53 protein-coding genes, 3 tRNA genes, 1 pseudogene and 2 riboswitches (2 of these 59 only partly in view) are annotated in these 56866 nt (G+C 65.2%); of the genes and pseudogenes, 27 read left to right on the plus strand and 30 right to left on the minus strand.

Annotated elements, in window-relative coordinates; genetic code table 11:
* Positions 1–97 carry the 5' end (the start) of a serine--tRNA ligase gene (gene serS, locus Q2T94_RS06315; RefSeq protein WP_264270995.1) on the minus strand. It extends 1190 nt beyond the left edge of the window, so 97 of the gene's 1287 nt are visible here — the first part of the coding sequence; it begins with the start codon at positions 95–97; the stop codon falls past the left edge of the window.
* Positions 98–135: 38 nt separating this feature from the next.
* On the opposite strand from serS, the gene Q2T94_RS06320 reads away from it, so the two are divergent.
* Positions 136–1179 carry a diacylglycerol/lipid kinase family protein gene (locus Q2T94_RS06320; protein ID WP_264270996.1) on the plus strand — a complete coding sequence of 348 codons (1044 nt, stop codon included), beginning with the start codon at positions 136–138 and terminating at the stop codon, positions 1177–1179.
* Positions 1180–1233: 54 nt separating this feature from the next.
* Here Q2T94_RS06320 and pheA read toward each other — a convergent pair whose 3' ends face one another.
* Entirely contained in the window at positions 1234–2163 is a 930-nt protein-coding gene (gene pheA / locus Q2T94_RS06325; RefSeq protein WP_264270997.1) for a prephenate dehydratase, read from the minus strand.
* Positions 2160–2486 (minus strand): rhodanese-like domain-containing protein, encoded by a 327-nt coding sequence (locus Q2T94_RS06330; RefSeq protein WP_302263286.1) that lies wholly within the window; start codon positions 2484–2486, stop codon positions 2160–2162. The genes pheA and Q2T94_RS06330 overlap by 4 nt, the downstream gene beginning before the upstream one ends.
* A gap of 193 nt (positions 2487–2679) precedes the next feature.
* Here Q2T94_RS06330 and Q2T94_RS06335 point away from each other — a divergent pair, with 193 nt between their 5' ends.
* Together Q2T94_RS06335 and Q2T94_RS06340 are read left to right on the plus strand one after the other, a co-directional pair.
* Positions 2680–4062, plus strand: a complete 1383-nt coding sequence (locus tag Q2T94_RS06335; RefSeq protein WP_302263287.1) for an amidase — start codon at positions 2680–2682, stop codon at positions 4060–4062.
* Between the two features lie 52 nt (positions 4063–4114).
* Positions 4115–5572 (plus strand): peptide MFS transporter, encoded by a 1458-nt coding sequence (locus tag Q2T94_RS06340; protein ID WP_302263288.1) that lies wholly within the window; start codon positions 4115–4117, stop codon positions 5570–5572.
* A gap of 134 nt (positions 5573–5706) precedes the next feature.
* Here the strand turns inward: Q2T94_RS06340 and Q2T94_RS06345 are convergent, their stop codons facing one another.
* Both Q2T94_RS06345 and Q2T94_RS06350 read right to left on the minus strand, forming a co-directional pair.
* Positions 5707–6612: an IS982 family transposase gene (locus Q2T94_RS06345; RefSeq protein WP_302262855.1), complete on the minus strand. Its 906-nt coding sequence runs from the start codon at positions 6610–6612 to the stop codon at positions 5707–5709.
* A 96-nt stretch (positions 6613–6708) separates the two neighbouring features.
* On the minus strand, positions 6709–7251 hold the full coding sequence (locus tag Q2T94_RS06350; protein WP_302263289.1) for a DUF4190 domain-containing protein: 543 nt from the start codon (positions 7249–7251) through the stop codon (positions 6709–6711).
* A gap of 144 nt (positions 7252–7395) precedes the next feature.
* Between Q2T94_RS06350 and Q2T94_RS06355 the strand changes: the two genes are divergently transcribed.
* Together Q2T94_RS06355 and pgm are read left to right on the plus strand one after the other, a co-directional pair.
* Positions 7396–8574 carry a M4 family metallopeptidase gene (locus Q2T94_RS06355; protein WP_302263290.1) on the plus strand — a complete coding sequence of 393 codons (1179 nt, stop codon included), beginning with the start codon at positions 7396–7398 and terminating at the stop codon, positions 8572–8574.
* Between the two features lie 90 nt (positions 8575–8664).
* Entirely contained in the window at positions 8665–10302 is a 1638-nt protein-coding gene (pgm, locus tag Q2T94_RS06360; protein WP_302263375.1) for a phosphoglucomutase (alpha-D-glucose-1,6-bisphosphate-dependent), read from the plus strand.
* 186 nt (positions 10303–10488) lie between these two features.
* Here pgm and Q2T94_RS06365 read toward each other — a convergent pair whose 3' ends face one another.
* Entirely contained in the window at positions 10489–11952 is a 1464-nt protein-coding gene (locus Q2T94_RS06365; RefSeq protein WP_302263291.1) for an aldehyde dehydrogenase family protein, read from the minus strand.
* A 127-nt stretch (positions 11953–12079) separates the two neighbouring features.
* Positions 12080–12180, plus strand: a riboswitch (TPP riboswitch).
* Between Q2T94_RS06365 and thiM the strand changes: the two genes are divergently transcribed.
* From thiM to Q2T94_RS06390, 5 genes are all read left to right on the plus strand, one after another.
* The gene (thiM, locus tag Q2T94_RS06370) at positions 12172–12990 is read left to right on the plus strand and encodes a hydroxyethylthiazole kinase (protein ID WP_302263292.1); all 819 of its coding nucleotides are present in this window, start codon (positions 12172–12174) and stop codon (positions 12988–12990) included. (Overlaps the previous riboswitch by 9 nt.)
* Positions 12987–13646 (plus strand): thiamine phosphate synthase, encoded by a 660-nt coding sequence (gene thiE, locus Q2T94_RS06375; RefSeq protein WP_302263293.1) that lies wholly within the window; start codon positions 12987–12989, stop codon positions 13644–13646. The genes thiM and thiE overlap by 4 nt, the downstream gene beginning before the upstream one ends.
* Positions 13643–15172: a bifunctional hydroxymethylpyrimidine kinase/phosphomethylpyrimidine kinase gene (gene thiD, locus Q2T94_RS06380; protein WP_302263294.1), complete on the plus strand. Its 1530-nt coding sequence runs from the start codon at positions 13643–13645 to the stop codon at positions 15170–15172. The genes thiE and thiD overlap by 4 nt, the downstream gene beginning before the upstream one ends.
* Before the next feature lie 79 nt (positions 15173–15251).
* Positions 15252–16571: a uracil-xanthine permease family protein gene (locus Q2T94_RS06385; RefSeq protein ID WP_302263295.1), complete on the plus strand. Its 1320-nt coding sequence runs from the start codon at positions 15252–15254 to the stop codon at positions 16569–16571.
* Between the two features lie 379 nt (positions 16572–16950).
* Positions 16951–18639, plus strand: a complete 1689-nt coding sequence (locus tag Q2T94_RS06390) for an alkaline phosphatase D family protein (protein WP_302263296.1) — start codon at positions 16951–16953, stop codon at positions 18637–18639.
* A 186-nt stretch (positions 18640–18825) separates the two neighbouring features.
* On the opposite strand, the gene Q2T94_RS06395 is transcribed toward Q2T94_RS06390, so the two are convergent.
* Positions 18826–22080 (minus strand): HAD-IA family hydrolase, encoded by a 3255-nt coding sequence (locus Q2T94_RS06395; RefSeq protein WP_302263297.1) that lies wholly within the window; start codon positions 22078–22080, stop codon positions 18826–18828.
* Between the two features lie 605 nt (positions 22081–22685).
* On the opposite strand from Q2T94_RS06395, the gene Q2T94_RS06400 reads away from it, so the two are divergent.
* The 4 genes from Q2T94_RS06400 to Q2T94_RS06415 all read left to right on the plus strand — a co-directional run bounded on the left by Q2T94_RS06400 (position 22686) and on the right by Q2T94_RS06415 (position 27334).
* Positions 22686–24023, plus strand: coding sequence for an ABC transporter substrate-binding protein (locus Q2T94_RS06400; RefSeq protein ID WP_302263298.1), 1338 nt, complete (start codon positions 22686–22688; stop codon positions 24021–24023).
* 149 nt (positions 24024–24172) lie between these two features.
* Entirely contained in the window at positions 24173–25306 is a 1134-nt protein-coding gene (locus Q2T94_RS06405; protein ID WP_264271012.1) for a carbohydrate ABC transporter permease, read from the plus strand.
* Positions 25306–26259 (plus strand): carbohydrate ABC transporter permease, encoded by a 954-nt coding sequence (locus tag Q2T94_RS06410; RefSeq protein ID WP_264271013.1) that lies wholly within the window; start codon positions 25306–25308, stop codon positions 26257–26259. The genes Q2T94_RS06405 and Q2T94_RS06410 overlap by 1 nt, the downstream gene beginning before the upstream one ends.
* Before the next feature lie 82 nt (positions 26260–26341).
* Complete coding sequence (locus tag Q2T94_RS06415) at positions 26342–27334, plus strand: hypothetical protein (protein WP_302263299.1); 993 nt, start codon at positions 26342–26344, stop codon at positions 27332–27334.
* Between the two features lie 26 nt (positions 27335–27360).
* On the opposite strand, the gene Q2T94_RS06420 is transcribed toward Q2T94_RS06415, so the two are convergent.
* From Q2T94_RS06420 to Q2T94_RS06445, 6 genes are all read right to left on the minus strand, one after another.
* Positions 27361–28200 carry a glycerophosphodiester phosphodiesterase family protein gene (locus tag Q2T94_RS06420; RefSeq protein ID WP_302263300.1) on the minus strand — a complete coding sequence of 280 codons (840 nt, stop codon included), beginning with the start codon at positions 28198–28200 and terminating at the stop codon, positions 27361–27363.
* 74 nt (positions 28201–28274) lie between these two features.
* The gene (locus Q2T94_RS06425; protein WP_302263376.1) at positions 28275–29099 is read right to left on the minus strand and encodes an HAD family hydrolase; all 825 of its coding nucleotides are present in this window, start codon (positions 29097–29099) and stop codon (positions 28275–28277) included.
* 21 nt (positions 29100–29120) lie between these two features.
* The gene (locus Q2T94_RS06430) at positions 29121–30032 is read right to left on the minus strand and encodes a carbohydrate kinase family protein (protein WP_264271017.1); all 912 of its coding nucleotides are present in this window, start codon (positions 30030–30032) and stop codon (positions 29121–29123) included.
* A gap of 10 nt (positions 30033–30042) precedes the next feature.
* A complete protein-coding gene (locus tag Q2T94_RS06435) occupies positions 30043–30915 on the minus strand; it encodes an alpha/beta hydrolase family protein (RefSeq protein WP_302263301.1) in 873 nt (290 codons plus the stop codon).
* Positions 30915–31724 (minus strand): enoyl-CoA hydratase/isomerase family protein, encoded by an 810-nt coding sequence (locus tag Q2T94_RS06440; protein WP_302263302.1) that lies wholly within the window; start codon positions 31722–31724, stop codon positions 30915–30917. The genes Q2T94_RS06435 and Q2T94_RS06440 overlap by 1 nt, the downstream gene beginning before the upstream one ends.
* Before the next feature lie 127 nt (positions 31725–31851).
* Positions 31852–32616, minus strand: coding sequence for a substrate-binding domain-containing protein (locus Q2T94_RS06445; protein WP_302263303.1), 765 nt, complete (start codon positions 32614–32616; stop codon positions 31852–31854).
* A 29-nt stretch (positions 32617–32645) separates the two neighbouring features.
* Here Q2T94_RS06445 and Q2T94_RS06450 point away from each other — a divergent pair, with 29 nt between their 5' ends.
* Complete coding sequence (locus Q2T94_RS06450) at positions 32646–33032, plus strand: DUF5997 family protein (protein ID WP_302263304.1); 387 nt, start codon at positions 32646–32648, stop codon at positions 33030–33032.
* A gap of 24 nt (positions 33033–33056) precedes the next feature.
* On the opposite strand, the gene Q2T94_RS06455 is transcribed toward Q2T94_RS06450, so the two are convergent.
* Both Q2T94_RS06455 and Q2T94_RS06460 read right to left on the minus strand, forming a co-directional pair.
* The gene (locus tag Q2T94_RS06455) at positions 33057–33488 is read right to left on the minus strand and encodes a universal stress protein (RefSeq protein WP_264271022.1); all 432 of its coding nucleotides are present in this window, start codon (positions 33486–33488) and stop codon (positions 33057–33059) included.
* A 61-nt stretch (positions 33489–33549) separates the two neighbouring features.
* The gene (locus Q2T94_RS06460; RefSeq protein WP_264271023.1) at positions 33550–34248 is read right to left on the minus strand and encodes a dienelactone hydrolase family protein; all 699 of its coding nucleotides are present in this window, start codon (positions 34246–34248) and stop codon (positions 33550–33552) included.
* Between the two features lie 267 nt (positions 34249–34515).
* On the opposite strand from Q2T94_RS06460, the pseudogene aqpZ reads away from it, so the two are divergent.
* Positions 34516–35334, plus strand: a pseudogene (aqpZ, locus tag Q2T94_RS06465) (aquaporin Z).
* 249 nt (positions 35335–35583) lie between these two features.
* Here aqpZ and Q2T94_RS06470 read toward each other — a convergent pair.
* Positions 35584–35667, minus strand: a tRNA-Leu gene (locus Q2T94_RS06470).
* A gap of 282 nt (positions 35668–35949) precedes the next feature.
* On the opposite strand from Q2T94_RS06470, the gene Q2T94_RS06475 reads away from it, so the two are divergent.
* From Q2T94_RS06475 to pknB, 7 genes are read left to right on the plus strand one after another with little or no spacing between them, the layout of a single operon-like run.
* Complete coding sequence (locus Q2T94_RS06475; protein WP_302263305.1) at positions 35950–36696, plus strand: FHA domain-containing protein; 747 nt, start codon at positions 35950–35952, stop codon at positions 36694–36696.
* Positions 36693–37175 carry an FHA domain-containing protein FhaB/FipA gene (locus Q2T94_RS06480; protein WP_264271026.1) on the plus strand — a complete coding sequence of 161 codons (483 nt, stop codon included), beginning with the start codon at positions 36693–36695 and terminating at the stop codon, positions 37173–37175. The genes Q2T94_RS06475 and Q2T94_RS06480 overlap by 4 nt, the downstream gene beginning before the upstream one ends.
* 2 nt (positions 37176–37177) lie before the next feature.
* A complete protein-coding gene (locus Q2T94_RS06485; protein ID WP_264271027.1) occupies positions 37178–38599 on the plus strand; it encodes a PP2C family protein-serine/threonine phosphatase in 1422 nt (473 codons plus the stop codon).
* Entirely contained in the window at positions 38596–40002 is a 1407-nt protein-coding gene (locus Q2T94_RS06490) for an FtsW/RodA/SpoVE family cell cycle protein (RefSeq protein WP_264271028.1), read from the plus strand. The genes Q2T94_RS06485 and Q2T94_RS06490 overlap by 4 nt, the downstream gene beginning before the upstream one ends.
* Entirely contained in the window at positions 39999–41441 is a 1443-nt protein-coding gene (locus tag Q2T94_RS06495) for a peptidoglycan D,D-transpeptidase FtsI family protein (protein WP_302263306.1), read from the plus strand. Before Q2T94_RS06490 ends, Q2T94_RS06495 begins: the two co-directional genes overlap by 4 nt.
* Entirely contained in the window at positions 41438–43162 is a 1725-nt protein-coding gene (locus tag Q2T94_RS06500) for a protein kinase domain-containing protein (RefSeq protein ID WP_302263307.1), read from the plus strand. The genes Q2T94_RS06495 and Q2T94_RS06500 overlap by 4 nt, the downstream gene beginning before the upstream one ends.
* 17 nt (positions 43163–43179) lie before the next feature.
* Entirely contained in the window at positions 43180–45171 is a 1992-nt protein-coding gene (gene pknB, locus Q2T94_RS06505) for a Stk1 family PASTA domain-containing Ser/Thr kinase (RefSeq protein ID WP_302263308.1), read from the plus strand.
* 98 nt (positions 45172–45269) lie between these two features.
* On the opposite strand, the gene Q2T94_RS06510 is transcribed toward pknB, so the two are convergent.
* From Q2T94_RS06510 to Q2T94_RS06520, 3 genes are read right to left on the minus strand one after another with little or no spacing between them, the layout of a single operon-like run.
* Positions 45270–45920, minus strand: coding sequence for an anthranilate synthase component II (locus tag Q2T94_RS06510; RefSeq protein WP_302263309.1), 651 nt, complete (start codon positions 45918–45920; stop codon positions 45270–45272).
* Entirely contained in the window at positions 45917–46084 is a 168-nt protein-coding gene (locus Q2T94_RS06515; protein WP_302263310.1) for a hypothetical protein, read from the minus strand. Before Q2T94_RS06515 ends, Q2T94_RS06510 begins: the two co-directional genes overlap by 4 nt.
* Positions 46085–46095: 11 nt before the next feature.
* Positions 46096–46857 carry a class E sortase gene (locus tag Q2T94_RS06520; protein ID WP_264271034.1) on the minus strand — a complete coding sequence of 254 codons (762 nt, stop codon included), beginning with the start codon at positions 46855–46857 and terminating at the stop codon, positions 46096–46098.
* A 182-nt stretch (positions 46858–47039) separates the two neighbouring features.
* Here Q2T94_RS06520 and Q2T94_RS06525 point away from each other — a divergent pair, with 182 nt between their 5' ends.
* Positions 47040–47291: a cell division protein CrgA gene (locus tag Q2T94_RS06525; protein WP_264271035.1), complete on the plus strand. Its 252-nt coding sequence runs from the start codon at positions 47040–47042 to the stop codon at positions 47289–47291.
* On the opposite strand, the gene Q2T94_RS06530 is transcribed toward Q2T94_RS06525, so the two are convergent.
* Complete coding sequence (locus Q2T94_RS06530) at positions 47288–47602, minus strand: DMT family transporter (protein ID WP_302263377.1); 315 nt, start codon at positions 47600–47602, stop codon at positions 47288–47290. The genes Q2T94_RS06525 and Q2T94_RS06530 overlap by 4 nt on opposite strands.
* Before the next feature lie 22 nt (positions 47603–47624).
* Positions 47625–47686, minus strand: a riboswitch (guanidine-III (ykkC-III) riboswitch).
* A gap of 72 nt (positions 47687–47758) precedes the next feature.
* On the opposite strand from Q2T94_RS06530, the gene Q2T94_RS06535 reads away from it, so the two are divergent.
* Positions 47759–48268, plus strand: coding sequence for a DUF3817 domain-containing protein (locus Q2T94_RS06535; protein ID WP_302263312.1), 510 nt, complete (start codon positions 47759–47761; stop codon positions 48266–48268).
* A gap of 50 nt (positions 48269–48318) precedes the next feature.
* Here the strand turns inward: Q2T94_RS06535 and Q2T94_RS06540 are convergent, their stop codons facing one another.
* Positions 48319–49227 (minus strand): ArgP/LysG family DNA-binding transcriptional regulator, encoded by a 909-nt coding sequence (locus tag Q2T94_RS06540; RefSeq protein ID WP_302263313.1) that lies wholly within the window; start codon positions 49225–49227, stop codon positions 48319–48321.
* A gap of 75 nt (positions 49228–49302) precedes the next feature.
* Here Q2T94_RS06540 and Q2T94_RS06545 point away from each other — a divergent pair, with 75 nt between their 5' ends.
* Entirely contained in the window at positions 49303–49917 is a 615-nt protein-coding gene (locus Q2T94_RS06545; protein ID WP_302263378.1) for a LysE/ArgO family amino acid transporter, read from the plus strand.
* A gap of 35 nt (positions 49918–49952) precedes the next feature.
* On the opposite strand, the gene Q2T94_RS06550 is transcribed toward Q2T94_RS06545, so the two are convergent.
* The 3 genes from Q2T94_RS06550 to Q2T94_RS06560 all read right to left on the minus strand — a co-directional run bounded on the left by Q2T94_RS06550 (position 49953) and on the right by Q2T94_RS06560 (position 53158).
* The gene (locus Q2T94_RS06550; RefSeq protein ID WP_302263314.1) at positions 49953–50918 is read right to left on the minus strand and encodes a GNAT family N-acetyltransferase; all 966 of its coding nucleotides are present in this window, start codon (positions 50916–50918) and stop codon (positions 49953–49955) included.
* A gap of 580 nt (positions 50919–51498) precedes the next feature.
* Positions 51499–52209 (minus strand): rhomboid family intramembrane serine protease, encoded by a 711-nt coding sequence (locus Q2T94_RS06555; RefSeq protein ID WP_310290194.1) that lies wholly within the window; start codon positions 52207–52209, stop codon positions 51499–51501.
* A 403-nt stretch (positions 52210–52612) separates the two neighbouring features.
* On the minus strand, positions 52613–53158 hold the full coding sequence (locus Q2T94_RS06560; RefSeq protein ID WP_302263316.1) for a peptidylprolyl isomerase: 546 nt from the start codon (positions 53156–53158) through the stop codon (positions 52613–52615).
* A gap of 257 nt (positions 53159–53415) precedes the next feature.
* Here Q2T94_RS06560 and Q2T94_RS06565 point away from each other — a divergent pair, with 257 nt between their 5' ends.
* Positions 53416–54321, plus strand: a complete 906-nt coding sequence (locus tag Q2T94_RS06565) for a hypothetical protein (RefSeq protein ID WP_302263317.1) — start codon at positions 53416–53418, stop codon at positions 54319–54321.
* Positions 54322–54425: 104 nt separating this feature from the next.
* Here the strand turns inward: Q2T94_RS06565 and Q2T94_RS06570 are convergent, their stop codons facing one another.
* The 6 genes from Q2T94_RS06570 to gyrA all read right to left on the minus strand — a co-directional run.
* A complete protein-coding gene (locus Q2T94_RS06570) occupies positions 54426–55331 on the minus strand; it encodes a DMT family transporter (protein WP_302263318.1) in 906 nt (301 codons plus the stop codon).
* Between the two features lie 144 nt (positions 55332–55475).
* A tRNA-Ala gene (locus Q2T94_RS06575) sits at positions 55476–55548 on the minus strand.
* 51 nt (positions 55549–55599) lie between these two features.
* Positions 55600–55716: a DLW-39 family protein gene (locus Q2T94_RS20535; RefSeq protein ID WP_367281523.1), complete on the minus strand. Its 117-nt coding sequence runs from the start codon at positions 55714–55716 to the stop codon at positions 55600–55602.
* A 40-nt stretch (positions 55717–55756) separates the two neighbouring features.
* Positions 55757–55830: transfer RNA gene (locus Q2T94_RS06580), tRNA-Ile, on the minus strand.
* Positions 55831–55951: 121 nt separating this feature from the next.
* On the minus strand, positions 55952–56563 hold the full coding sequence (locus tag Q2T94_RS06585; protein WP_264271044.1) for a DUF3566 domain-containing protein: 612 nt from the start codon (positions 56561–56563) through the stop codon (positions 55952–55954).
* Positions 56560–56866 carry the end of a DNA gyrase subunit A gene (gyrA, locus tag Q2T94_RS06590; protein ID WP_302263319.1) on the minus strand. It continues 2384 nt past the right edge of the window, so the window shows 307 of its 2691 coding nt (coding positions 2385–2691); its start codon lies off the right edge, out of view; it ends in the stop codon at positions 56560–56562. The genes Q2T94_RS06585 and gyrA overlap by 4 nt, the downstream gene beginning before the upstream one ends.

Genomic DNA, 56866 nt, shown 5'->3' on the forward strand with positions numbered 1-56866 from the left:
CCAAAATCGCATCAATCAGGGACTCATCCGCCCCGCGGGCGCGCTGCGATGCGCGGAAGGTATCTGGATTTTCACTGAGTACTTTTACGTCGATCACGTCCTAAGCCTAGCAATCCCCGTTAGTCTGGGGAGACTATGCAACGTAATCGACTCTTTGCCCTGATCAGCGCGGGTGCCGCGGGCACGGCGGCAACAATTAGTTGGCTCTCCGTGCGCCGGCTCGTGGACCGGAATCGGCCGGCATCCCTGGCCCCCGTCGCGGGCATCGCCACGTCCGCACTCAAGGTTGCGCTGGTGGTGAATCCAAGCAAGCTGGGAATGGACGAAGCGATAGCCGCCGTGCATCATGTGTGTGCCGAGGCCGGCCTCGTGGATCCCCTGGTCTATGAGACCACGGTTGACGATCCGGGACAGGGCGCCGCCCGAGAGGCCCTGGAAGCCGGCTGTGACGTTGTCATTGCGGCAGGAGGCGACGGCACCGTCCGCGCCGTGGCCGAGGTCCTGCGTGACACCGATGCCACCCTCGGGTTGATTCCGCTGGGGACGGGGAACCTGCTGGCCCGCAACGTGGACGTGCCGCTCGAGGACATTGACACCGCGGCGTTCGGGGCCGTTCGGGGACCCGTGCGCACCATTGACACCGGATCGATCACCTTGAACCACCTCGACGGAAGCGCCAGCGAGCATGCATTCCTGGTGATCGCGGGCGTTGGCACGGATGCCGATGTCATGGACGACACGAACGAGGAACTCAAGGCCAAGGTTGGCTGGCTGGCCTATTCGGAGGCCGGTTTCCGGCACCTCCCGGGCAAGCGCAAGAAGATCTCCATCGCCCTGGACGGTGGGTCCGAGCAAACCCGCAGCGTTCGTTCCGTGCTCTTTGCCAATTGCGGGAAGCTGCAGGGCCTGGACCTGGTTCCGGAGGCAAAGATCGACGACGGCGTCTTGGACGTGGTCGTTCTCAGCCCGCGCAGCGCCGCCGGGTGGGGCTGGATTTTCCTCAAGACGGCATTCCGTGCCCGCGGTGCAATCCCGGTGATGGGCTTCTATCCGACCGCAACGCTTAACGTCCGTTGCCACGAGCCCATGAACACCCAGATCGACGGTGACGCGACGGGGCTGGTGACCGGGCTCGAAGTCAAGGTGAAACCCGCGTCGCTGAAGATGCGCTTGGGCTAGCGATCCTTCCAAGGTTTCCGGGGCGGGCAGCGCCCGCGCCGGAAATCCTCGAAACTAGGTGGCCAGACGCGTTTTGAGGCCGTGAACCCACGCGTGCGCCTTGGAAAACGCGTTGTCGGAGTTGTGCGCATCCACCGAAGAGGAGAGCCCTTCGGCCGCCGGGTATGAACCCAGGAACCGCAGGTCCGGGCAGACCCGGTGCAGGCCGGCCAGTGCGTCGGCAACGCGTTCCTGCGCCAGATGCCCGTCGACGTCCACGGAGAAGAAATACTTTCCCATGCCCTCACCCGTGGGTCGGGACTCGATGCGGCTGAGGTTTACCCCGCGCACCACGAACTGTTCCAGGATGTCCATGAGGGCGCCGGGCCGGTCCTCGGCCAGCGGCAAGATGACGGTGCTCTTATCCACTCCGGTCGGCGCCGGGATCGGCCCCGGGCGGGCGACAAGGACGAACCGGGTGACGGCTCCCTGGTAGTCTTCGATGCCTTCGCGCAGGATCTTCAGTCCGCGTTCCCGGGCCACCAGGGGCGAGCAGATCGCCGCATCGTGTCCGGTTTCATCGTCCAGCAGTGCGAGCGCACCTGCTGCCGTGGAGGAGGCGGGAACGAATTCCGCTCCGGGAATATTCGCTTCGGCCCAGCCGCGGCATTGCGCCCAGGCATGGCCGTGCGTGGAAACGGAGCGGATCTGCTCGAGGGAATCGATGTTTTGGCGCACCGCCAGCACGAAGCTGATGGTCACCAGGGCCTCGCGCATGATCTGCAGGGCCTCCCCGGTGGCTATGGCATCCAGCGTGGCGGACACCCCGCCCTCCACCGAGTTCTCGATGGGCACCATGGCCGCGTCGGCTTCCCCGCTGCGGACCTTGTCAAGTGCCGCGTTGACGTTGGCCGACGGGATGCGTTCGGCGTCCCGGGCACCGGGAACCTGCAGCAGGGCGGCCTCGGTGAAGGTTCCCGCAGGACCCAAATAGGTGTAGATCATCGGACGGTGGGCTCCTGCCCGTTTTCGCTCTCCAGAGGCAGCCCGGCTTCGAGCCAGGCACCTGAACCGCCGGCAATGTTGAAGGCGCAGTATCCCTGGGAGACCAGCCACGCCGCGGCCTGTGCCGAACGGCCGCCGGTGCGGCAAATGATGTAGGCGTCGGTGTCCGGGTCAAGTTCCTCGAGGCGCAGCGGCAGGTCGGCGAGCGGGATGTGAACGGCGCCCGTGGCGTGTCCCTCGACCCATTCGTACTCTTCGCGGACGTCAAGGATCAACGCGTCGGCGGGAACCTGATCGACCGATACCGTTTCAAAATCACTCATGACTCTCCTTTGGCTCACCAGTTGTTGTGTTGCCCAACAGCCTAGCGCCCGGGCGTGATGGGCCATGGATTCGGTGAAGCGGATGTTGCGCCGCACCGCACCCGCGTTGGCGGGCATCGAGCCGTACTACGATCGGTGGTGGGGACCGCTGCCGGAAGGCATTGGCGCTCCATCACCACAGAAGGAGTCGTTGATGTCCGAGATTGCCGAAATGACCGCGTTGGAACTTCGCGATGCGCTGCGCCGCGGGGATCTGTCTGCACGCGATGCGGTCGGGCACTATCTGGGGCGGATCGAGGAACTCAACCCCGTCCTGGGATCGTTCGTCACCGTCACCGCGGAGCAGGCAATGACCGCGGCCGCTAACTCCGATGCGCTTTATGCCGCCGGGGAGCCCGTGGGGATGCTCAACGGGATGCCGCTGGCCTACAAGGACCTGCTGGACGTGGCGGGCGTGCCGACCGGCTTCGGAACCGCCGCATTCGGCCCCGCCGTTGCCACAAAGGACTCGCCCCTGGTGGCCACGCTGTCGCGGGCTGGCGCAATTTCGCTGGGCAAGACCCAGGTGCCCGAGTTCGGGTTGAGCTGCCATTCGGAAAACGATGTGGCGCCGCCTGCCCGGAACCCGATGAACCCGGCATTGTCCGCCGGTGGTTCCAGCGGCGGAGAAGCGGCGGCCGTGGCGGCCGGGATGCTGCCCTTTGGTCCAGGCAGCGACGGCGGGGGCTCGGTCCGCATCCCGGCCTCGGCCTGCGCCCTGATTGGGCTGAAGCCCGGCATGGGCACCATCCCCAGCGACGTCCTGGACGGCACCCTCGACGCCTTCGGTGCACCTCGGCTCACCGTTTCCGGACCCTTGGCCCGCACCGCCCTGGATGCGGCACTGCTCATGGATGCCATGGTCGACCCCACGCGCGAAACTTATCTGGATGCCCTGCGAGACGGTGCCGTCGATGCCCTGCGCGGCCTGCGGATCGGGGTCAGCACCGACAGCCCCTTTGCCTCGGCGTACGAAATCAAGCTCGCTCCCGACGCCCACGCGGCGCTCAACCATGGGATCAGGGCGCTCGGCGCCCGGGGCCACCATCTTGAGGAAGCCGAGATCTTCTACGATGCGGCCTACCCCGAGACGTTTTCCACGGTGTGGACCGGCGGCCTTGCGGCGGCTCCCATCCCGGCGGGCAGTGAAGCGAAACTGGGCACCCTGGCACGGTCGTTCCGCGAACGCGCCACGCACCGCGACCTGATGACCTCCGTGGCGGCGGCCCGCCGCCTGACGGAGATTGCCTCGGATTTCCGCACGCAGTGGGGCCGCTACGACGTGGTGCTGACTCCCGCCATGGCGTCCACTCCCCCGGCAATCGGCTTCTACACCTCGCAGGACGCAGACACCGACTACATGCGCCAATGCCAGTACACCCCCTACACATCCATGGTGAACGTCTCGGGCCTTCCGGCGATCACGGTACCGACGTTCACGACGGCCAACGGCCTGTCAATGGGCGTGCAACTGATTGGCCGGGCGGGGTCGGAAAGCCAGCTCCTGGCCCTGGCGCAACAACTGTCCGAAATGTGAGATTGATCTACAAAGTGGGCATGACGCGCATCACGGGCGAAAAATTGATGACATGTCTATATCCACCTCGCTGAAGGATCCGTCCTCGACCGGCTTCTTTGGCCACCCCAAAACGCTTTCGAATTTGTTCAGCATCGAGATGTGGGAACGCTTCTCGTTCTACGGGATGCAAGCGATCCTCGCGTACTACATGTACTTCTCCGTCACCGATGGCGGACTCGGGATCCCCCAGGACCTGGCGCTGTCGCTGGTCGGCGCGTATGGCGGAGCCGTCTACCTGAGCACCATTCTTGGCGCCTGGCTCGCGGACCGCCTGCTGGGATCCGAAAAGGTCCTGCTCTGCTCCGCCTTCCTGATCATGGGCGGACACATTGCGCTGGCAGCCCTTCCCGGCGCGACCGGGTTGGCCGTCGGCCTGGTCCTTGTTGCCGTGGGCTCGGGCGGGTTGAAGGCCAACGCCACCGCACTGGTCGGTTCCCTGTACTCCAAGGAAGACACCCGTCGCGATGCAGGGTTCTCGATCTTCTACATGGGAGTGAACATCGGCGGCCTGCTTGGCCCGCTGCTCACCGGATTCCTGCAGCAGCGCTGGGGCTTCCACTTCGGTTTCGCCGCAGCGGCCATCGGCATGGCCATTGGCGTTGCCATCTACCTCAGCGGCCGCAAGAACCTGCCCGATTCGGTCAAGCTGGTCGGCAACCCGCTGCCCGCCAACGAGCGCACGAAGTACCTGATCGGCTTCCTAGCCTTCGTCGTCGTCGTGGTGGCGGCATTCGCGTTGAAGATCGTCACCGCCGAGTCCCTGGCACGCACCATTGCGTACGCCGTCATCCTGGCTTCGGTCATCTACTTCACCCTGATGCTGCGTTCCAAGCGCGTCTCCGCGGTTGAGCGCAAGCACGTTCTCGCCTTCATCCCGCTATACATCGCCTCGGCCGCCTTCTGGGCGCTGTTCCAGCAGCAGTTCACGTTCATCGCCGTGTACTCGCAGGAACGCCTGGACCGCTCGCTCTTCGGCTGGGAGATGCCCGCCTCCTGGGTCCAATCCATCAATCCTGTCTTCATCATCGTGCTGGCCGGCATCTTCGCCGCCCTGTGGACCAAGATGGGCACCCGCCAGCCGGGAACCGTGGTCAAGTTCTCCCTGGCCCTGGTTCTCGTGGGCCTGGCATTCCTGGTCTTCATCCCGATGAATTCGCTGGAGAAGACGCCGCTGCCGGCGCTCGTCGGCATCCTCCTGCTCTGCACGCTGGCCGAGTTGCTGCTGAGCCCCATCGGCCAGTCCGTCACCACCAAGCTGGCCCCGGCGGCCTTCGGCACGCAGATGATCGCGCTGTTCTTCCTCTCTGTGTCACTGGGCACCACGCTGGCAGGCATCCTGGCCGGTTTCTACACCGAGGGCAACGAGATCACTTATTTCCTTGCCCTCGGAGGAACCGCCATCGTGCTGGGCGTTGGCCTGCTGCTGGCCACCCCGGCCCTCAAGAGGCTGATGGGCGAGGTCCGCTAGACCCTCGGCATCCCGCTCCCACGAGGTGGGCGGGCCACGAACGCAGAGAGCGGCCGCAGCCGGCATTCTTGCCGGTTGCCGCCGCTGTCTTTTTGCCCGCGGATCCTGACCTAGATGATTAAGTCCTAATCATTTCAGTGGTCGTAGGCGGTGAGGGAGCGTTTGCGGGGTGCGTTGGTTTTCCAGTTGTGCCAGATTCCTGCCGCGAGGGCCAGGAGCTTTGACGCGACGCGTGCGTAGAGACCTTCGAGGGTTCTGGCGCCGTGGTGTTCGAGCCCGAGCTGGCCCTTGAGGCTGTCGAAGACGGACTCGATCCACTGGCGGATGCCGCCGAACTTCCCGAACCTGGGCTTTTCGTCCTTGCGGTCCGGCCGCACCAGGTTGGCGCCGAGGTCCTCGGCGATGAACCGCTCAAAGTCCCTTCCGGCGAAACCCTTGTCGGCAAGGATGACCTGCCCGTCGCGGACCAGATGGTGGTCGTGGCGCAGCAGGGCCTCGGTGACCTCGCGTTCCCCGAGCTTGGGGTTGGCCAGTCCCCAGATCACCGGCATGCCCTCGGGGGTGCTGACTAGGTACAGGCGAAAGCCCCAGAAGTAGCGCGAATGCGAGGCGCAGTATCCGTAGCCGGCGTGCCCGGCCAGGTCCGAGCGCTTGACTGTTTCGCGGCTGGTGCCGCACGGGACGGGGGTCGAATCCAGCAGGCGGAGGATCTCGTGCCAGGATTCGGTGTCTTTGGCCAGGGCGGTGATCACCGCACTGATCAGGGTTCCGGCGGCGCGCACGCGCTTGTTGTAGCCGGATTGCTGCGGGATGCCGGGGAACAGTTCCCGCAGGTGGGTGCGGGCGTAGCGGACCCATCGCGATTCGGAGGAGTGCCCGTGCAGCAGGTGCTGGGCCACGACCAGGCACAGCAGCTCGGCATCGCTCAAGATGGCCTTGCGGCCGGGTTTGCTCGAGCGGTCGTATCCCAAATCCGGCAGGACACGATCGGTGAGTAGGACGTAGAGTGTGGTCAGGAGAGTGTTGAGTTTTGGGTTCACATACGAGACTTAGCACTCTCCGCCAGCGATTAACAGGGTCCGGGAACAAGTTCCCGGACCCTGTCTCGTTCCAAGCGTCAATTAGGACTGACTCATCTAGTAGGCGTACGCCCCCAGCGTGCTGCCCAGGAAGATGAGCACGACCATCCACAGCAGGAAGATCGCGGCTCCCAGGTAGCCTGTGACCAGGCCGGCAATGGCGACACCGCGCATGTGCGGTTCGCGGCGCAGGGCAAGGTGGCCGCAGATAATCGCCGCCAGTTGGGGGAAGAAGAACAGCCCGACGCTGACCAACCCGATGATTCCGGTCACCAGCGAAACAATGGCCAACACGCCGGCCGGGCGCTGGGCCTGCACCGGGTAGCCGGGCTGCGGATAACCGGCTTGCGGTGACCCCGTTTGGGCAGGTCCCTGCCGCGTGTAGCCGGGCTGCCCGTTACCGTTCTGGCCCGCCTGGCCCACATTGCCAGGACTGCCCGGACCGCGGTTCAGCCCAATCGGCGGGCCATCCAGTGGCTGGTCCAGATAGGGATTGCGCGGCGGAGCCGCATGCGGATTGTGCGACCAGCGCGGGTCGCTGGGATCCCCAAACGACGGCCGGTTCACTGGATCGTGCGCTGCGTCCTCGGGATTCCCCATGGTTCCTGTTCCTCACTTGTGCCCGCCTGCCCATGCACCTTCATGCACCGGCCCGGCACCGTCTCTGGCCCTCAGTTTAGCCACGATTGCCCGGCACAGCATGCTCACATTCGCCGCTCAGGAACCGGTGGGAGGGTTGGCACCATGCACAAGGCAACATACCTTCCGGATACGGACCCCCACCCCCGGCACCATGCCGTACCCCCCTACCTGCTGATGTCGATGGCGGCCTGCGACGGTGCTTGGGAAGCATCCGAGGGCATGCGCGAGTTCATCGCCCCGCCCCGGGAACCCGGGGAAGCGGAAGGGCCCGGGGCCGAAACCCGTGCACGCATCGCCACCCGGGCACGCCGGACCCTGTTGCTGGACCAGGCCCTGCTGCACGACCGGGCCACCACAGCCACCGACCTCGATCGGCTGATAGAACCATCCGGGCGGCTGATCCGCACCATCTGCGACGCACAGGGCGCCGAAACCACCCCCGGCACCGACGCCCGCACCGAGGGCCTGGACCCCGTGGCGGATGAGGACGCGAACCGCGCCTTCGACGGGCTGGGCGCGGTCCACGCGTTCCTGGTCGAGATGCTCAAGCTCAACTCGCTGGACGGCGCAGGACTGGGCCTGGGCGGCACCGTGCACTACGGCTTGCACTACGCCAACGCGTTCTGGGACGGCACCCAAATGGTGATGGGCGACGGGGACGGGGAGATCTTCGAGTCCTTGACGTCCTCCCTGTCGGTGATCGCCCACGAGCTGGGGCACGGCCTGCTGCAGCACACCACCAACCTGGCCTACCGGGGCCAATCCGGTGCGCTGAACGAGTCGATTGCCGATGTCCTGGGCGCACTCGTGGAGCAGTTCACCGCCGGCCAGGACGCGGCGGGCGCCAGCTGGCTGATCGGCGAGGGGCTGTTCACCGACAAGGTCCGGGGGCTGGGCTTGCGCTCCATGGCGGCCCCGGGAACCGCCTACGACGATCCGATCCTGGGCAGGGACCCGCAGCCGGCGACCATGTCCGGCTACGTGGAAACCGCCGAGGACCACGGCGGGGTGCACCTGAACTCGGGCATCCCCAACCACGCGTTTTATCTCTTTGCCACGGCCCTGGGCGGCAAGGCCTGGGAAACCGCCGGTTCCCTGTGGTTCAACGTGGTCGCCATGCGCGCGCTGCCTGAGGATGCGGACTTCGGCACCTTTGCCGAACAGACCCTGCTCCAGGCCCGCCGCGACCACGGGGCCGGTTCCAAGGTGGAGCTTGCGCTGGCCGATGCCTGGGACACCGTCGGCGTGGTCCCCCGGGTGAAGGATGCCGAGCAGGGATGACCGACGCACAGCGGGGCCCGACACGAAATCATGAACCCGCACCGCGGCGTCTTCGGCCACGGCAACGCAATCAATGAGAAACTGGGGGGCATGGCCCATCCTCGCGCCGGGACCCCGGCACTGCCCCAAGACCTGATCGATCTCCCAGCGGTGCGCGACGCGTACTTCGACATCCACCCGGATCCCTCCGACCCCGCCCAGCGCGTGGCCTTCGGCACCTCCGGGCACCGCGGCACCTCGCTGAACGGTTCCTTCAACGAGGACCACATCGCCGCCATCACCCAGGCCATTGTCCAATACCGGCGCGGCGCCGGGATCACCGGACCGGTCTTCGTCGGCAAGGACACCCATGCCCTCTCGGATCCTGCACAGGACACCGTGCTCGAGGTCCTGGCCGGAAACGACGTGTCGATCCTGGCCGATGCACGCACCGGCTGGACCCCCACGCCGGCCCTGAGCCACGCCATCCTGGCGCACAACGCCGACCCGGCCGCTCCGCGCGCCGACGGCATCATCATCACCCCCTCGCACAACCCTCCCGCCGACGGCGGACTGAAGTACAACCCGCCGCACGGCGGGCCGGCCGACACCGACGCCACCTCGTGGATCGCGAACCGCGCCAACGAGCTGCTGGAGGCCAAGCTGGCCGGGGTCAAGCGGATCCCGCTGGGCGCCGCGCGGCTGGGCGGCAAGATCGGCTCCTTTGACTTCATGTCCTCCTACGTCAACGACCTGCCCTCCGCGCTGGACCTGGACGCGATCCGCGATGCCGGCATCCGCATCGGCGCCGACCCGATGGGCGGGGCCGCCGTCGACTACTGGGGCGCGATCGCCGAAACCCACAAGCTGGACCTCACCGTCGTCAACCCGGGCGTGGACCCGCGCTTTGCCTTCATGTCCCTGGACACCGACGGCAAGATCCGCATGGACTGCTCCTCGGCCGATGCGATGGCCTCGCTGATCGCCGCCCGCAGCTCCTTCGACATTGCCACGGGCAACGACGCCGATGCGGACCGCCACGGCATTGTCACTCCCGATGCCGGGCTGATGAACCCCAACCACTACCTGGCCGTGGCCATCGAGTACCTCTACACCAACCGCACCGGCTGGTCCGCGGAGGCGGGCATCGGCAAGACGCTGGTCTCCTCCTCGATGATCGACCGGGTTGCCGCCTCACTGGCCCGCACCCTGGTCGAGGTCCCGGTGGGCTTCAAGTGGTTCGTGCCGGGGCTGCTGGACGGTTCCGGGGCGTTCGGCGGCGAGGAATCCGCGGGCGCATCCTTCCTGCGCCGCGACGGACGCACCTGGACCACCGACAAGGACGGAATCCTGATGGCGCTGCTGGCCAGCGAGATCACCGCCGTCACCGGCTCTTCCCCCTCGAAGCACTATGCCGCGCTGGCAGCCGAGCACGGCTCCCCGAGCTATGCGCGCATCGACGCCCCGGCCGACAGGGAGCAGCGGGCGCGGCTGGGGAACCTCGCGGCCACCGACGTGGCCGCCGAGATGCTGGCGGGAGAGGAGATCACCGCACGGCTGACCGAGGCGCCGGGCAACGGGGCGAAGATCGGCGGGCTGAAGGTCACCACGCAGAACGCCTGGTTTGCCGCGCGCCCCTCGGGCACCGAGGACAAGTACAAGATCTACGCCGAGTCGTTCCTGGGCGACGAGCACCTGGCCCGGGTGCAGGCCGAGGCGAAGGACATTGTCTCCGCGGTGCTCGGATAGGGGACCACAGGTTCCGTCGTGTTCCCGGTGCGTTGCCACCCGGAAAGCACCACGGCGTGGCACGGATGTAGGACTGCGAGCCGCCCCCGGCGGGAGGGCCCCGCGGGCCTACATGGCTGACTGCGGCATTCCGGACGTTCTGCCAAAAAGCGGCTTCCACAGGTGAATATGCGGATTGCGGAATGCTTACATGAGCCTGTCGATGAGCTTGGATTTCGCCCACGTGTACGGCGGGTAGAGCGCCTTGAGCGTGTCCACTACTGTCGTCTTGCCCATCACCGCGCGCATCTGCGATAGCCGCTCGAACCCATGCCGCCCGTGGTATGCACCCATGCCGGATGCGCCAACGCCGCCAAAGGGAAGACCCGGGACGAAGAGGTGCACATTGGGCGCATTGTGCACGATGGCCCCCGCCCGCACCTGGTCCCCGAAGGCCGACTGCAGCCGCGGGTTCTCGCTGAAGAGGTAGGCGACCAGCGGGTTTGGGCGTGCGTTGATGAAGCGCACGGCCGCATCGAAGCTTTCCACCGCGATGATCGGCAGTATCGGGCCAAAGATCTCCTCGCGCATCAGCGGCGAGTCCGGATCCACGTTGGCCATCACGGTGGGCTCGATCTTCAGGGTGTCGGCATCGTACCCGCCCCCGATGAGGATCTCGCCGTGGTCCAGGTAGGAAACCAACCTGTCGAAGTGGGCGGTGTTCACGATGCGGCCGTAGTCGCGGCTGGACAGCGGATTCTTCCCGTAGAACCCGGTGATCGCCTTGGCCAGCTGTTTTTCCAGGTCCCGGGCGGCATCGCCGACCGCCAGCACGTAGTCGGGCGCCACGCAGGTCTGCCCGGAATTCATGAACTTCCCGAAGGCAAGCCTGCGCGCCACCGTGGAGGAGGATCCGTCCATCACCAGGGCCGGGGACTTTCCGCCCAGCTCAAGTGTCACGGGTGTCAGGTGCTCTGCGGCGGCGCGGGCCACGATCTTGCCAACCCGCTCACCGCCGGTGAAAAAGATGTGGTCAAAGTGCTGTTCCAGCAAGTGTTTGCTGGTGGATGCGCCGCCTTGCACGACGGCGCAGGCCCGGTGGTCGAGGAACTTCGGGATCAGCCTGCCCAGCACCGCGGAGGTCGCCGGTGCCAGCTCCGAGGGCTTGAGCACCGTGACGTTGCCCGCCGCGATGGAGGCAACCAGCGGGGCGAGGATCAACTGCAGCGGATAATTCCAGGCGCCGATCACCAGCACCACGCCCAGGGGTTGCGGCTCGATCTTGGCTGCCGCCGGATGCAGTGCCAACGGGATCTTCACCGCCTTGGACTCCATCCACTCGGAGAGGTGAAGCTGCGCGTGGTCGATTTCCGCGCGCACCATGTCGATTTCCGTCAGCTTCGCCTCGACGGTGCCCTTGCCCAGGTCGTCGGCCAGCGCATCGGTGAAATCCTGCTCGTGGGCATCCAGCATCCGTTCGAGGGCCTTGAGCTGCGAGGCCCGGAAGCGGCGCGGGTGGGCCAGCCGGGTGGCGACCACGTCGTGCATCGAGGCGACGATCTCCACGATGTTTTCCGGGAGTTCGGGCACCACCTCGGGAAGCTCGAGCTCGTTCAGCGCCGTCGACTCGCGAGACGCAGCTGATTTGTGTGGAGTGTCGGATGTGCCCATGTCCCGAGCCTACGGCCAGCGCGGCATCTCCAACAGGCCGCCGCGCCCTGGTTGCGGGGAGGCGCCTCGCGCAGGAAGGACGCGGACTCGGCTTTCCCGCCCCGGGGCCCGGTGGGATAGGCTCACGCATAGTGACACGGGGTGTCGGCGCGCACGCGACCGGCTGAGATGAAACCCGTAGAACCTGATCTAGTTCGTACTAGCGGAGGGATGTTGCTCATGGAATCCATGGCGCCTTCAAGACTTGTAACACCCGGCGAGCTCGCCGATGCCCTGGGCGCGCTGCGCGCCTCCTCGCCCCTGGTCCAGTGCCTGACCAACACCGTGGTCACCAACTTCACCGCCAACGTGCTGCTGGCCGCCGGCGGGTCCCCGGCCATGGTGGACGTCCCCGGGGAGGCCGGCGACTTTGCCGCGGTGGCGGCATCCCTGCTGGTCAACCTGGGCACCCCGAACACCGAGCAGGCGGCCGCCATGCGCGAGGCCGTTACCGGCGCCGGCGCCGCCTCGACGCCCTGGGTGCTGGACCCCGTGGCGATCGGGTCGCTGCGCGTGCGCACCGCCCTCGCCCGCGAACTTGCCGCCGCCGGACCGAGCGTGATCCGCGGGAACGCCTCGGAGATCCTGGCGCTGGCCGGCGTCTCGGGGGGCGGGCGCGGGGTCGAGTCCACCGATTCGGTTGCCGCCGCGGCCGACGCCGCCAGGGAGCTGGCCAGGAGCAGCGGAGCTGTCGTGGCTGTCTCCGGGGAGGCTGACCTGGTCACCGACGGGGTGCGCATCGTGTACGTGCACGGCGGCAGCGCGCTGCTGACCCGCATCACCGGCGGCGGGTGCGCGCTGGGCGCGGTCTGCGCCGCCTTCCTGTCCACCGGCCCCGACCCGCTGGTGGCCACGGTGGCCGCGCACGCCTTCTACTCCGCCGCCGCCGAACGCGCCGCAGAACACGCGGCGGGACCCGGCACCTTCGCCCCGCTCTTCCTGGACGCGCTGGCAGCCATCTCCCCCGCCGAGCTGCGCGCCGCGGCGGTGCTCTCATGAGCGGCTACGGCGTGTACCTGGTCGCGGACTCGGCCTCCACCGCCGGACGTCCGCTGGCCGACATTGTGAAGGCCGCGGTCGACGGAGGCATCACGACGGTGCAACTGCGCTGCAAGGACATGCCGGCCGGAGAATTCGTGGACCTCGTCATGGAATGCGCCCACCACACCGCCGGGCGCGCGACACTGCTGGTCAACGACCGCGTCGACGTGTTCCTGGCCGCCCGCACCTCCGGCGCCGACGTGCAGGGCGTTCACATCGGCCAATCCGACCTGCCGGCAAACCTGGTGCGCGAACTCATCGGCCCCGGCTCCGTGCTGGGACTCTCCGCGGCCGGCGATGGCGAGATCCGCACCGCGAACCAACTCAACGCGTTTGCCCCGGGCACCATCGACTACCTGGGGGTCGGCGCCGTGCACGCCACCCCCACCAAGAAGGACCACCCCGAGCCGCTGGGCCACGCGGGCCTGGCCCGCGCCGTTGGACTCAGCGACCTCCCGGTCATCGCCATCGGCGGCATCGACGCCGCGGATGTTGCCCCGCTGGCCCGCTCCGGGGCCGCCGGCGTGGCGGTGGTCCGCGCCATTTGCGCCGCCGATGACCCGCGCGAAGCATCCAGGAACCTACGCACCCTCTGGGAGGGCAGCAAGCCATGAGCACCCCGAACACCGTGAAGAACATCCTGTCCATCGCCGGCTCCGACCCCTCCGGCGGCGCCGGGATCCAGGCAGACCTGAAATCCATCGCCGCCGCCGGCGGCTACGGAATGGCCGCCATCAGCGCGCTGACCGCGCAGAACACCCGCGGCGTCAGTGCCGTGCACGTGCCGCCGGCCGGCTTCCTGCTGGCGCAGCTGCGCGCGGTTTCCGAGGACATCGCCATCGACGCGATCAAGATCGGGATGCTCGCCAACGCGGCGGTCATCGACGAACTCGGCGGCTGGCTGGCCGGGATCCGGATCGCCGCGGGCTCCGATGCCCCGGCGGTGGTGCTGGACCCGGTCATGGTCGCCACCAGCGGGGATTCGCTGCTGGATGCAGAGGCAACCAACGCGCTGCGGCGCCTCTTTGCCCACGTCGACGTGATCACCCCCAACATCCCGGAACTTGCCGTGCTGGCGCGCGCCGAGGTCGCCGGGAACTGGGAGCAGGCGGTGGCCCAGGCGCGCTCCGTTGCCGCCGAGTACCAGGTCCTGGTGCTGGCCAAGGGCGGACACCTGGAAGGCGAAACCTGCCGGGACGCCCTCATCTCTCCCGACGGCGTGCTCTTCGAGGTCGCCTCGCCGCGGCTGGCCACCCCCAACACCCACGGCACCGGCTGCTCGCTCTCCTCCGCCCTGGCGACCTTCTACGCCCGCGGCGGCGACTGGGCCCAGGCGCTGCGCCAGGCCAAGGCCTGGCTGTCGGAGGCGATTGCCCGGGCGGACGAGCTGGCGGTCGGCGGCGGGCACGGCCCGGTGAACCACCTGGCAGCACTCTGGGACGGGGTGCGCCCGGCACCGGCCCGGGACCCGCTGGCGCACTGGTGGGAAGCGATCGCCGGCATCCGCGCGGGCATCGACGAGCTGGCGTTCATCCGCCGGCTCAAGGACGGGTCGCTGGCCCCCGCCGACTTCGAGGACTACCTGGGCCAAGACGCCCTGTACCTGCGCAGCTATGCGCGGGTCATGTCGCGGGCCTCGGAACTCGCCCCGACCACCGAGGAGCAGCGCTTCTGGGCGGGAAGCGCCGCCAGCTGCCTGGAGGAGGAAATGACGCTGCACCGCGGCCGGCTCGCCGATCAGGTCCCGGAGCCCTCGAACGCCACCACCGCGTACCTCAACCACCTGCGGGCCGGCAGCGACGACTACCCGGTGCTTGCGGCCGCGCTGCTGCCCTGCTTCTGGATCTACCAGGACGTGGGCAAGCGGCTGGCGGCGGCCAACCACCCGGCACACCCCTACGCGGACTGGCTGGCCACCTATTCCTCGGTTCAGTTCGACGACGTCACGGCGCGGGCCATCGAACTGGTCCGGGGCGTTCACGCACGGGCCGACGAGTCCACGCGGGCGGCCATGTGGCGCGCCTTCGAGGCCTCGTCCGTGCACGAGCTGGACTTCTTCGCGCAGACGGCCGCCGATGCGCCCGGCGCCGGGGACGGGGTGGGTTCCATCACCGCGGGTGTCGCACTGCCCGTGGGGTGAGTAAAATGCACACGGGGGTTTTGCGCGCCGCGTGCGCGCCCCCCGGCATTTTTTCCCACCCTGCGCCCGGAAGGCACCCATGAGCAACCGATTCGGCATTGGCTGGAACCTGCACGGCGACGGCAAGTCCATCTCCCCCGGAACGGTGGTGGCCCCGAACGAGCGGCTGCACTGGCCGCAGACCATCTCCATTGGCGTGCAGCACGTCATGGCGATGTTCGGGTCCACGGTGCTGGTTCCGGCGATCACCGGGTTCCCGGCCACCACTACGCTGTTCTTCTCCGGCGTGGGGACCCTGCTGTTCCTGCTCATCACCGCGGGCCGGGTGCCCAGCTACCTGGGTTCCTCCTTCGCGTTCATCGCCCCGGTCTCCGCGGCCATGGCCGGGCACGGGATGGCAGGCGCGCTGGGCGGCATCGTGGTCTCCGGTGCGGCGCTGTTCGTCGTCGGGCTGATCGTGCAGAAATCGGGCACCGGGTGGATCCACGCGCTGATGCCGCCGGTGGTCATGGGCACCATCGTCGCGCTGATCGGCTTGAACCTGGCCTCGGCCACGCTCAAGCCGATGCAGGAATTCCCGCTGACCACCTTCGCGACGGTGCTGGCCATCGTGGTCTCCGCGGTGCTCTTCCGCGGCCTGCTGGGCCGGCTGTCCATCCTGCTGGGCCTGGTCATCGGCTACCTGGTGGCACTGGCACAGGGCCAGGTCGACTTCCAGCCCATCGCCGACGCCCCGGTCATCGGGTTGCCGGTGTTCACCGCCCCCACCTTCCACCTGGACACGCTGCTGGTGTTCCTGCCGGTGGTGTTCGTGCTGATCGCCGAGAACATCGGCCACGTGAAGACCGTGGGGCTGATGACCGGGCGCGACCTGGACGCGGTCAACGGCCGGGCGCTGCTGGCCGACGGCGCCGCGACGCTGCTGGCCGGCTTCGGCGGCGGCTCGGGCACCACCACCTACGCAGAGAACATCGGGGTGATGGCCTCCTCGCGGGTCTACTCCACCGCCGCCTACTGGATCGCGGGCATCGTGGCGATCCTGGTGGCGTTCTTCCCGAAGTTCGGCGCCGTCATCAACACCATCCCCGCCGGGGTATCCGGCGGCGCGGGCATCGTGCTCTACGGCATGATCGGCATCATCGGGGCGCGCCTGTGGGTGCAGAACAAGGTCGACTTCTCCAACCCGATCAACCTGATGACCGCAGGCACGGGGCTGATCATCGCCATCGCCGTCACCAGCGAACTGGCCTTCGGCGAGGTCAAGCTCGGCGGCATCGCCCTGGGCACCATCGCGACCTTGGTGATCTTCCACCTGATGCGCACCATTGCCCGGGCCCGGGGCACCGAGCCGACGGACGTCGAGGCCGTCGGCGGAGCCACGCACTCCAAGCTCGGTTAGGACGTTTTCGGTTGGACTCCTTCAACCGGCGCCCAATCCTGTTGATTCAAGCCTGTGCGCATGGCCGCCAGGGGCGTCCGGGCCGAGCTCGAGGACTTCACGGAGGCAGCCCTTGGCGTCGCCCGGTCCCGTCGCCCGGTCCCGTCGCCGAATCCCGTCGCCGAATCCCAAGGACCAGTGCGGCGGAAGGCTGCCTCCATCCTCGGGGCTGAAGCCGGGCGCCGTAGGTCGATGCGTCCGGTGGCCGGCTGCCCGGGCATGGACCAGGTGGCGGCACGGCGCCATCCCCGAACCCTGGCTCCTGGGCGCATGGCACCCCGAGCCCGCGACCGGCCGCGATCCGTACCCATGGGCGCGACGATGGGGTTGAATGGACAAGGTGACTTCATCCACCGGATCCTTCGTGCCATCCCAGTCGACAGCTACGGCGCTTCCGCGCCGTCAAGTGCTTCGGTCAACCGGCATTATTGCCGCTGCCGCCACCCTCACAGGTATTTTTTCCACCGCTCTGCCGGCGCATGGCGCCACTGGCCACTTCCAGCACGGGATTGCCTCGGGCGATCCCTATCCGGAGTCGGTGCTGCTGTGGACGCGGCTGACCCCGGAGACAGTCGCGACGCCCGGCTCGGGACTCGGCGGCGATGCCCGGATCCGCTGGGAAGTAGCCCCCGATCCGGATTTCAGGCGGGTGGTGGCAGGCGGATGGGCGCAGACGGGTGCCTGGCGGGACCACACCCTCAAGGTGGTGGCCGCCGGGCTGTCGCCGGGTACGACGTATTGGTATCGGTTCAAGTTCGGCCAGGAGTATTCCCCGGTGGGCCGGACACGCACTGCTCCGGCGGCCGGTGCGGCCGTGGACCGGTTGCGGATGGGCGTGGTCTCATGCGCCAATTACCAGGCCGGCCACTTCGCCGCCTACCGGCACCTGGCCGACCGCGGCGACCTGGACCTGGTGCTCCATCTGGGCGATTACGTCTACGAGTACGCACCCGGCGAGTACCAGGCGCGTGACATCGTTGTTCGTCCCCACGATCCGGCCGTGGAGATGACCACGTTGGAGCATTACCGTCGGCGCCACGCCCAGTACAAGACGGACCCTGAATTGCAGGCACTGCATGCCGCCGCGCCGTTCGTGGTGACCTGGGACGACCATGAATTCGCCGACGATGCGTTCTCCTGCGGCGCCGCGAACCACACCGAGGGTGCCGAAGGAAGCTGGGCAACGCGTTCGGGGCACGCCAGGCAGGCTTACGCGGAGTGGATGCCGGTTCGCTACGAAACCGACGGGCAGCTATACCGCAGGCTGGAGTTCGGGTCGTTGGCGAGCCTATCGATGCTGGACCTGCGCTCTTACCGGAGCAGGCAGGTCGACAGCCAGGCAGAGCCCGCCATCGACGATCCCGACCGGACCATGACGGGCACGGAGCAGATTCACTGGCTGCTGGCCGGGCTCGGCAATGACACGCAGCAGTGGAAGCTGGTGGGCAACCCGGTCATGATGACCCCGGTTCGGATCCCTTCCACGCTGAACGCGCAGGAGCTGCATGCCTTGGGCGAACTGATGGGGGACGGCAATATCGACGGCGTTCCCTACAACGTGGACCAATGGGACGGCTATGTCGCCGACCGGAACCGGGTCCTGGGGCATCTGCGGGACAACGCCGTGACAGACACCGTTTTCCTGACCGGTGACATCCACTCGGGCTGGGCCTGCGATCTTCCGGCCGACCCGCTGACCTACCCGCTCACCGGCCGTTCCCTCGGCACGGAACTGGTCTGCACGTCGGTCACCAGCGACAACATGGACGACATCCTCCGGGTTCCGGAGCGCACCGCCTCCCTGTCCGTCGAATCCGCCATCAGGGCGCTGAACCCGCACATCAAGTACCTGGATTTTGATTCGCACGGATTCTCGGTACTCGAGGTGACGCCGGCCGAAGTTCGGATGGACTGGTATCGATTGGCAGACCGTACGGACGCCGCGTCGCCGGCGCAGCGGACGGCGTCCTGGACAGTGGCTGCCGGTACACAGAAAGTCCGCCGCACAGGGGAAGGAATCCTTGGATGAGCCCGGCGCGGCCCTCGCGGCAGCAGCGGAAAGGCAGGGGCCCGGGAATTCCGCGCCCAACGCCCGGCTAGAGCGCGCAACCCCCCCAATCCGCACCAAAAAAAGACCGGACGGGGCACCCTTTCATGGGGGTTCCCCGTCCGTTCTTTCATGCCGCCATTGGGTCGCGGCCGGATCGCGGGGCCGTTATCCGATGATGCTGATCGGCGGTTCGTTCTCCAGCTCCTCCTCGCGCGTGAGCTTCTTCATGTTGGAGGTCAGCGGGGAGCCGTCCTCGCGCTGCAGCGCAAAGACCGCGTCGATGGACGGCTCGCCCTCGAGCACCGGCCCCTGGCCGTCCAGGGCGACAGACACCTCCGGATTGCCCGGGGACACCGTGTATTGCACCCCGCGCACCCTGAACGAGGCCTCGTCCGCGCCTTCGCGCAACGACGCGGTCAGGGACCGCGCCTCGAGCCGGAAGTGCACGGAGGAGTCGTTGCGGCGCAATGAGAACTCCAGCTCGTCCCACTCCGCGGGCAGCCGCGGGTCGAAGAGCCACTCCCCGGTGTCGTCGCGCAACCCGGCAAAACCGTAGACCAGTGCCGCCCACACCCCGCCGGTGGAGGCCACGTGCACCCCGTCGGCCGCATTGCCGTGCAGGTTCAGCAGATCCACGTTCAGCGCGTGCTCGAAGTAGTCGTAGGCCAGGTCCTGATAGCCGACCTCCGCGGCGAGGATCGCCTGCACCGTGGCCGAGAGCGTCGAGTCCCCTGTGGTCAGCGGATCGTAGTAGTCGAAGTCGGCACGTTTCTGCTCCGGCGTGAAGTCCGAGGAACGCAGCCACAGGGCCAGCACCGTGTCCGCCTGCTTGAGCACCTGGAAGCGGTAGATCACCAGCGGGTGGAAGTGCAGCAGCAGCGGGCGGTGCTCCGGGCCGGTGCCCGGCACGTCCCATACCTCCCGGTTCAGGAACCCTGCGTCCTGCGGGTGGATCCCCACCTTCTCGGAGAACGGGATGTGCATGGCCAGCGCGGCGTCGGACCAGTCACGGACTTCCCGCCGACCGATGTCCAGCTCCTCGACGATGCGCGCATGCTCTTCGGGGAATTCCTCCTTCAGGTAGCCCATGAGGTTCACCGCGTAGTTCAGGTTGAAGCGCGCCATCACGTTGGTGAAGGTGTTGTCGTTGACCACCGCGGTGTACTCGTCCGGACCCGTCACCCCGTGGATGTGGAAGCTGCGCCCGGTCTTGGTCTCGCGCCAAAACCCCAGCGAATTCCACAGCCTGGCGGTCTCCACCACGATTTCCGCCCCGCCGCCCAGCAGCAGCCCGGTGTCCCCGCTGGCGCCCACATAGCGGGCCAGGGAATACACCACGTCCGCGTTGATGTGATACTGCGCGGTGCCTGCCGGGTAGTAGGCGCTGGCCTCCTCGCCGTTGATGGTGCGCCACGGGAAGAGGATGCCGTGTTCGTTCAGCGTCGCCGCGCGGCGCCTGGCCGCGGGGATCATCGACACCCGCGCGCGCAGCGCATTGCGCGCCCACTGCGGGTTGGTATAGGTCAGGAACGGCAGCACGTAGATCTCGGTGTCCCAGAAGTAGTGGCCGGAATAGCCGTTGCCCGAGACCCCCTTGGCGGAGATCCCCAGCCCGTCGGCGCGGGCGGAGGCCTGCGCCAGGGCGTAGAGGTTCCAGCGGATCGAGCGTTGCAGCAGCGGGTGGGAGCGCACCCGCACGTCGGCGTGCTTCCAGAAATCGGTGAGGAATTCGCGCTGTGCCCAGAACAGCGCGTCGGCTCCGCGCGGGACCAGGTGGTTCAGCGCGCGCACGCAACGGTTGACCATCTCCTGCGTGTCGTGCCGCCGCGAGGAGTGGAAGGAGGCGAACTTGTCGATGTGCAGGGCCTCGTCCTTCTCCAGGTAGGCCGAGACGGTGTGCTCGACGCGATCGGGCAGGACGGAGGAGCGCTCGTCGAAGTCGCGGGTGTCCCCGGCGATGCGGGTGACATGCGAGATCGCGGCGGCCACCGACATGTGCGAACCGCGCACGTAGTAGCTCAGCGCGCAGATCCCGTCCTGTTCGTAGGTGCCCCCCGGCAGCATCGATTCCTCGCCGCTGCCGGCCGACTTGCGCGGGTCGAAGGGCACCTCGCCGGCGTCCGACTCGGCGGCGGTGGGCACGGGCCTGGCGCGCGGCTGGCCAATCAGCGCCGACTGCACGAAGACGTGCGCAGGGGCGTCAAGCAACCTCACGGTGACCCGGAACAGGGCCAGGTGCCGTTCGGAGAAGGAGACCATGGACCGGGTGCGCACCATCACGCGGTGGCCCTCGGCGGTCCGCCAGAGGGTGTCGGAAATCAGCGTCCCGTCCTTGAAGTCCAGCCGCAGCTCGTCCTTGAGGATCTCGGTGCGCCCGATCTCCAGTGCCTCGTCGTTGATGTAGACGCGCACGGTCCGGGCATCGGGTGCCGGGACCATGGTCTGTCCGGCTTCCGCGAGCCCGAAGGCCGATTCGGCGTGGCGGATCTTCCAGGTCTCGTGCAGCCCGTTGATGAACATCCCGTCGGTGCATTCGCCGATGCCCAGCGAATCGCCGCGCATTCCCAGGAAACCGTTGCCCAGGGAGAAAATCGTCTGCTCCACCGAGGGGTCGATGGGGCGCGGGTGCACCCGGGTGTAGGACCAGGTGTCCAGTTCCCAGTCGTCGCGTGCCTGCTGGTTGACCAGGTCGTCAAGGTCGGTCACCACGATGTCTGCCCCGGCCGCCCGCAGTGCCGCTTCCGGCTGGTCCCGGGCCACTCCCACCACCAGCCCGAAGCCGCCCGAAACCGCCGCCTGGACCCCGGAGATCGCGTCCTCGATGACGATGCATTCGTTGACCGACCAGCCGAGGTCGCTGGCCGCGGCCAGGAAGGTGTCGGGGGCGGGTTTGCCCGGCAGGTTGCGCGCGGCGGCCTGGTGGCCACCGATCACCACGCTGAATTCACCGCGCAGCCCGGCGGCCTCCAGGACTTCCTCTGCATTGCGGGAGGAGGAGACGACGGCCACCTCGAGCCCTGCCTGCTGGATTTGCCGCAGGTAGGCCAGGGACCCCGGGTAGGGCTCGATCCCCGCTTCGTGCAGGATCGCGCGGAAGACCACATTTTTTCGGTTGCCCAGGGCGCACACGCTGTTGGTCCCGGCGGCATCGGTGTCCTGGCCCCACGGCAGTTCGATGCCGCGGTCGGCCAGCACCGCCGCGACGCCCTCGTACCGGGGCCGCCCGTCGACCAGGGCGAAGTAGTCCGCCTCGGTGTAGGGTCCCTGAACCCCGGCCTCGGCGAAGAAGCCGTCGAAGAGTTGTTGCCAAGCCTCGCGGTGGACCTCGGCGGTGGGGGTCAGCACACCGTCCAGGTCAAAGAGCACGGCCTTGAAATCCCGGCGCCGATAGGCGGCGCCGGTGGCGAGGGCTTCACGCATGGTGTTGAATTCCCTTCTCTGTCTCGTGGCGGCTTCCGGACCCCGGCGCGTGCTGGGGCGATCGGTTGCGGCGCCGCCACAACGGCTATTCCCGCGGCCGCGGATAGGGGGGGCGTATGTGCTCCCCCCGGTTCGCGCCGACGGGCCTTACACGCTCCAGCCTAGTCACCGATCAACTCGCGCGTGAAGCGCGCGGGACAATAAGACGGTTTCGCACGTGCCTGCGCGACGCCGGGCAAAGATCACCCCCCGCGGCGGAGGCGGCCGCGTTGGCCGTCGTCTGGCGGGACAAAGAGGAAACAAACCCGATGGTTCGGTATTCGTGCCCAAAACTTCAAGTCAATTCGCAATTGTTACCCAGCTTTTATGGTCCCAACCCTTGAAAACCATCTACCGGCTCTACAAGATGAGCAGTAGAAGAGCCTCGAGAACTTCACCATCCAGGGGCGCTTCACCTTCATGGGGGACTTCACGGTGATCCTGCCGGGGGGACGTCCGTCCCCGCCTGCCGGTGCTGCCGCGGAGGCAGGGGCCGGCGGATCGTACTCTTCCCCCGTCCCAAATGTACCGGGCGGCAACTGCCACCCGACCGAGCAGGAGGAATGATGAAAACATTACGACGGGGAAAGGCGTACGCCTCCGTGGCGGCTCTCGGCGTAGCCGCATTGGTTCTCACCAGTTGCGGTGGCGGCCCGGGAGCCCCGGAAACCAGTCCGGCGAGCACCAGCGGAGCCACTGCCACCGGCAAGTCGGAGGTCACCCTCTACGGCACCATCGCCGATGCGGAGGCCAAGCTGCTCGAGGAATCCTGGGCCGACTGGTCGAAGGAGAACAACATCACGATCAAGTATGAATCCTCCAAGGAGTTCGAAACGCAGATCGCCGTCCGCGCCCAGGGCGGCAACGCCCCGGACCTGGCCATCTTCCCCCAGCCGGGGCTGCTGGGCGACCTGGCCACCCGCGGATTCCTCAAGCCCGCTTCCGAAGGGGTCAAGGCGAATGTCGCCTCCGGTTGGTCCGAGGACTGGGCCAAGTACGGCACCGTCGACGGGACCTTGTATGGGGCGCCGCTCATGGCAAGCGTCAAGGGCTGGGTCTGGTATTCGCCGGCCGAGTTCAAAGAAAACGGCTGGGAAGTCCCCACCACCTGGCAGGGTTTGCTGGACTTGACCGCGCAGATCGAGCAGGACAAGGGGGAGGCTCCCTGGTGCGCCGGCTTCGGTTCAGGCGATGCCTCCGGCTGGCCGGGCACCGACTGGGTAGAAGACCTGGTGCTGCGCCAGTCCGGCAAGGACGTCTACGACCAATGGGTCGCCAACGAGGTCAAGTTCACCGATCCGCAGATCAAGTCGGCACTGGACGAGGTCGGCAAGATCCTTAAGGACCCGAAGTACGTCAACGCCGGCTACGGCGATATCACCTCCATCAATTCGACCGCCTTCGGCGACGTGGCCGACGTGATGGTCAACGGCGATTGCTCGCTGACCCACCAGGCGTCGTTCTTCAGTGGCTTCATCACCGATGCGGGCGGAAAAGTCGGACCGGATGCAGATGTGTGGGGCTTCGTCACCCCGTCCATGGACGGGGCCGGCAACTCGGTCACCGGCGGTGGCGAGATCGTCGGCGCGTTCAACGACGATCCCTCGGTCGTGAAGGTGCAGGAGTACCTCTCCAGCCCCGAATGGGCCAACTCCCGGGTGAAACTCGGCGGTGTGCTCAGTGCCAACAAGGGCCTGGATCCGGCCAATGCCTCGGATCCGCTGCTTGAGGAAGCGGTGAAGATCCTGCAGGATCCGGCAACGACGTTCCGCTTTGACGCCTCGGACCTCATGCCCGGCTCCGTGGGTGTCGGCACGTTCTTCAGGGGCATGGTCGACTGGATCAACGGCTCGGATTCCGAGACGGTGCTCAATCAAATCGAGAACGGCTGGCCCTCGAGCTAGCTGGCACGAGCGCCCGGTCAGGGACGGGTCCGACCCGACCCTGACCGGCGCCACCGCCACAAGCGTTTCCGTCCCGCTTCCCTGGCCGGGTTAGCCGCCCGGTGCGGCGGACCCGGCACCGGAACTTTTCCGAAAGGCGCAACCGGATCATGACAATGTTCCTGTTATGGCTCAGCACCCTGCCCACACTGGCGCAGATCCCCATCGTCATCGGGGTGTTCCTGGCCGTGGTGGTGCTACTGCTCTTCCTCATCGAGCTGGCGCCGCGACGCGGGCGCAAATACACCATCATCCGCGCAGTTGCCTGCGTCGTGTTCCCGCTGGCGATGGTCGCGATCCTGGATTCCTACACCTGGGCCATCATCGCCGCCGGCTTCCTGGGCCTGCTGCTGTTCTGGCTTGACCTTCGATCGCGGCACGGGGCCGGGTACGTCTTCGCACTCGTGGGGTTCCTCGCCCCAGCACTGATCCTGCTGGCTGCCGGGTTGGTCATTCCGACCATCCAGACCACCATCGCCTCGTTCATGAATTCCCGTGGCACCGAATTTGTGGGGCTGGAGAACTTCGCCTGGATCTTTACCCAGCCGTCGGGCGTCCGCACGGTGCTGAACACCGTGCTGTGGGTGTTGATCGCCCCGGTGGTCTCCACCATCGCCGGACTGGCCTACGCGGTATTCATCGACAAGTCCCGCGGCGAGAAGTTCTTTAAGGTCCTAGTGTTCATGCCGATGGCCATCTCGTTCGTCGGTGCCTCGATCATCTGGCGCTTTGTTTACACCGATCGGCCCGCCGACGCCGAACAGATCGGGCTGCTGAACCAGCTGATCGTCTGGGCGGGCGGGGAACCGGTCCGGTTCCTGCAAAACGAGCCATTCAACACCGTGGCACTGATCGTGGTGCTGATCTGGGTGCAAACCGGCTTCGCCATGGTGCTGCTGTCCGCGGCGATCAAGGGGGTGCCCGTCGAGCAACTGGAGGCTGCCGAGATCGACGGGGCCAGTGCGTGGCAGCGCTTCGCCAACGTCACGCTGCCAGGCATCCGTTCCACGCTCGTGGTCGTGCTGACCACGATCTCGATCGCCTCGCTGAAGGTCTTTGACATCGTGCGGACCATGACTGCCGGCGCAAACGACACCTCGGTGATCGCGAACGAAATGTACACCCAGTTCCGCAATTTCGAGGCCGGTCGCTCCGCGGCGTTCGCCGTCATCCTCTTCGTGATGGTGTTGCCCATCGTCATCTACAACGCCCGGCAGATCAAGATGCAAAGGGAGCTGCGCTGATGTCCACGCTTGCCAAGGCCACGCCCTTGACCCCCGAACCGGCCAACGGGACTTCCCGGCGCCTCCGAACCGCCTCCCTGGCCAAGTCCCGGCTGACGAATAAATGGGCCACGCTAGCGGCGCTGGTGATTGCCGCGCTGTGGACCATCCCTACCATCGGCCTGCTGGTCTCCTCCTTCCGGCCGGCACAGCTGGTGCGCACTACCGGTTGGTGGACGATCTTTGAAAACCCGGGTTTCACCACCCAGAACTACACCGACGTCCTGCAGGCCGGTAACTCGCAGCTGACCATGGCCGGGTCGTTCATCAACTCCATCGCGATCACCCTGCCGGCCACGGTGATCCCGCTGCTGCTGGCCACCATGGCCGCCTATGCGTTTGCCTGGATGCGCTTCCCCGGCAGGGACCTGCTCTTCATCCTGGTTTTCGCGCTGCAGATCGTGCCGATCCAGATGGCGTTGGTGCCGCTGCTGCGGCTGTTCGCGGCCGGGGAGCTCTTCGGTTACCCGGTCATCGGGGCGTTCGGCCAGGCCGGCTACGCGCAGGTGTGGATCGCGCACACGATCTTCGGGCTGCCGCTGGCGATCTTCCTGCTGCACAACTTCATTGCCGAGATCCCCAACGAGATCATCGAGGCGGCCCGGGTGGACGGAGCCAGCCACGGGCAGATCTTCTTCCGGATCGTGCTGCCGCTTTGTGCCCCGGCCATCGCCGCGTACTCGATCTTCCAGTTCCTCTGGGTCTGGAACGACCTGCTGGTCGCGTTGATCTTCGCGGACGGCCCCGTCGCACCGATCACCAAGCTGCTGGCGGAAATCACCGGGACCCGCGGGCAGGATTGGCACCTTCTCACCGCCGGGGCGTTCCTGGCAATCATCGTGCCGCTGACGGTGTTCTTCGCCCTGCAGCGCTACTTCGTCCGCGGCCTCATGGCGGGATCCGCCAAGGGCTAGGGGGCTGGTTCGACGGGCCAGCATTGGCCGGCCGCCTCGGCCTCACAGGAAAGCCGACGATTCACTGGCTAGGATAGTGGGCGTGGCTCAGTGGATTAAGAATTGGACGGATGGCGAATGGCGCACCGAGGTGCTCGCCTGGGTGGACATGGCCTGTGAGGCATATTCCCTCAAGCGCATAGGAGCACTTCAGGAAGCAACTTCGTCGCTCCGCGCCAAGTACCTGCGCGTTCCCACCGACTCCGGAATACTTTTCTTCAAGGCGGTGGCCCCCGGGCAGCTTTTTGAGCCGCCGGTCACCGCCGCTGCAGCCAACCTGGTCCCGGACCGGCTGGTCATGCCCCTGGCGATCGACCCTGAACGCGGCTGGATGCTCTCCCCCGACTACGGTGCAACGCTGGACGGGCTGGCCACCACCCCCGAGCTGTGGGTACGTGCGCTCGGTGCCCTGGGCGCGCTGCAGCGCGAGGTTGTCGATTCCGAGGAGGCACTCTTCGACGCGGGCCTGCAGATCCAGGATCCGGCGTGGCTTCCCGAGGAGTTCAACAACGCGCTCACCCTGCATGCTTCACTTCCCGCCGATCACCCGCTGGGCATTCCCGCCCGCGACGCCGACCACGCCTTCGGCGCCCTCAAGGACATCGAACTGGCCTGCGCGGAGCTGATCGCAGGGCCGATCCCCTTGAGCCTGGAGCACGGTTCCTTCGACCGCCGCCGGGTCTTTGCGCCCACCGACGACAAGAGCGCACCGCGGATCCTGAACCTGGGCGACGCACACTGGGCGCACCCCTTTGCCTCGCTGGCCCGGCCCCTTGAGCGGATGCGCATCGATTTCCGTGCCACGGCCGACGACCCGAGGATCCTTGCGGCCATCGGCGCGTACCTTTCCGCGTGGGACGACTACGGATCCCCCGACGAGCTCTACGAGCTGGTGGCCCCCGCCCTGCGGATTTCCCCGTTGCACACCCACGAGACCTGGCTGCAACTGCTGGCCGACGCCGACGAGCCGCAGCTGCGCCGCTGGGCGCCAAAGGTGCTGGAGCCACTGGCGTCCCTGGCGACAGCCACCACCTGAGTCCCCCGCCGGCACGCAGTGCACGTTCAGCCGGCGTGCCCGTTTTGCGGCCAGCAGCCGCGTTCGGCCATGACCCGGGCCAGGGTGTCGGCGCGATCGCTCATGAGCCCGTCGACACCCATTTCCAGCAGCCGGTGCATGTCCGACTCCCCGTTGACGACCCACACATGGACCTGCAGCCCGGCGGCGTGGGCCTTGGAGATGAACCTCGGCGTCACCACCCGGACGGGTCCGCGACGTTCGGGGACCTGCAGGGCCGCCAACTCCCGGAATGCCGCACGTGGCAGCCGCGGCGGGCCAAGCTTGGCCAACAGGACGGCCGCCGCGGTCCCCATCACGCCCGGGCTGGCGGCGACAGCCGGTCCGGGGAGCCCCTCGCGGGCGAGCAGGTGCTGGACTTTGCGCCGGCGCCGACCTCCGAAGGAGGCGACGAGCACCCTCGAGTGCGCGTCATGGCCGGCAATGGCATCGGCCAGTAGCGCGGCGGAGGCGGCATCTTTCACATCGACGTTGAAGTGCGCCTGCGGGAACGCCCGGAGCAGCTCGTCGAAGGTGGGAATCGGTTCGCCGGCAATCCGCAGTCCGGAAAGTTCGGCCATGGTGCAGTCGGCCAGCTTGCGCTTCTCCCCGGCAAGCCGGGCCAGATCCTCGTCGTGGAACACCACCAGCACCCCGTCCCTGGTGGCACGGACGTCGGTCTCCAGGTAGCCGAACCCCAGGTCGTGCGCCGCGGCAAAAGCCTTCAGCGTGTTTTCCGCCCCGTCGGGCGCGAAGCCGCGGTGGGAGAACGCCAGCGGTGAGCCGGCCATCGCGGAGCCGACGGTGTTCAGCAGGAAGGGTGCGGTGCCGACACGTGCGGAGTCCATCGCGTTCCCTTCATCGGTTCGGATCGAGGTGTTCGCCGCCGCCTGGCAGCGGCCGGGCCCGGGGCCCCCGTTTGCTAGCCCGGTTCCGGTACGTGGCCGTTGCGCGCAAGGATGCCCTCCAGGATGCAGGCGACCCCGTCGTCCTCCACCCCCGGCGCCCGGTAGGCGGCTGCGTCCAGCGCCGATGCGTGCCCGGAGGCCATCGCGTACCCGTGACCGGCCCAGGCCAGCATCTGCAGGTCGTTGGGCATGTCCCCGAACGCGACGACTTCCCCCGGGTCGATCCCCAGGCCCGCGGCGTATGCGGCCAGCGCCACCGACTTGTTGACATCCACGTGTGCCATTTCCAGCAGCGAGACATCGAACGCGGAGTGGGTCACCGAGACCAGGTGGTCAAGGTCCGCGGCAACGGCAGCCATGAAGTCGTCGGCATTCCGGGTGCGCGACTTGGCCAGGAACTTCACCACTCCCTCCTCGCGCAACGACTCCGAGCGCAGGTCAAGGGCGTCAAAGGTTTGAATCCGGGAGGTCTCGGCGCTGTCGGCGAAGCCGGAACCCAGGTGCAGGCCGCGGGTGGTTTCCGCGGCGAAGGTGGCGCTTGGTTCGGCGTGCAGGATGATCCGGCGGGTTTCGATGAGCAGCTCGGGCTCGATGGTTTCGGCGCTGAGCAGCCGCTCGGTCTCCAGGTCGTAGAGCACCGCTCCGTTGGAGCAGATCACGGTGCCCAGGTGGCCGAATGCCGCGCGGACCGGTTCGAGCCAGCGCACCGGCCGTCCGGTGACGAACACGATGTGCATGCCCGACTCGCGGGCGTGCTTGAAGGCCTCGATGGTGCGCGGGGAAATCGTCCCGTCCGCGCGAATAATGGTTCCGTCCAGGTCGCTGGCGACCAACCGCACATCCATGCCCGCTGCGCCCCGTTAGTGGATTTCGTTCCGGGTCGGCGGGTTGGCGCCGGGCCGCGAGACGGTGATGGCGGCGGCCCTGGCCGCGTAGTCAAGGACCTCGGTGAGCGTGGCGGTGTCCAGCTGGTGCAGGGCCTCGCGCCGCGCGCTGCCCAGCAGCCCGCGGACCTCAAGGGCGGAAATCATTGCCGAGATGAACGAATCCCCGGCGCCCACGGTGTCGGCGACATCGACAACCGGTGCCTTGGCGCTTGCGGTGCCGGCCTCGACCAGGCCCCACGGGCCTGCCGAACCGTAGGTGGCCACGATCATTGCCGGTCCGGAGGCCAGCCAGGCCGCCGCTGTCTCCTCCACGCTGCGGTGCGGGTAGAGCCATTCCAGGTCGGAGTCCGAGGCCCGCACCACGTCGGCAAGCGCCACGAAGCGCTCGACGTTCGCGACGGCCTGGCCGTGGTCGGTGATCAGCGAAGGCCGAATGTTGGGGTCGTAGGTGATGGTGGCGTGCGGTCGGGCCGCCTCGATGAGGCGCAGCACCTTGCCCGCGCCCGGTTCCACGAGCGTGGCCAGCGAACCGGTGTGAACCAACTGGGCGTCGGCCAGCGCAGGGGTGTCCGCGGGCAGCTCCGGCAGGTCCCAGTGCACGTCGAAGGTGTAGCTGGCGGCGCCCACGGGGTCCAGGATGCCGCGCGCGGTGGAGGTCGGGTGGTCGTCGGGTCCGCAGATGTGCCGCACGTTGTTCGATTCCAGCGCGTGCAGGATCTTCGCGCCGAATTCGTCGTCCCCCCAGCGTCCAATGAATGTCACGGGGTGCCCCAGCTTGGCCAGGCCCACCGCGACGTTTAGCGGGCTGCCGCCGACGAAGGTCCGTGGCGCGCTGATGCCGCCGGAAAGCACATCGACCAGGGCCTCGCCTATGACCGTCAGCACATCGGGCTCCTCATCGTTTTTCCGGGGGTGACGACTTCAATATACCGGTCGGTAGCCGGTGGAGAGGCAGTTTGTGAGGCTCCTCGCCCCGCGCAGCGCCGCCGCCGACTTCCAGCAGGGCCTCCACGGTGGCCTCCCAGGCGGGGTCGCCCGGGGAGATCAGCCCGTAGTGGTCCCCGTCGTACTCCCGGTAGTCGACGCGCGCCCCGGCAGCCAAGGCCCGGGAGGCGAAGGAGCGGGCCAGTTCCACCGGCACGTCGGCGTCCGTCCGGCCGTGCAGCATCACCAGAGGCACCGCGGGCAGGTCGCGGGCGGCGGGATCGGCAGCCAGCCAGGCCTCTGCGCCGGATTCCGGGGAACAGCCCATCAGCTCGCCCGCCGCGTCGTTGCCCAGGGACAGCCGATGGGCAAGGCCCAGGTCAAGCACCCCTGCCTGCGACACCACCCCGTCCAGGGACCTGCTGCCCTCCGGCAGCGCGCCGGGAGCACCGGCGGGCAGCAGGGAGCGGCCCGCGGCCCAGAGCGCCAGGTGCCCGCCGGCCGAATGCCCGATGCCGATCCGGGGGCCGTCCTCGATGCCCGCCTGGGCCAGCGCTGCACCCAGCGCGTCGATGCCGGCGGCGACGTCCATGAAGGTCTCCGGATAGCCGCCGTCTCCCCCGGCCATGCGGCGGTATTCAAGGTTCCATGCCACGATGCCGCGGGCGGCCAGGTCTGCCGCCAGCGGGCGGCCCAGTTCGGCGCCATAGGCCTGTCGCCAGAAGCCTCCGTGCACGATCACGGCAACCACGTCGTGCAGCCGGGTCTCCGGCAACCACAATTCGGCGTACTGGCTGGCGTGCCGCCCGTAGACGTGCAGCACCGGTTGTGCCGCGGGAGGCACTAGCGGCCCGGGAACTCGGGGGCCGACTTCGCCACGAAGGCGGCGCGTCCCACCACAGAGTCCTCGGTCTCGAAGGCCTTGACGAAGGAGCGGGCCTCGGCCTCGAGCCCGTCGACCACGTTCAGCCCGGCAATCTCGTTGAGCGCGTTCTTCACGTTGGCCACCGCGGTCGGGGCCTTGCCGGCGATCTCCGCGATGGTTTCCTCGGCGGCGGCAAGCAGCGCCGCGTTGTCCTCAAGCACCCGGTTCACCAGCCCGATGCGCAGTGCCTCGGCGGCCTTGATGCGGCGGCCGGTGTAGATCAGTTCACGGGCCATGCCGATGCCCACGCGCTGCTGCAGGCGCACGGATCCGCCGAAGCCCGGAACCAATCCGAGGTTGACCTCCGGCTGGCCGAAGCTGGCGTTCGCCGAGGCGTAGAGGAAATCGCAGGCCATGGCCAGCTCGCAGCCACCGCCCAGGGCGAAGCCGTTGACGGCGGCGATCACGGGTACCGGCAGCGCCTCCAGGCGCAACGTGACCTCGTGCATGCGCCGCCCGTAGGCCAAGGCGGCCTGAGGGTCCATGGCGTTCATCTCCACGATGTTGGCGCCGGCCACGAAGGACTTGTCCCCGGCGCCGGTAACGATGATGCCGCGCACGGGCCACCGTGCATCGGTGCCGATGTCGGCCAGTACCCCGGTCAGCGCATGCAGGTCCTCGACCACGGCGGCGGCCAGTGCATTCATCGAGGCCGGCTGGTTGATGGTCACGAGCAGGGCATTGCCGCGCTGCTCGACGAGCAATGTCTCGTAGGTCCCGAAATCCATGTGCACTCCCTTGTGATTGGCGTCTCGAAACCAGCGTCTCATGTTTGCCTCGGCACCGCCCCGTTGGCGCGCAGGTGAGACCGTGTTTAAGCCAGCACGACGGGCGGTTGCGGGACCGGGCGCCGGATCAGCGCTTGCGCCCCCGGGAGGCAGGCTTCGACCCGCGCTTGGCACCCGGGCGACCCGCGCGTGCGCCTGACTTCTTCTGGGCGTTCTTGGTGCTTTTCGCGTTTTTGGCGGCCTCGGAGTCGGCGGCCTGCCGCTTCTTGCGCGCCTCTGCAGCTTGCTCTTGCTGCTTCTGGGCCACCGATGCCTGCCGTGAGGAATTTTCCCCGCGGCCGCGCACCACCCCGATAAATTCCTCGATCACCGGGTCCGTGGGGTCGTCGCCCTCCGGGGCCAGCCAGGCGATGCCGATGGCGGTTTGCGGGACGCCGGACAGTTCCCGGTGCACGACGTCCTTGCGGCTGTGCAGTCGCGCCACGCCCAGGGGCAGGACCAGCAGGCCCGCCCCGGAGGAGCACACCTCCATGGCCATGGCCGTCCCGCCAACGGCTTCCGGGTAGTCGGCAAGGTCCAAGAAGTTCTCGTTTTGGATCTCGGCGAGGGGAACCACATCTTCATGCAGCTCAATGTCGTGGTCCTTTGGAGCACAGACGACTTGTTGCTCCTCATAGAGCGGTATCACGTGGATCGCGGGGGTCTTGGGCGAGGAGCCTGCGGCAAAGCGGACGAAGACGATGTCCGATTCGCCGTTCTGCAGGCGCGCCAAGATCTCCCCGCCGTCGTAGCGCAGGGCAAGCAAGGGGTTTTGTGGATAGCGTTCGTTCCACCGGCTCAGCCATTTGCCGGGCGTGACACCCGGTACATAGGCGATTTTTAGTCCTGTCACCACCCCAGCGTACCGGTACGCTTGTTCACATGAGCGAGAAAACCCCACAGAACATGAAGCCGGCGACTGCCGCAAAGAAATTGGGCATCTACCTGCCCGCAGCTCCGGCCGAGTTCCAGGAGGGTCCGGTGTCCCGGGCCGAGCTCGACGAATTGCTGGCGAACCCGCCTGAGTGGCTTGAGGAATTGCGGGCCAACGGCCCGCATCCGCGCCCGGTCGTGGCGCACAAGTTGAATGTCTCGATTTCCGGCCTGGCCCGGGCGGAAATCACCGAGGCGCTGACCACCAAGGAAATCGAGGCGTTGCTGGCTGATCGTCCGGAGTGGCTGCAGGAAGAGCGTGCCTCACTCGCCGCGGTGCGCGCCGAGGAAAAGCGCGTCCGTGATGCTGCGGCCGCCAAGGGCGACCGCAGCTAACCACGATTCACTATCGTGCGGTGACTACTTGACCGTCTTGACGATGTAGACATCGCATGGGGCTGCGTGTGCCACTGAGGTGGCCACGGAGCCAAGAACGCGCCCCAGGCCCTTCATGCCGACATTGCCGACAACGATCAACGTGGCGTTCAGGCGCTCGGCCTCGGCAACCAATACTTCCTGCGGCTTGCCGTGCGCCGCGGCTGCGGTGATCTTGGCGGTCGGCTCGGTGATGCGCAGGCCTGCAGCGCACTGCTCGGCGACCTTTCCGGCCTGCTCCGCGTCGTCAAGGATCCAGGTGTCGGTGCCGATCTTCACGACCTCGGTGTTGTCCGAAGTGTGGGCGGTCACGACGACGAGTTCCGCATCCATGCTGGTGGCGATGCGCGCCGCGCGTTCTGCTGCACGCTGTGCGGTTTCGCTGCCGTCAACACCGACGATGATGGTTTCTGCCATGTTCTGACGCTCCTTTAGGTGTGGCCACCTGCGGCGGCCGGGGTTTGTTGGGAAAAATTGGTTAGGAAATATGCTGCCGGAGGAAGTCCACCGACCGGTCCCATGCCAGGCGCGCGGCCTCGGGCCGGTAGTTGCCCGAAGGGTTTGCATCGTTGTGGAAGGCATGCGGGGCATCGTAGTAGTGGAACACGACCTCTGCACCGGATTCCTCGCGGATCTGGGCTTCCTGGGCATGCGCCTTCGCCACCGGGTAGGACGAGTCCTCATTGGCGTAGTGCCCCTGGACCTGGGCCCGCACCCCTGCATAGCTCTGTGGAACACCCTGTCCGACGCCATAGAAGGGGACGGCGGCGGAGATTTTCTTCCCCTGCTGGGCGGCAAGGGCCAGCACAAAACCGCCGCCCATGCAGAATCCGATGGTTCCCGCGGTCGAACTGGTGACGGCTTCGAGGCCAAGCAGGTAGTCGACGGCGCCCGCCAGCAGCTTCGCACCGAGTTCCTCGGGCAGGTTCGACATCATTTCCGCGGCCTCTGCCCCGTCGTGGGCGACCGATCCGCCGAAGAGATCCGGCGCAAGGGCAACGAAACCCTCGGCAGCCAGGCGGTCGGCCACGTCCCGGATGTGGTCAGTCAATCCCCACCATTCCTGGATGACGATAACGCCCGGGCCCTGGCCGGCTTCTGGCAACGCGAGATATCCGTGTGCACGCTGTCCCTCGGAGGGAAACGAAACGTTTTGGTGCGGTGTCTGGGACGCCATACTTCCGACTGCTCCTGTCCTACATGCTTCATTGCCGGCGGAAACGCCCGATCTTCTCCCAGTCTATGCACCGATATGGGGCTCCTCGCCAAGAATCGCCGGTAGTTTCCTCACATCGACGCCGGATCGACGAACGGCAAAACCGTGGAATCCAGATGAATTTCCCCTTTCTCGTGATGAATTTTCGCAGCGGGTGGTGATGTCGCCGCGTCTTGCGGAATACCGTGTACGTTGCATAGCCGTGCGTTTTCACGTGTGGAGCCAGATATGTCCCATCCCATGTCATCGCGTTTGACCGCCGAGTTTCTCGGCACCGGCGTACTCGTATTCGGAGGCTACGGCGCTGCCATATTCTCAGCCAAGGTCGTCGCCTCGAACACCATGAACATGGGAATCGGGTTCCTCGGGGTGGCGTTGGCCTTCAGCCTGACCGTTCTGGCCATGGTCTATGCGGTCGGCCACATCTCCGGTGGTCATTTCAACCCGGCAGTGACATTGGGTGCCGCATTGGCGGGTCGGGTCGAGTGGAAAGCAGTCCCCGCATACATGGTCACCCAGGTTGTCGGTGCGTCCGTCGCCGGCTTGGTCCTCTTTGCCATCGCCAGCGGTAAACATGGATTTGATCCAGTCTCCTCCGGCTTCGCCACCAACGGCTAGGCCGACCGCTTGCCCGACGGTTACAGCATGCTTGCGGCGTTGCTGGCGGAAATCATCCTGACCGCCGTGTTCCTCTATGTCATCCTCGGGTCCACCGGTGAGCGGGCGCCCCGGGGTCTTGCCGGCATTTCCATCGGTCTCACCCTGACGCTGATCCATCTGGTTTCCATTCCGATCACCAACACCTCCGTGAACCCGGCGCGTTCCCCGGGTGTGGCATGGTTTGCGGGACCGGACGCACTGGGGCAGGTATGGCGGTTCATCGCCGCACCGCTGATAGATGCAGCCATTGCCGGAATGACCTATCCCCTGCTGTTTGCTTCGCCGCTGATTGATGCGGCCCTGCAATCCGGGGAGGGCAAGCCGAATCCGACCCTCACGGAAGAAGCCACCAAGGCCGAGGCCATAGCGGGAAACGGCGCCAAGTAGTTCCCGCGTCCGCCGCCTGGTGCGGACAAATGGTTGCGGACCCGAGGAGCAGGGCCACCCCAAATCACAAAGGACCGGGATATTGGACCCCTCGTGCGGTATCCGCGTCCGCGCGGCGGACGGGAGCCGCCACAGCGCTAGACATGGTCGGCTAATTGGCCGACAACGGTGCCCATACAGCTTGCCTACTGGGCACCAACCAGAAACAAAACACCCCCCGGTCATCAGACCGGGGGGTGTTTCCATATGTGCGCGAAGGGGGACTTGAACCCCCACGCCCTTGCGAGCACTGGCACCTGAAGCCAGCGCGTCTACCAATTCCGCCATTCGCGCATATTCACTGCGTTTCAGTCATTGACTTCAACAGCGAGATCAATCATATACACAGGTTGCCCTGAACGACTAATCGAGGGCGCTTTTGTGATCAGTGCCACGCCCGGGCAACCAATGGCACCGGTCGTTCGTTGGGGAACAGGGGGCCGCTTTCAACACATTTCGCCCCAGATGATTTTCAAGCCAAGTAGTATCGAACAAGGCGCAAGGCATCCAGGCCCTGCGACGCAATGCCAATAACCGTGCCACGACACGAGTTAGAACCAGGAAGGGAGCGAAGCGATGGGCCTCATCGACAATGTTGAGCGCGGACTTGAAAAGCTTGTCACCAGCGTCTTCCGCGGCTCCGGCAGTTCCGAGGTCAAGCCCGTGGAAATCGCTTCACGTATGCGCAACCAGATGGATGCGAAGTCGCTGACCATTTCACAGGCGCGCACCCTGGTGCCGAACCTCTTCACCATTCGCCTCTCTGACGACGATTTTGCCAGGGCACGGGAATGGGGGGCGCCGTTGGCCAGGGAACTCTGCACGACAGCCCTGGATCACGCCAAGAGCCAGGGATACACACTGCAGGGCGCCGTCGAGGTCAACTTTCGCAAAGACAGCGAGCTCAAGCCTGGAGACTTCGAGATCGACTCGGTCTTTTCCGAAGACTCCGCCGCCGAGGTGCGCAACTCCCCCGCCGCTCCGCCGGCACCCGCCTCTCCACCGCGTGGGGTACCCAAGACGCAGCCGGTGCTTGACATTGCCGGCCAACGATACGCCTTGAACCATCCCAACATCGTCTTGGGCCGTTCCGCGGAGACCGACATCCCCATTGAGGATCCCGGAGTTTCCCGCCGGCACCTGAAGATCGAGCAGCGCGGCGCCGCGACGTGGGCCGTTGACTTGGGCTCCACCAACGGCAGCTTCGTCAACGGACAGAAGATCGTTGGTGAAACCGAGCTCCACGACGGCTCCAACATCGCCATGGGACAAACACGCATCATCTTCAGACTCCTCCCCCAATCTCAAGGAGACCGTGCGTGAACGACCTAGTGTTCACCGTGCTGCGGCTCGGATTTCTCATATTGCTCTGGCTGCTGGTCTTGAGCATCGTCGGCGCGCTTCGCCGCGACCTTGCCATTGGCGGAAGGGCAGGCGTCGGCAGCCCGTCGTCCCGGCAGATCCGCAAGGACCCCTCGTTGGCACCGCCACCGGAGGTCCCCGCCAAGCAGCAGGCCAAGACCTTGTCCATCCTCGAGGGACCCCTTACGGGCCTTCAGCACCAGCTCACGGCCAGCCCGATCCTGCTGGGTCGCGCCCAAGAAGCAACCATCGTGCTGGAAGACGACTATGCCTCCGGCCGCCACGCACGCCTGTTCCCCCAGGGGACCCGGTGGTTCATCGAAGATTTGGGTTCGACCAACGGAACGTTCCTGGGCGAGGCCCAGCTCACCCGCGCCCAGCCGGTTGAACTTGGCCAGAAGATCCGGATCGGCAAGACGGTCATGGAGTTGAGGCCCTAGACATGGCGTTGATGCTGAAATTTGCGGCGCGAAGCGATGTTGGCAAGGTGCGGTCCAAGAATGACGACTCCGCCTATGTGGGACGCTATCTGGCCGTGGTTGCCGACGGCATGGGCGGACACGTGGGCGGCGATGTCGCCAGTGCATCCACCGTCCTGGACCTCGTCCACCTGGATGTCCCCGACACCCCCGATGCCGAAACGGTGCTGCCCGATGAAATCCAGGCTGCAAATCTGGTCCTGAACGAACTCGTGAACGCCAACCCCAAGCTGTCGGGAATGGGCACCACGGTCACTGCCATGCTACTGACCGGCGACGTACTGCAATTCGCGCACATCGGCGACTCGCGGGCATACCGCCTGAAGAACGGCGTCTTCGAGCAGATCAGCCACGACCATACGTTCGTCCAGCGCCTGGTCGACGAGGGCCGCCTGCGACCCGAGGAAGCCGAACTGCACCCCCACAAGAACGTGCTGCTTCGGGTCCTGGGCGATTCGGACGCCAGTCCGGAACTCGATGTCAGCCAGTACCCGGTCGAGGCCGGGGAGCGCTGGATGCTGTGCTCGGACGGCCTGAACGCCGTCGTGCCCGATTCCATCACCGAACGCATCATGCGCGGCACCGCTTCCCTCGACGAAACCGTCGAGGATCTCGTTGAAACCACGCTTGCCCACGGGTCGCCAGACAACGTGACCATCGTGGTCTTCGAGGTCGTCGAGGACAGCGGCGCCGAAGAGCCAGTGCCCGCCACGGACATTGCCCCGGCCGACGATCCGGCCCCGGACACCGGGCAGCTGAACATCGCTGCCGAGGGCGACCTGGAAGCCAGTGCGGCACTGATCCGCCACGAAATGGCCAAGCGCCCCCACCTCTTGGTTGGCGCGGCCGAGCTCGCCACACAAACCGGCAAGATTCCCGTCGTCACTCAGCGCTCTGGCGAAAAACGTGCAGCGGCGATCCTCACACACAAGACTCCGGCCGGCCAGGCGTCCGCCGAACAAGAGGATTTCGCGGCGCTGGACCGCAGACCCCGGCGCTGGCTTGTGCCCACGTTCCTGGCACTCATGGCCTTGATCCTGGCCGCGGTATGCGTCTGGGGGTACCTGTGGACGCAGACCCAGTATTTCGTGGGCAACCAGGATGGGCGCGTGGCAATCTTCAAGGGCGTTTCACAGGACCTGGGTCCACTGAAACTCTCGCATGTTGACACTGTCACCGAGATTCCCCTTGATTCCCTTCCCGAGTACACGCAACAGCGCATTGATTCGGCACTCCCGGCACGGGACCTGGCACATGCCCAGACAATTGTCGGGGAGCTGCTGGTGACGGCCAAGCAACGCTGCCCGGTGGTCGTTCCGGAAAACCCGGGTGAGGCCGGCACCCTTCCGATCCTGCCCCCTTACTGTCAGGAGATCAGACCGTGAGCGAGCTGGAAACCGCGCCCGTCCCCCGGCGCAACATGGAATTGCTGCTGCTGCTGCTGGCCCTCGGTGTAGCCATGGGTGCCTACTATATGGTGGGCATCAACAGTGATGCCGGGCTTAGCCAGGAATTCATCTCACAGGGCCTGGTCCTCGCCGGGCTTGCCATGGTTTTCCACGTGTTCCTGCGCATCTGGGCAAAATATGCCGATCCGGTAATACTTCCTGTGACTGTTGCCCTCAATGGCATTGGCCTGGCCATGATCCACCGGATCGACCTGGCCCGCAACGATGACCAGGCATTCCGCCAGATCCTCTGGACCGGGGTGGCGATGGCCGTGGCCTGTGTGACCTTATGGGCCATCCGCGACCACCGGGTGCTGCGTCGCTTCACCTACATCGCCCTGGCGGTCTCAGTCCTGTTGTTGCTGCTGCCCTTGATCCCGGGGGTCGGCGTGGTGCTTAACGGCGCCCGGATCTGGGTGCATTTCTTCGGCCTGTCCTTCCAGCCCGGCGAACTGGCCAAGATCACGCTGGCCATATTCTTCGCCGGTTATTTGTCCTCGAACCGGGAACTGATCCTTCTGGCGGGCCGAAAAATCGGTCCACTGCAGCTGCCCCGGTCTCGGGACCTCGGCCCCATGGTCGTGGCGTGGCTGGTAAGCATCGGGGTGTTGGTCGTCCAGCGCGACCTCGGCTCCTCCATACTCTTCTTCGGTCTTTTCATGGTGATGATCTACGTCGCCACCGCCCGCGTGAGCTGGATCGTCATCGGAACAATGATGTTGGTCGGCGGCGGAACATTTGCCTACCTGACCATGAGTCACGTGACCCGGCGCATCGATGGCTGGCTCAACGCCTTCGATCCCGACATCTACCACGCCAGCGGCGGCAGCCGGCAGATCGTCGAGGGCCTCTTTGGGCTCGCGAACGGGGGACTGATGGGCACCGGCCTGGGCAACGGCACCCCGTATATGGTTCCCCTGGCCAACAGCGACATGATCGTCGCCTCGCTGGGCGAAGAACTTGGGCTCATCGGCCTGACCGCCATCGTCCTGCTCTACCTGATCCTGGTGAGCCGCGGCATGCGTGCTGCCCTCGGATCGCGAGACACCTTCGGCAAGCTGCTGGCCACGGGGCTTTCCTTCACCATTGGGTTGCAGTGCTTCGTGGTCATTGGCGGAGTCACGCGCCTGATCCCGCTCACGGGGCTCACCACGCCGTTCATGGCCGCCGGCGGCTCGTCCCTGCTCTCGAACTGGATCATTGTCGCTTTGCTGTTGTTGATTTCGCATAATTCCCGCCGCCCCATGCTTTCCGGGGTCTCGGCCACGGCAGAGGTGGCCACCAAGGCGCCGCGTCGTTCCCCGGGCCTGCTCTGGCCGCGAAAGGAGTCCCAGCGATGAACCAAGCCATCCGCAACACCTGGATCGCCGTCATGCTGCTGTTCGTGCTGTGCCTCGGCGCGCTGAGCTACGTCCAGTTCCTGGCATCGGAGGACCTCAACGACAATGCGCTGAACAAGCGCCAGCTCTTCAGTGAATTCGACCTTCCGCGCGGCGCCATCCTGGTTGACGGCAAGCCCATTGCCGAGTCCGAACCCTCCGAAGGGCAGTTCAAATACCAGCGCGTCTACACCGATCCGGAACTTTATTCCCACCTGACCGGCTTCTATTCGCTGGCCAATGGTTCAACGCAACTCGAATCGGTGATGAACGAGGAATTGACCGGCCAAAGCCAGGACCAGTTCTTTGACCGCATGATCAACCTCTTCTCGGGCAAGGCAACCGAGGGCGCCTCGGTCGAGCTCACCATCGACGGAGAGCTGCAGGAGTTCGTCTACGACCTGATCCCCGACGGAACCCTCGGAACCATCATTGTGTCGGAGCCCAAGACCGGGAACATTCTGGCCATGGCGTCCAAGCCCAGTTATGACACCAACAAGCTGGCGGTGCACAGCTCCGGCCAGGCCGCCGCGAACATGAAGGAACTTCTGACGGTTCCGGGCCTGAGCCCGTACCGCAACCCGGCCATTGGGAACCTCACGGCCCCGGGATCCACCTTCAAGATCTTCGACATGGTCGCGGCCCTTGAATCGGGGGAGTACAAGGCAGACACGGTCCTGAAAAACCCCTCGAGCGTGACCCTCCCAGGAACAAGAACGCCCTTGAACAACTTCTTCGGCGGCAATTGCGCGGCGATTCCGGAGGCGACTTTCGCCGACATCGTGGCGCAAAGTTGCAACACCCCGTTCGTCGGCATCAGCGAGAAACTGGGCAGGGAGCCATTTGAGGATGTCACCGAGCGCTTTGGTTTCGGCCAACAGCTGGAGATCCCCATGCGCGTGGTACCCAGCGTTTTCCCTGCCGAGTTGAACCCGGCGCAACTTGGCCAGTCGGTCATCGGCGAATTCGATGTGAAGGCCACGGCACTGCAAATGAACATGGCTGCCATGGGCATTGCAAACGACGGGGTGATCATGCAGCCGAACCTGGTCAAGCAGGTCATCGCCCCGGACCTGCGGGTGCTGGCGGAAAACGAGCCCAAGGAATTCAGCACCGCGACCAGCAAGGAGATCGCCGACCAGGTGACCGACATGATGCGCGGCCCCGTCAAGAAGGGCACCGCTGTCCGGGCGCAGGTACCGGGTCTGGATATTGCCGCGAAGACCGGCACCTCGGTGCTCAAGGACAACAAGGTGAACTCCTGGATCACCGGGTTCGCCCCGGCGGACGACCCCCAGGTCGCCGTGACGATTGTGTTTGAAAAGATTGATTTCAAGACTGGTTCCTCGTTGACCAGTCCCAACCTGAAGAAGATTCTAGAGGCGGTGTTCAACCAGTGAGGCCAATTTCCGGTATCACCCTGGGCGGTCGATACAAGTTGACCGACCGTATTGCCATTGGTGGCATGGGTGAGGTGTGGAGGGCCAGGGATCAGGTCCTTGGCCGCCTGGTGGCGATCAAGATCCTGAAGGAGGAATACACCGGCGATCCCGGCTTCCTCCAGCGTTTCCGGGTCGAGGCCCGTCACACCGCCCTGCTGAACCACAATGGCATAGCCAGCGTTTTTGACTACGGCGAGGAAGAGGGATCCGCCTACCTGGTCATGGAACTGGTGCCCGGACAGCCGCTGTCCACCATCATCGAGCGCGAACGGGTGCTCTCGCCCGACCGCACCCTGTCGATCATTTCGCAGACAGCCAAGGCACTTGCCGCTGCACACGTGCAAGGCCTGGTGCACCGCGACGTCAAGCCCGGAAACCTGTTGATGCTTCCCGACGGCCGCGTGAAGATCACCGACTTCGGCATTGCCCGCATCGCCGACCAGGTTCCGCTCACGGCAACCGGGCAGGTCATGGGAACGGCCCAGTATCTTGCCCCGGAACAGGCCACGGGCCAGCAGGCCACCGGCAGCTCGGACATCTACGCGCTGGGAGTGATCGGCTACGAGCTTTTGGCCGGGCGTCGCCCGTTCACCGGCGAGTCCCAGATCGCGATCGCCTTGGCCCAGGTCAATGACACGCCGCCGCCGTTGCCGGAGAACATCCCTGTGCCGGTCCGTTCGCTGGTGATGTCGATGCTTGCCAAGGACCCGGCAGACCGGCCGGCCGATGCAGATTCGCTGGCCGTGGCCGCAGACGCCATCCGCGCCGGCAACCCGGAGACGGCAACACTTGCCGTGCCCGGAATGCTGCTCTTTTCGGGATCGGATGCCGCCACCCAGGCCATCAACCACGCCCCGGTGACCCGCGGGAACGAAACCGTTGCTCTGCCCCCTGTCGACCCGACAGTGGCGGCCCCCGCCCCCATCACCAACGCCCTGCCGCAGGTCCCTGTAGAGGGATCTGGAAGCCGTGATGCCGATTCCTTCATCGGCGCCTCGCAGCAATGGGAAGAGGAATCCGCCGGCAACTACGATCAGGACCTTGCTGACCGTCGGACCCCGGAAAAGAAGAACCGCAACCCCTGGACCATTCCGTTGATTGCGTTGATCGTCCTGGTTCTCCTTGCTGTCCTCGGTGCCTGGTTGCTGCCCCTGCTGACCGGCTCCAACGATCCGGAAACCAGCCAGAGTCCCAGCACCAGCATCACTGCCGAATCAAGCACAACCAGCAGCGAGGCGACCTCGGAGACACCTTCCGAGACCCCGTCGCCTACGCCTACCCCCACGCCGACGCGTTCGACTCCACCCCCGGTCACCACCGTGGCCGTGCCCAACCTCTTCAGCATGGATGGCGAACAGGCGGCGGCGGCCTTGCGTGAATTGGGCTTGACGCCGAACGAAGGCGAAGCCCAGGAAAGCAACTTGGTGGCCGGCACCGTGATCGACCAGAGCCCACGCGTTGGAGTGAAGGTCGAGCCTGGCACAACCATCACCTACATCCTGTCGCTTGGCCCCGCGGAGCCCACGCCCACCCCGACGCCTACTCCGTCAGAAACCCCCAGCGAAACTCAGACAAGTCCTTCGGCGGACGTCGAGACCAGTGAAACCTCCACCTCGTCGCCGGCCGCAGAGGCCAGCCGCACCGCCTCTTCCCCGGGCCTGCCCGGGGCAACCAACTAGATGATGGTGTTATAACAGTGACCGAGGAACGAATTCTCAACGGCCGCTATGTCGTAAGGGAGCTCATTGGACGCGGCGGCATGGCCGACGTTCACCTGGGTGTTGACCAGATCTTGGGGCGCAAGGTCGCCATCAAGCTGCTCCGGGCCGAAATGGCGCGCGATCCCATGGTCCAGGCGCGCTTTCGGCGCGAAGCCAAGGCCGTGGCAGGCCTGAATCACCCCAACATCGTTTCCGTCTTCGACACTGGAGAGGAAAAGCAGGAATTTTCCGGTTCAACCGTTGAACTGCCCTTCATCGTGATGGAGTACGTCCGCGGACGCACCCTGCGGGACCTCATCAAGTCCGGGGAAATGACCACCGAGCTGGCCATCAAGTACGTCCTGGGCGTGCTCGAGGCTTTGTCGCACTCCCATTCCATGGGAATCGTGCACCGTGACATCAAGCCGGCAAACATCATGGTCACAGAACGGGACGACTTGAAGGTCATGGACTTCGGCATTGCCCGGGCCTTGGCAGATTCTTCCAGCACCATGACCCAGACACAGACCGTGGTGGGGACCGCCCAGTACCTGTCACCCGAGCAGGCCCGCGGGGAGGCCGTCGACGCCCGCACCGATTTGTATTCCACCGGTTGCCTGCTCTATGAAATGTTCACCGGACGGCCACCCTTCACGGGGGATTCGCCGGTCGCGGTTGCCTATCAGCACGTGGGCGAGTATGCCCCGGCCCCCAGCACGCTGGTGCAGGACCTGGACCCCATCTTTGACGCCGTGGTGCTCAAGGCCCTGGCCAAGGACCGTGAGGACCGTTACGCGGACGCCACGGGGTTTGCCGCGGCACTGAACAACGCCCGCCAAGGAATTGCGTTGGCCCCGGAGGAACTCACCGCACCCATGCCGCAGTCGCAGGCGAACGGGGGAAACCTGGCTTCCGTTGCGCCCTTTGCCGCACCAGCAGCGGCCTTCCCCCCGTCAAGCCCCGACAGCGCCGCGGCAATCTCGGTCAACCAGACCGGATACCTGGAACCGGTCGGTCGAGACGACCACTGGGAAACTCCGCCGATCTGGGAACAGAACCTGCAGCGCGAGCTCAATGAGCATCGTGCCAGGTCCAAGCGCAACTGGACCGTGGCGATTTCGCTGGTCCTGGTCCTGGCCCTGGCGGTTTCCGGACTGTTCTTCTTCAACTGGATGCGCGCGGAGGCCGAACGCAACGCACCTGTCGCAATCCCCGCGCTGGGGGAAATGACACAAGAGAAGGCGGAAGCAACCCTCACGCAGCTGCAGCTGGTGCCGAAGGTCGAACCGGTCTTCGACGACAAGATCGATTCCGGCCTGGTCGTGGAGTCCGATCCGGCCGCTTCCAGGGAAGTCCGCAAGGGCACCACGGTGCGGCTGATGGTCTCGATGGGGCCGGAGGCCCGCGTCCTGCCCGAGAGCCTGGCGGGACAATCCGAGGCAGGTGCCCGCCAGGTATTACAGGACCTGGGATACGAGATCGGCATGGTTTCCCGTGTCAACCATCCCTCGATACCCTCCGACTGGCTGGTGAACACGGAGCCGAAGCTGGGCAAGAAGGTCAAGGTCGGCACCAAAATCGATTTGGTCACGTCCACGGGCATGGTCAACGTTCCACAGCTCATTAATCTCACGGTTCCCGAGGCCACCAAGCTGCTTGAGGATCCCGACATCGGGCTGGGAATCACGACCACCGAGGAAGCCACCGCGGCGGCTGAACCGGGCACGATCATCGACCAGCTCCCCACCAGCGGATCGCCCACTCCGCAGGGTGGCACCGTGAGCGTCGTGGTTGCCGTGAAACCCGAGGAACCAACCCCGAGCGACCCCGCCACGAAATCTCCCAGCACCCCGGGGGAATCCACCGGCTCCACGCCGACCCCCACGCCAACGGAAACCTCCAGCAAGGGCAAAGGCAACGGAAACGGCAAGGGGCAGGGCCAGGACCAGGGACTTCCGCTCCCGGTACTCCCGGTGCCAAGCCCCTAGCCCGCCGGAGATCACCGCAAGGTGGATGAATCGACAAAGGGTGCCGTGTTGCCGAAGATTTCTCTTCGGCAACACGGCACCCTTTTTGTTGAGGTGTCTTAAACGCCGGCTTCGCGGATCAGCGGACTCAGCGTTGATGCGTGCTGCGCGGCGCCGGTCAGGCCGAGAGATTCCAGCCAGTTCCCCAGCATTTGGTAGCCTCCCTCGGTGAGGACAGACTCTGGATGGAACTGCACACCCCAGAGGGGTGCGTTTCGGTGCGCCAGGCCCATGACGATGCCGTTTTCCGTCTCAGCGGTGATCGACAGGATATCGGGAATGCTGGCGCGCACTGCCGCCAGCGAATGGTAACGGGTGGCAGTGAACGGGCTGGGTATGTGGGCAAAGATCGGGTGCCCGGTGTGGACAACGGGAGATGTCTTGCCGTGCATGAGCTCCTGCGCGTGCGTGACCACACCGCCATAGGCCTCTGCCAGGGCCTGGTGTCCCAGGCAGACCCCGAGCATGGGCTTCATCTGCGCACCGCACCACTGGATCACCTCGATGCAGACGCCGGCTTCGGCAGGGGTGCCGGGGCCGGGGGAGACCAGGACTCCGTCTCGGGCCTCGGCCAACTCGATGACCTCCGCCACGGAGAGGTCGTCGTTCCGGATCACCGTGGTTTCCGCTCCAAGCTCTTGCAGGTAACCCACCAGGGTGTATACGAAACTGTCGTAGTTGTCGATCACCAGGATCTTGGGGGTGGTCACAGCAGCATCAGGCCAATCGTTGATTCGGTCCACGGACTGTACTGGCTCAGCCACGGGAAGACATATGTCATGAGCAATAATACGACGCCCGCGATCAGCGCCGCCGCCAGGATGACGCGGAACCACAGCGGTCCGGGAAGTTTGGAGAAGATCCATGCATACATGTGTGGTGTTCCTAGTTTTCCATCGTCTTTTTCACCAGGTTGGCGATTTCCGGCGGGGGTCCTGCATCTGCCGGACGCCAGGACTCCAGTTCCGCATAGGCGATGATGCGCATCCGGGTGGTGAATGGCGGATGGCAACTGGTCAGCGTCAGCGTGGAGGCCGTCGGATCGACACCCGGCTGGTTAGGAACAGGCAGGAGCACCTCGCTCTGCGAGGGGTGAACGATCTCGGTGTCGCGCCACTCGTAGGTGTAGAACCCCTTGCGTGTCTGGAGATAGATCTTGTCTCCGTCCTGGAACTTGTCGATGTTCCAGAACACCTGGCCATGGGTCTGGCGGTGGGCGGCAACGGCAAAGTTTCCGGGCTCGCCCGGGGCCTGCGTCTGGGGATAGTGTCCGATGCCGACGGTGTTGAGCACATCCATTCCGACACCGTTGGTCACCGGCTGGGCGAAGTCCTTGCCGAATCTCGGGATGTAGAAGATCCCGAAGGTTTCCCCATCGGGGATCTCGGTGATCGGCGCGGGACCGAAATCTTTATCCGCAATTGCCGGCGCACTCAACGCGTCGGTTCCCCCGTCCGTCAGATCCTGGACGAATTCCGAGGTCAGCTGGGATTGCGTGCGACCGGCATCGATGTTGGTCCACCATAGTTCCCAACCGACGAAGAGCAACATAACGATTCCGAGCGTGATGAGGACTTCGCCAAATATCCCCATGAGTCGCTGGCCGGCCGTGGCTTTGGCCCGCGTCCGCAATGCGGATCGTGTCATGCGAACTTCCCTCACTGTCACTTGGAGCATCGGGAAACCCTGTGACGTCCAGTTTGAGCGGATAGTATTGGATGTAAGCGTGGCGGTGAGGAGAAAACCTCGCCGACACACAGTGACCAGCCTACCGTTCGGACACGTACTCGTTGGATCGTGTCGGCGCCCTGAAGACTCTAGGAGCAGCAATGCCTGAATCCAAGACACGTCGGAAAAACCGCAAGCCACATGACGGCGACCATTCCCAGACCTATGACAAGCCGTTGCCCAAGTGGTACAAACCGGTCATGTTCGGCCTGATGATCCTCGGGCTGGTCTGGATCATGGTCTACTACATTTCCCAGACCGTGCTTCCGATCCCCGACATCGGCGGCTGGAACATCGTGATCGGATTTGGCGTGGCCATGATTGGTTTCTTCATGACCACGGGGTGGCGCTAGCTCACGGCCTTCAGGCCGACGATGCAGCCAACCAACCCGATCATCAGCAGAACCTTGACCACGCTGAAGGTCTCACCGCCGAAGACCATGCCGTAGGCCACCGCAAGGCTGGCCCCGATTCCCACCCAGAATGCGTAGGCGGTTCCCGTGGGGATCTCCTTCATTGCCCAAGCCAGGCCGGCCATGCTGAGAAGGAGACCCACAGCGAAAACCACGGTGGGGACGAGCCTGGTGATTCCCTCCGAGGCTCCCAGGGCAACTGCCCAGACCGCCTCGAACAGACCTGAGATGATTAGTACTATCCACGATATGTCGTAAGCACCGATTCCTTTCGGTGGCCGTCTTGTCGCTGTCCGGGTACGGCTCCCTCGTACGGGGGCGCTGGTGCGCTCTGGACGGCCTAGCAATGTGCGTGGGCCCGAAAACGCACCGTTCAAACCAACTTCCAGAAAGGCATGCCAGTCCCCATGCTTCGCCCCGATCTCACCCCAGGTTCTACCTCCGTTGCCGCCGCGCCAAAATTATCACCCAAGCGCCTGTACGGATTACTGGCTGTCGCCGAAATGGTGACCTGGGCGTTGCTGATCATCTCCATGGTCATCAAGTATGGATTTGGGCCGGAAATCTACGTCCGCATTTTTGGAATGGTCCACGGCGTGGTTTTCATCGCCTACGGCCTGGTGACGCTCTTTGTCTGGGCCAATGAGCGCTGGAGTGTGGCCCGTGGCGTGCTGGGCTTGGTCTCGGCGGTCGTTCCCTTTGCCACTCTGCCATTCGAACGGGCAATGCTGCGCCGGGGGCTGCTCAGTGACACTTGGCGGCTGGCACCTGGCGGGGAAGCACCACAGGGGCCCATCGAGAAACTGCAGGCAACGGCACTACGCAGCCCCTGGCTGGCGGCAGCTGTTGGCCTAGTCGCGGTCGCTGCCATCACAGCAGCACTTCTGGTCATCGGTCCTCCCGGCGGGACAAGCTAGAGCCGTTCAGGATCCGAGGTGGACCACGGATCGCGTTCCTGCCGGAAAACTCAAAATTCCTGGCGCAGGCCGGCGGCCCCCGCAGCATCCAGCACCAGACCGGTGAGCAGATCCAGTGCCACGGAGGGAACCTTCCACCGCTGCCAGTAAAGAGCGACATCGCTTGTCCACGCCTCGTTGATGCATACCAGCGATCCGTCACGAGGATCCTGGACCTCAGGGATCATGCCCCAACCCAACGACGCGACCACGGCTGCCACGTACATCCTCGAGTCCGGCACGAAGTGCTCCGCAGGCGCTTCAGCGATCCGCTTGCCCACGACCTTTCTGAGCAGCGCCCGTTGCAAGTCATCGGTCCGATCAAAACTCACCATTGGCGCAAACGCGAGCTCGGCCCCTTGATCGACACCCGGGAGCCAGCGCTCCATGAAATCTGCACTGGCCATGGCTTGATAGCGCATGGTTCCCAGATACACCGAAGAGCATCCCTGCACGGGGTTGCTTTTCGTCGTCACCGCTCCCATGACCTGTCCCGATCGAAGCAAGGCGGTGGAATGGGACTCGTCATGGCGCAGGATCTCGCAGTCCATGACGTCCTGGACAGCCAGCCCTCCAAGAACCGGTGCGAACCAACCGGCCAGCGAATCGGCATTCACGGCAATGCTGAGTTCCGTTCGACGGCGTACACGGTCGGGCGTTGCGTCCAATCCGAGTGAGCGATGCGCCTCCGTGGACAGCATTTGGATCTCCCTAGCCAAACGAAGCAGCACGTCCCCACTGCCGGTGGTGCGAATCGGTCGCGAACGAATGAACAGCACGCTGCCTGCCCGTTTTTCCAGGGCTTTGAGACGCTGGCTGACGGCCGACGGGGTGATGTTCAGGTGTCCTGCCGCTCGCTCCAGGGTTCCGGCGTCGATCACGGCCTTGAACGTTTGTAGTTGCTCCGTTGAAAAGTCCATAGTTAGAAATCCTAATGGACCCTAAGAATCTTTAGCTCGACACGTCTTTGCTGGTTCGCCTAATCTCGGTTGGTGATCTTCATTCCCTTTATATCCGGTCTGGCCACTGGCCTCTCCTTGATAGTTGCCATTGGTGCCCAAAATGGGTTCATCCTGCGACAGGGGATCCGAAAGGAACATGTCGGCCTTGCCGTGTTGATTTGCCTCGTCTCGGATGCCGTCCTGATTTTTGCCGGGATCGCCGGACTGGGCGCCCTGCTGTCGATCGCCCCGTGGTTTATTGACGTGGCCCGGATCGGTGGAGCCACTTTCTTGCTCGTTTATTCCTTCTTCGCTGCCCGGCGGGCCCTCAGCCCGCGGGGGATGGACACAAGCGCATCGACGCCGCCAACCCCGCGGCGCACTGCCGTCCTGACGGCGCTGGCCTTGACTTGGCTCAACCCGCATGTCTACCTCGATACGGTCATTCTCCTCGGCTCGATAGCCGCAGCCCAAGGCGACCCTGGGCGCTGGGTCTTTGGCACGGGCGCGACGCTAGCCAGCATTCTCTGGTTCGTCGGCTTGGGTTTTGGGGCACGCTACTTGCGCGGGTTCTTTGCCAGTCCCCGATCCTGGCGCATCCTAGATGCCGTCATCGCGACGCTCATGGCAGTACTGGCCATTTCGCTGCTGTTCCCGCTCATTGGCTGAGAACGGGTTGGAGCCCCGCCGCGCATCGTAGTTATTCAACGGGCCCGGACGATCTTTCGATACATCGTTCCCTGCCGAACCAGCTCAAACCCCAAGAGTCGGTACAGCCCCGCCGCACCGGTTGGGCTTTGCGCGTCCACCGACAGGTCCACCTTTGCATACCCGGCGTCGAATGCCGTCTGAACAGCCTTAGAGAGCGCCCAAGCCGCATACCCTCGTCCGCGTGAGGAACGTGCCGTACCCACGCGAGATATGTACAGTTCTCCCGGCACCCATTCGGCCGCCAAGACGTAGCAGAGAGCGGTGGTCGGAACCGAGCCGCCGTCCGCTTGCAGCAGCACCTGGGAGTACGCTCCCCGGAAGGAACGGGATTCGGTCATGGCCGCCCATTCGTTGACGCTCTTCGGGGTCGAGCCCCAATGATCGGCGAAGGCCTCATTGTCCAGGAGCCGAACCGACTCGGACAAGCTGGGAGAGTATGCGACCAGCCGCGCGTCGCCATAGGCCGCCACAGGGCGTCCCCGGGGCCTGAAACTGTCAGGCAACACGGACATGTCCTGGAAATAGCGTGCTGGCTCGTACCCCCTGCTCCTGGCCATGGCGCCAGCACCATGGCCTGGGGCATTCCCCCACACATCGATGGTGAAGTCGATCTTGGGGAGTCGTTCCGCCATCTTCTCCGCTGCCCTTGTTTCAAGGGTGTCCATGATTCCGGACCCGTGGCCGCGACGGCGGTACTCGGGTGCGATGCCCCCGTCGATGGAAACCCGCCCACGGCCGTCGCGCAGCTGCTCACCGAGGCGGAGCTGACCGAACCCGATCATGGCATCGCCGTCCCAGAGTCCAATCGTGTCTTGTAGGGGGTCCACGCCAGGTTCGTCCAGTTCCTCTGCCAGATCCTCGACTTCGTAGAATTCCCCGGTTTCATCGAACGCTGCCAAGCGGTTGGTCAAGGCTGCCCACGCAGCGACATGCTCGGGGTGGATCCAATCCTGGCGCATGGGGACTCTCCGGTATGGGGATGCACCCGGTGGGTGCGGAAACCTGATGAGCACCATTTTTGCAGTTTTCCCCCACTAATCACAGGGCGAAGTGGGCGGGGGAGTAGACGCGAAACTTAGTAACATGCTGTGCACGAAAGTTATCCACAGGTGGGGACAAAGCTGTGGGTTCAACCTTTTGGAGCGCCAGTTTCGCGGTTTGGGCGGTCTTGCGGGGTGTGAATTACATGTGCGTAAGTTATTAACACTGTGGATAAGCCGTGTGGACAACGGACGGCAAACCCTCCTCGAAGTGCCCGGATTTCCGCGCAATCTCACGGATTCGGTTAAATTTTCGACAAGTACGCTCTGCTGGACCTTCGAATCGGATCCCCAACACTTCACAGGTTGTGCACTAAGTTATCCACAGGTGTGGATGAAATTGTGAATACTTGCCAAAAACTATCCACAAACGAGACGGACCGGCGTCAGCGCGGGCGCTGGAGCCGGTCCGTCTCTTATGAATTACATGGTTGTGAGTTATTAACAGTGTGGATAACCCATGTGGACAACTTTCATGGCCAGCGGTCCTATTTGGCTGTCAGAGTCGAATGTTTGCGGCACCGTAAAAAGTCAGCGCACATAGCAACAGAATCAACAATGCAGTGCCGGCCCACTGCATCAGGGCCTGCTGCTTTCCCTTGGGCGCGTGGGCCATGACGGCTGCCGTTGCAGCACCTACCACCAGCCCGCCCACGTGGGCCTCCCATGCGATACCAGGGATGATGAAGCCGATGGCCAAGTTGATCGCAATCAAGATGACGATCTGCATGGTTTGGACTCCGCGTGCGCGGAGGAGCACAAACATCGCGGCGAAGAGCCCGAACACCGCACCGGAGGCACCCAGAACGGGAACCCGTGGATCGGTGATCAAGAGCACGGCGACGGAGCCGCCAAGACCGGAGGCCAGGTACAGGGCCAGGAAGCGCAGCCGCCCCAGCATCGGTTCCAGCACACGTCCGCAGATGTACAGCGCGTACATATTGAAGGCAATGTGCCCAATGAAAGTCGTGGAGTGGGCAAAGATCGAGGTGAGCATGCGCCACGGCTCGGGTTCCAGATACGGGCTGGTGTACAGCCCTGCGTACACAACGTAGTCACTGAAGTCGCGCAGTATCATTTGCAGGCCGAAGACAACCACGTTAATGGCGATCAACACATAAGTCACCAAGGGGCGGCCGTCCGTCGCCTTGCCACCAAAGACCGTACGGGTGCTTGGCAACTGCTTGTTGGCCTCGCGCACGCAGTCCACGCACTGGGTTCCTACCGCCGCCGTGACTTGGCATTCGGGGCAGGCCGGACGCAAGCAGCGTTGGCAGGTGACATACGAAATCCGGTCGGGGTGCCTGGGGCAGACGGGTGCCTGCGCGGCCTGGTTCGGGTTGGACAGTCCATATGACATGGAATCGATGCTCCTGGGTAAGTACATTCGTTGCCCCGTTGCCACGGGACGGATTACAGGCGCGGCGGTCCACGCGCCGGGACCGGGTATGCGCACGTTGCAAGACGTGCGTGCCGGGCAAAAGCAAAAGGCCCCATCCATCCGTCCCGCCGCCGTCCCTCACCTTGCAGGGCGAGGTGAGGGACGATGCGGCGGGGCGGCCGATGGAGCCTTCGACGGTTAAAGGCGCATGAACCGCGCCCGGATCACGTGCCTAGAGCGCGGTGACGTCGATGCTGCTGATGGAGACGTCTTCGAGCGGCTTGTCGCGGCCGTCGGTCGGAACGACGTTTAGCTGGTCAACGAGCTTGCGCGAAGCTTCGTCGGTGACATCGCCGAAGATGGTGTGCTTGCCCTGCAGCCAGGTGGTCGGGATCGAGGTGATGAAGAACTGGGAACCGTTGGTGCCCTGGCCCATCTGGATACCTGCGTTGGCCATGGCCAGCTTGTAGGGCTCGCGGAAATCGAGCTCGGGATTGATCTCGTCGTCGAAGCGGTAGCCCGGTCCGCCGGTGCCCTGGCCCAGCGGGTCGCCGCCCTGGATCATGAAGTCGGAGATGATGCGGTGGAAGATCGTGCCGTTGTACAGCGGGGTGTTGACCTTCTCCTCGCCATTGCGCGGGTCGGTCCAGGTCTGTTCGCCGGTGGCCAGGCCCACGAAGTTTTTCACGGTCTTGGGGGCGTGGTTGCCAAAGAGGTTTACGACGATGTCGCCCAAGTTGGTGTGGATGGTGGCTGTATGCGTTGGGATTGCAGTCATACAGTCATTCTTCCATGAGCGCTCTAACCGCTGTTGCGAATGGCTACGCGTTCAGTGAACACGGCCACACGATTGTTTATATGCCGGTCAGGTAATGGCTGTAAGCCAAGCGTAGGTCGTAGGCTAGGACGAAGCTTACGAAACGATCAAAGGGGTTCACTGTGAAGTCAGAACGTATTGCTCGAGACTTTGGTGAAAGTGTTGCCACTGGTGCCGAGCAGGCATTGGATTGGGCAGCTCCAAAGGTGGACACGGCCGTGAAGTGGGCCGTTCCTCGTATAGAAAAGGGCATCGAGACGGCATCCCCGAAGATCCAGGAGAGCCTGAACTGGGCCGCCCACGAACTTTCGGAGACCGTCGCGCGGGTCAGTCCCATGATCCAGGAGTCCCTGGAGCGCGTGGGTCCACGACTCTCCGCGGCCATTGACGAAGCCACCCCCCGGGTCCAGAAGGCCGTAGATCGTGCCACTCCCGCGCTGAACGAGGCGCTCGAGAAGGCGACGCCTGCCCTCACCCATGCGCGCAATGTCGTTCTCAACGATTACCTGCCGGCGGCCAATGAAAAGATCGGCCAGGCGGCCGAATTCACCACGCGCAAGCTTGAGCAGGCCAGGGTCCCCGAGGCACTTCACCAGGTTTCCGAAAAACTCACGCCTAGTCCTGAAACCGTCGAACGTGTCCAGAACAGCGCAAGCGCTGCCGTGGGCCGAGTCAGCAAGGAGCTGAACAAGGTGCAGAAGCCTGCGAAGAAGAAAAAGGGATGGCTTGTCGTAGCCGTCATTGCCGCCGCGGGCGCAGCGGCCGTGGCTGCTTGGCGTGCCTCGAAGCCCATCGACGACCCGTGGAAGACCCCGGCACCGGTGGAACCGACCACCGTGCGCGCAAGCGGCCCGGTGGAAGTTCCCGCCAGCGTGGAGGAAGTCCGCGAAGAAGTGGCCGCATCGGCAGCCGCCGCCAAGGAGAACAGCTCAGCTCAAGCCAACGAAGCGGTGGCAGACAACAAGAAGCAGCTTTCCGAATCGGCTGAGGAAATTTCGGAGGCGGCCACCACCGCCAAGCACAAGGCAGAGGCAAGCCTGGACTCCAGCGAAGCAAGGCTCACCGAAGCCGAGGCTTCCACTGGGGACACCGCGCCAAAGCCGGGTCCCCGCACCAAGAAGTAGTTTCGGTCGGTCCCGGGACATCCGCAACGGATGCCCCGGGCAGACATAGAGCAACAGGGCAGCACGTGGTCTTCACTGCATCCGGCAACCCGGGATGCGATTGATCAGGTGGTGCCCTGTTCCTTTGTCAGCGGTTCCGCGAGGGCCTTGCTCTGGGCGTGCGCCTGTCCCCGCACGACAAAGAACAGGCCGACAAGGATTACCGCCAGCCCAAACACCGTTCCGGCCGGCAATATCTGCCCCAGGAACAATGCGGCCAGCAGGGCCGCCCCCGGGATTTCCAGTAAGACCAGGGTGGAAACGGTGAGCGGGCCCAGCGAACTCAGCAGATGGTTCAGGGCCGAATGCCCGAGGACCTGGGAGCAGAGAGCCAGTGCAAGGATGCCGATCCACCCGTTGAGGTCGAATCCCCAGACCGGTTCGCCGGCCAGCAGGCACATTGCCAAGAGCAGGACAGAAGTCAGCCCGTAGCAGATGGTGGTGTAGGAACTGGTGCTCATGGTCGCGCGGGCCTTGGACCCCGCCAGAGTGTAAGCGGCGGCCAGGACGCCGCCTATGAGGGCCAGCCCGTCACCGATAAGTGCCTCCGTGCCCGACCCGATGTCGAATCCCGTGATCACCAGAACGCCGGCAAAAGCCAGCAGCACTCCCAGACCGACCCTCCAGCCATACCTTGTTCCGCGCAGGGATTGGAACAGCGCTATCCACGCCGCTTGCAGGCACACCAGTGCGGTGGATGCAGCGACGGTGGTCATTCGGATCGACGTCATGAAGAAGGCGAAATGCAGCGCAAGCGAGAGGGCGGCGAGGGCGCTCCATCCCCATTCCCGGCGGCGCAGCCGGCCGAAACCGCGCCGATCATTCACCAGGGCGGGCACGGCCATGACTGCAGTGCCTATGGCATTGCGCCACAAGGCCATGGAGAGGGCGGGAACGGCCGGGAACGCGGCAATGAGCGGCCCTGAAGCGGCAACTCCCAGGACGCCCACCAGAGCCAGTAGAAAGGTCACCTGCCCACTCTATGGTTTCGCGTGCCGGGCCACCGAATGCGGGCAGCGGGGGAGCCGACAACCCCTAGAATTCAAGCGGCTGGCTGGGCGCGAGTGTTAAAGAATAAAAGACCCGGAACTTGCGTTCCGGGTCTTTTATTTCGGTGGAGACTAGGGGGGTCGAACCCCTGACCTGAAGCTTGCAAAGCTACCGCTCTACCAACTGAGCTAAGTCCCCGTATTTTGTTGTGCATCAACTTCTTGCATGGCAGGTTGCCCTGCCCCGGATTCAGGATACCTTATCGGTGCCCTGGCTCCAGGTGGCCTTTTCAGCCGTGGATCCCTTGTACTTACGATAACCAATAACGCCCGCGGCTACTGCCACCAACACCAGAAATTTCCGCATGGAGATTTCCTTTCACCTATCGTTCGGACGAGGGAATCCGTGGGCGTACCTGGACTTGAACCAGGGACCTCTTCGTTATCAGCGAAGCGCTCTAACCGCCTGAGCTATACGCCCTCTATGTTCCCGCCGGGAACGAGATAAAACTTTACCCGAGAAACCACCAAAGAAACAAATCGGCCCCCAAACGTCCCTTTATCAAGGGCGTTGGGGGCCGACTTTGGCGTGTTTCCGCGAATTAATCGTCGGTCAAGGTCACGCCAATGCCGCCAACCAGGGTCGACGAGAGGTTGTAAAGCACCGCTGAGAGCATCGACAAGGCCGTGAGTAATACCACATTCACCACGGCGATGATGGTGGCAAACGAGGCAACCTGGCCCAGCGATGCGATTTCCATCAAATCGAACCCGGTTTCGGAGCCGATGATTTCGCGCAGCAACCCGTTGATGGCCTCGAAGATGCCGGTCAGGTCAAGCACCGACCACAGGACGACGCTTGCAACGACGGTAACAATGCCAAGGGCGACCGAGAGCAGGAACGCCATCTTCAACACCGACCAGGGGTCGACCTTGGAAATGAGCAGGCGTGCCTTGCGGACCTTGGCCTTGGGTGCCGGGCGGACCAGCTGCTGTGGGCGTCCCTGTGCCGCGCCGGCGGGTCGCGGTGCGCCGGGACGTGGTGCCCCGGGGCGGGGTGCGCCTGCCGGGCGCTGCGCTGCCGAGGGCTTGGGCGCGGTTCCTGGCCGGGGCGCACCGGCGGGGCGCTGTGCCCCTACGGGTGCCTGTCGTGGCGGTGCGGGACGGGTACCACCAGTGCCGCCCGCCGGGCGGGGCGTATTCGGGGTGCTCACGCGTTACCTCCGTCGTTGGTGGCCTCGTCGTCGTGCCCAAGGTTTTCCTCGGTTCCTGCCGGGTTTTCATCACCCGGAAGGGCCTCGGAGGCCGTTTCTTGTGTCTTTTCCGCGTTCAACGGTACTGCATCTTCCTCGGCGTTCTCTCCGAGGCCGCGCTCGGTGTTCTTCGCGACGGCGATGATGCGGTCCTTCTTGTCCGGCTTGGCAAAGATGACGCCCATGGTGTCGCGGCCCTTGGCGGGAACCTGCGAAACGTCCGAGCGGACCACCTTGCCGCCCTCCATGACCACCAGAACCTCG

The sequence above is a fragment of the Paeniglutamicibacter sulfureus genome (genome assembly GCF_030512175.1).
GTDB lineage: Bacteria > Actinomycetota > Actinomycetes > Actinomycetales > Micrococcaceae > Paeniglutamicibacter > Paeniglutamicibacter sulfureus.

Coding starts and splice junctions, on each gene's coding strand:
- Q2T94_RS06395 (WP_302263297.1), bottom strand. CDS start 22,080: ATGCGTGAAGCCCTCGCCACCGGCGCCGCCTATCGGCGCCGGGATTTC.
- pheA (WP_264270997.1), bottom strand. CDS start 2,163: ATGATCTACACCTATTTGGGTCCTGCGGGAACCTTCACCGAGGCCGCC.
- Q2T94_RS06475 (WP_302263305.1), top strand. CDS start 35,950: ATGGGCCTCATCGACAATGTTGAGCGCGGACTTGAAAAGCTTGTCACC.
- Q2T94_RS06485 (WP_264271027.1), top strand. CDS start 37,178: ATGGCGTTGATGCTGAAATTTGCGGCGCGAAGCGATGTTGGCAAGGTG.
- Q2T94_RS06365 (WP_302263291.1), bottom strand. CDS start 11,952: ATGGGCACATCCGACACTCCACACAAATCAGCTGCGTCTCGCGAGTCG.
- Q2T94_RS06410 (WP_264271013.1), top strand. CDS start 25,306: ATGTCCACGCTTGCCAAGGCCACGCCCTTGACCCCCGAACCGGCCAAC.
- Q2T94_RS06400 (WP_302263298.1), top strand. CDS start 22,686: ATGAAAACATTACGACGGGGAAAGGCGTACGCCTCCGTGGCGGCTCTC.
- Q2T94_RS06405 (WP_264271012.1), top strand. CDS start 24,173: ATGACAATGTTCCTGTTATGGCTCAGCACCCTGCCCACACTGGCGCAG.
- Q2T94_RS06340 (WP_302263288.1), top strand. CDS start 4,115: ATGTCTATATCCACCTCGCTGAAGGATCCGTCCTCGACCGGCTTCTTT.
- Q2T94_RS06440 (WP_302263302.1), bottom strand. CDS start 31,724: ATGGATTTCGGGACCTACGAGACATTGCTCGTCGAGCAGCGCGGCAAT.
- Q2T94_RS06515 (WP_302263310.1), bottom strand. CDS start 46,084: ATGTATGCATGGATCTTCTCCAAACTTCCCGGACCGCTGTGGTTCCGC.
- Q2T94_RS06495 (WP_302263306.1), top strand. CDS start 39,999: ATGAACCAAGCCATCCGCAACACCTGGATCGCCGTCATGCTGCTGTTC.
- Q2T94_RS06550 (WP_302263314.1), bottom strand. CDS start 50,918: ATGCGCCAGGATTGGATCCACCCCGAGCATGTCGCTGCGTGGGCAGCC.
- Q2T94_RS06535 (WP_302263312.1), top strand. CDS start 47,759: ATGCTTCGCCCCGATCTCACCCCAGGTTCTACCTCCGTTGCCGCCGCG.
- Q2T94_RS20535 (WP_367281523.1), bottom strand. CDS start 55,716: ATGCGGAAATTTCTGGTGTTGGTGGCAGTAGCCGCGGGCGTTATTGGT.
- Q2T94_RS06520 (WP_264271034.1), bottom strand. CDS start 46,857: ATGACACGATCCGCATTGCGGACGCGGGCCAAAGCCACGGCCGGCCAG.
- pgm (WP_302263375.1), top strand. CDS start 8,665: ATGGCCCATCCTCGCGCCGGGACCCCGGCACTGCCCCAAGACCTGATC.
- Q2T94_RS06455 (WP_264271022.1), bottom strand. CDS start 33,488: ATGGCAGAAACCATCATCGTCGGTGTTGACGGCAGCGAAACCGCACAG.
- Q2T94_RS06460 (WP_264271023.1), bottom strand. CDS start 34,248: ATGGCGTCCCAGACACCGCACCAAAACGTTTCGTTTCCCTCCGAGGGA.
- Q2T94_RS06560 (WP_302263316.1), bottom strand. CDS start 53,158: ATGACTGCAATCCCAACGCATACAGCCACCATCCACACCAACTTGGGC.
- Q2T94_RS06385 (WP_302263295.1), top strand. CDS start 15,252: ATGAGCAACCGATTCGGCATTGGCTGGAACCTGCACGGCGACGGCAAG.
- Q2T94_RS06330 (WP_302263286.1), bottom strand. CDS start 2,486: ATGAGTGATTTTGAAACGGTATCGGTCGATCAGGTTCCCGCCGACGCG.
- Q2T94_RS06355 (WP_302263290.1), top strand. CDS start 7,396: ATGCACAAGGCAACATACCTTCCGGATACGGACCCCCACCCCCGGCAC.
- thiM (WP_302263292.1), top strand. CDS start 12,172: ATGGAATCCATGGCGCCTTCAAGACTTGTAACACCCGGCGAGCTCGCC.
- Q2T94_RS06320 (WP_264270996.1), top strand. CDS start 136: ATGCAACGTAATCGACTCTTTGCCCTGATCAGCGCGGGTGCCGCGGGC.
- thiD (WP_302263294.1), top strand. CDS start 13,643: ATGAGCACCCCGAACACCGTGAAGAACATCCTGTCCATCGCCGGCTCC.
- Q2T94_RS06420 (WP_302263300.1), bottom strand. CDS start 28,200: ATGGACTCCGCACGTGTCGGCACCGCACCCTTCCTGCTGAACACCGTC.
- Q2T94_RS06540 (WP_302263313.1), bottom strand. CDS start 49,227: ATGGACTTTTCAACGGAGCAACTACAAACGTTCAAGGCCGTGATCGAC.
- Q2T94_RS06335 (WP_302263287.1), top strand. CDS start 2,680: ATGTCCGAGATTGCCGAAATGACCGCGTTGGAACTTCGCGATGCGCTG.
- Q2T94_RS06450 (WP_302263304.1), top strand. CDS start 32,646: ATGAGCGAGAAAACCCCACAGAACATGAAGCCGGCGACTGCCGCAAAG.
- thiE (WP_302263293.1), top strand. CDS start 12,987: ATGAGCGGCTACGGCGTGTACCTGGTCGCGGACTCGGCCTCCACCGCC.
- Q2T94_RS06525 (WP_264271035.1), top strand. CDS start 47,040: ATGCCTGAATCCAAGACACGTCGGAAAAACCGCAAGCCACATGACGGC.
- Q2T94_RS06350 (WP_302263289.1), bottom strand. CDS start 7,251: ATGGGGAATCCCGAGGACGCAGCGCACGATCCAGTGAACCGGCCGTCG.